Raw genomic sequence first — 50,305 nt, 5'->3', positions numbered from 1 at the left:
CCCCCCCGCTAGAGGCCCTCCACGGTCGGCTTGACGGCGAGCACCGGGCAGGTGGCGTCGAGCAGGATCCGTTGGGCGGTGCTGCCGAAGACGAGCTTGCCGACCGGCGTACGCGCCCGGAGACCGAGGACGATCAGGCGGGCGTCGAGGCGCTGGGAGACCTGGATGACGGTGTCGCTGGGGTCACCCAGGTCTCCGCGTTCGACCTCGACGCGGCCCACGAGGTCTGGCCACCGGGTCTCGACCTCTGCGACCTCGGGGACCCGCTCGCCGCGTACGGCGGGCACGATGACGACCTTCTCGCCCTCTCGGGACTCGGCGACCGCGGCCGTGACGGCGGCGTGTCCGGGCGGGGTGTCGGCGTAGGCGATGACGATGGTCATCGGCGTTCCTTTCGGTGAAGCGTGGACGGGAGGGAGGTCGGCGCGGTCACTGCAGCAGACCCAGGGGCAGGTCGACCGGCAGCAGGGACGGCAGCGCCAGCAGCACGGCACCCAGGACGAGGGTGTAGATGATCGCCGTGCGTGGGCGGGTGCGGGCTGCGTACAGGAGGAACAGGGGCGTGAACACCAGCGTCGCCGCGAGGTAGCCGCCGACCATGACGAGGACCAGGAACGCTGCCATGGCCGCGAAGGTCCGAGCCCCGATCATCAGGTCGTGGCGGCGGTTCAGGGCCCGGGCGTCGACCTTCGGCTCGACCCGGGTGGCGAGCATGGTCGCTCCGGACGAGCCGGCAGGCTCGTCGACAGCGCCGTCGCCGCCTCGCGGGACGCCCCGCCGCCGTGCGCGGAGCTCCTGCCAGGTCAGGACGAGAGCCACCACGAGACCGCCCAGGGCGACGAGCCGAGGCATCAGCCGCGCCTCCTCGGAGAAGGACCCGCTCACCCACAGCGCCCCGGCGAAGAGCAGCGCGGCGATGACCGCGACACCGAGGGACCAGGGCGTACGCGCCAGCGAACCCTCCAGCTCGTCACCATCGTGCTCGTCGCTCTCGTGCTCGTCGCGGTGACCGTCGTCGGCGGCCCCCGAGGCCCGGCGGAGCCGCTTGACCAGGGACCACAGCACCGGCACGACCAGGATCGCGGCGAAGACGAGGACACCGGGCCGCGCCAGCCAGGCCGCACCGTCGTAGAGATTGGCCGTCAGGTAGTAGTAGCGCTCCATCGGGATGGCGAGGACGAACCCGATCAGGAACGGAGCCCGCGGCATCCCGGTCGCCTTGAGGAAGAAGCCGACCACGCCGAGAGTGACCATCACCCACAGGTCGCCGAGCTGGCCACCCTCCTGGAACGCGCCGAGAAGCATCACCACGAGCAGGCCCGGCCCCAGCACGGCGAACGGCACCTTGGTGAGCTTGGCGAGGGACCCGGTCGCCAGGAAGCAGAGGAACGCTCCGGCGACCGAGGCGATCGCGAACGCCCACACGATCAGGTACATCAGGTCGAGATGGTCGGTGACGATCGCCGGCCCCGGTTGGATGCCGTACGTCAGCAGCATCCCGAGCAGCATCGCCGACGGCACGCCGCCGGGGATGCCGAAGAGGAAGGTCGGGATCAGATCGCCGGCCTCGACGGAGTTGTTGGCGCTCTCCGGGCCGACGATGCCGCGGGGGTCGCCCTTGCCGAAGCTCCGCTTGTCCTTGGCCGTGGCCACGGCCTGCCCGTAGGCGAGCCAGGTGCCGGCGGTCGCGCCGACGCCGGGCAGCACGCCGGCCCAGATGCCGATCAGCGCGCCCCGGATGACGTGCGTCCAGTGGGTCAGCCACTCGCGGATGCCGGATCCCCATCCGCCGGACAGCTCCACCGGCTTCTCGCTCACCCGGCGCTGGCCCACCCGGCTGGCGATCTCGGCGAGACCGAAGACGCCCAGGGCGACCGCGACCAGCGAGATGCCGTCGCTGAGGAAGAGCGAGCCGAAGGAGAACCGCTCCTCAGCGGTCGTGGGCGAGGTGCCGACGAGGCCGAGCAGCAGGCCGAGCAGGCCGGCGGTCAGGCCCTTGACGACGTTGCCGCGGGAGAGGACCGCGGCGAGCGAGACCCCGAGGATGGTCAGCATGAAGAGCTCGGGGCTGCCGAAGGACAGCACCAGGGGCCGGGCCAGCGGGATGGCGAGGGTCAGCCCGACCGCTCCGATCAGGCCGCCGGCCATCGAGGAGAGGAAGGCGAGGGACAACGCGCGTTTGGCCTGTCCTTGTCTCGCCATCGAGTAGCCGTCGAGCATCGTCACGCTTGCCGAGGCCGATCCGGGTGCGCCGAGCAGCACGGCCGCGACGGTGTCCGAGGTGTGCACGACGGCCAGTGCTCCGATGAGCATCGCGAGTGCGGGTTCGGGGTCCATCCCGAACGTGATCGGCAGCAGGATCGCCACCGCGCCGGTGCCGCCGAGGCCAGGGATCAGGCCGATCACCAGACCGGCGACCACGCCGACGGCGAGCATCATGAGAAGAGAAGGGTCGGCCAGGGAGGCGAGGGCCGAGAAGGCTGCGTCGGTCATGGTCCTACCCCTGGTCGATCGTGATGTCGTAGTCGTTCTCGAGCAGCTCGAGGACGTCCTGCCGGACGCTCTCGTCCACCCGGTACGCCTCGCCGATCCGGTCGGCGAGGTCGGGTGAGGCGTCGAGCGGGTAGCCGCCGAGCACCTCGGCCGCCGACTTCTGGAACGCGGGCTCGGCACCCATGTCCTCGGCCGTCGAGCGCAGCAGCTCGACCGCCTCGTCCGGAGTGTCCTCGGGCACCCAGAGCGCCTTCTGGTAGGTGTAGGTCAGCGCGAGAATGGCGCGATAGGTCTCCAGCGCCTCCGGATCCGGCTGCTTGCCGTAGATCTTCTCGTACGCCTCGACGACGGTCGGCAGGTCGGGGAAGTTGGGATCGCGCACGATCTCGCCGTCCTCGTTCACCTGTCCGAGCGAGAAGAGCGGCACCGCGGTGCCGTCCTCGACCAGCGGCTCGACGGCCGGCTCGTAGGACGGGGTCGTCTGGTAGTCGATGTCCACCTCACCGCGCTGCAGCGCGAGGTTGACGGGCCCGCGGCCCTCGAAGCCGAAGGTCGAGTCGATGTCGGCGGAGAGCAGGTCGAAGGCCAGCATGGTGGTCAGATCGAGGCTGGTTGCCGCGATGCCGCCGAAGATGAGGGGCTTGTCCCGGTCGACGAGGTCCTCCACGCCGTGCACCCCGGCACCGGTCCGGGCGTAGACCACCGCGCCGGTGCCGTTGGCGAGGACGGGACGCAGGTTGTTGAAGTCGTAGCGCACCGACGGCATGTCGAGGAGATAGGGCACCACCGTGGAGGCGGTGCTGACCAGCACCTCGGTGCCGTCGGTCTTCGCCGAGCTCATGAAGTGGTTGGTGCCGAGGATGCCCTCACCGCCGTCGTCGTTGACCGGCGCCAGGCCCGGCGAGCCGGGCACCGCCTCGGTCAGCTCGGCGCCGACGAACCGCGCCCAGGTGTCCGTGCCACCACCCTCGGCGAGCGGGATCATCATCTCGACGGTCTCACCCGAGTAGTCACCGTCGGCCGTGGAGGCGGCCGGGTTCAGGAAGTCCCCGCCCAGGACGGAGACCCCCACCGCCAGCGCGGTGAAGCCTGCGAGTACGGCGCCCGCGAGTCGCGGGGTCGGCGCGGGTCGTTCCGGCGGATCCTGCGTGGGGCCGGTGTCCTCGTCAGCGGTCGTGGCCACGTCCTCTTCATCGACGTGCTGGGTCATTGTTTCCTCCAGGTGAAGCGAGCCCCACACGGGCATCCCGTGTCAAGGGGTCAGATGGTTAAGCCGATGCGGACGGCAGCAGCGGGGGATCCGGCAGAACGACCGACCCGTGGGCCAGGCGGCGGTAGGTGCGTACGACGCCGACGACGGGGACGCCGTGGTGCTCCTCGGCGAAGGTGCTGACCCGGCCTGCCGGTGTCCCGAGCCGCAGGCCGGCGGCGGGCCGGTCCTCGGGGACGAGGTCGTGCACCACCGTTCCGGGGGAAGCGGCAGCCAGTGTCAGCGCCACCGATCCGGTCACCGGCACCGCCGGGTGGAAGCGACCCATCGACAGCATGCGAACGGTCAGATCGGTCCCCTCCCCGCCGGCCGGATCAGGTGCGGAGACGAGCGCGAGCTTCGGCACGGCCCGGGCGACGGCCTCCGGGGTCGGCGCGAGCCCCATCAGGACACCTGCCTCGCGGCGTACGGCATCGAGGCGGGGCAGCAGGCCCGGCACCAGGTCGAGCTCGGCGATGTCCTCGTCGCCGCGCACGCCGAAGTCGGCGGCACGGGCGGCGACCACCGGAGCACCCGCGTCGACGAGCGTGACGATCACGCCGCCGACGGCCTCGGAGAGGGCGTCGCGCTGGTGCCCGGTGGGAAACAGGTGTCCGGTGCTCCGGCCCGCCGGGTCGACGAAGCCCATCCGGACCGGCGCACCGAGGAACGGGACGCCGGGGATGGACTCGGAGGCCTCCTCGTCCAGCACGCCTCCGGGGGTCGGTACGTGCTGCACGATGAGCTGGTCGGTGTTGGTGTTGAGGACCCGGACCGTCGTCTCCGGCGCCCCGGTCCGCACCCACCCCTCGCGGATCGCGAACGAGGCGACGACCGCGGAGCAGTTGCCGCAGTTGCTCCCCCAGTCGACCTTGGCCTCCTCGATGCCGACCTGGGCGAACGTGTACTCCACATCCACCCCGGCCGCCTCCGAGGGGGCGAGGATCACCGCCTTGCTCGTGGTGGACGTGCCGCCACCCACGCCGTCGACCTGACGGTGGTCGGGGCTGCCGTAGATCCGCAGCAGCACCTCGTCGACGGACAGATCCGGGACCTGCAGGTCGTCGCGACGGAAGACCCAGCACTTGCTGGTGCCACCCCGCATCCAAGTCGCGGCGATCTCGCGCATATTGCCTCCTGAGCCGAGTCGTCCGGGCTCTCCGGACCCACACAGACTGGAGCGGGGTGACTTGTAGCACAATCACGAATCTGAACATGATCGTGTAGCAAAACTTCATGCCCAGCCGGCGCCTCGGCAACCCCTCAACGCCCTGCCGAGTGTTGTCGCGTCTGAAGCAGCGCTGCACGCCCCTACATGGCCATGTAGAAGAACTTCATGCAGACTGGGTCCGTGCTCGACATCAAACGGCTGCAGATCCTGTTGGCGATCGTGGAGGAGGGGTCGGTGACCAGCGCCGCCTCCGCGCTGGGCTACACGCCGTCCGCGATCTCGCAGCAGCTCCTGAGACTCGAGCGCGAGGCCGGGCAGCCGTTGCTCGACCGCCATGCCCGGGGCATGACTCCGACCGACGCGGGCCTGGTGCTCGCCACCCATGCGCGCAAGGTCCTGCGCCAGCTGGCGGCCGCCGAGTCGGACCTCGCCGACATCGCCGGAGTACGCCGCGGCAGCGTCACCCTGGGCACCTTTCCCACGATCGGCAGCTCGTTCCTGCCCCTGGCGGTCCGGCGCTACAAGGAGCTCTACCCGAACATCGCGCTGACCATCCACAGCGGCCGCGAGGACGACCTCGTGCGCATGCTGGAGGAGGGCAAGGTCGCCATGTCGCTCCTGTGGGACTACGCCTGGGAGCGGGTCGACAACGACGAGCTCGTGCTCACCGAGCTCTTCACCGACCCGACCGTGCTCCTCGTCGGCGCCACCCACCGCCTGGCGCGGCGGCGTACGGTCCGGATGGCCGACCTCGCCGAGGAGCCCTGGATCATCCGCGCGGGCGGGCACCCGGTCGTCGAGGTCCTGCAGCGCAGCGCCGTCGCCGCGGGCTTCAATCCGACCATCGCCTTCCAGGCCAACGACTACCAGGAGGCCCAGGCGATGGTCAGCGTCGGTCTGGGCATCGCGCTCGCGCCGCGTACGGCCACCGTCAACCAGCATCCCGACGTACGCGTCATCTCCCTGGGCGACACCGCTCCCCCGCGGCGCATCCTCGTCGCCCACCGCACCGGCCGGGTCCGCAGCGCCGCCGAGCTGGCCCTCCACGACGTGCTCGTCGAGACCGCCTCGACCTACTCCTGAGAGAGGGACGTGCGAGGCTTCACCCCGTCAGCGGGCGCAGGCCGATCTCGGTCAGTCGCCGACCCCGGCGACGGAGCAGGTCCTGGAAGGCGGCCGCGAGCGTCGAGGGCTTGCGGTCGAGCCAGCATGCACCGATGTGACGTACGGCCTCCGGGTTCGTCAGGGGCACCTCGACGCAGCCGGTGGCCCCGTGGGGATCACGGGGCGCCAGGCTGACACCGAGGCCGGCCGAGACCAGCCCCCGCAGCGTGGCCAGGTCGTCGCCCTCGAAGCCGATGGACGGCGTGACGCCGCTGGCCTGGGCGAGCCCCTCGAGCAGCGTACGCATCCCATAACCGCGCTTCATGCAGATGAAGGTCTCCTCCGCGGCCTCCTCGAAGCTCACCCGGGCACGTGTCGAGAGGCGGTGGCCGATCGGTACGACCAGGACCAGCGGCTCGGTGTGCAGCCGTCGGTGGCGCATGCCGGAGCCCTCCTCGAGAGGCGAGATCAGTGCGATCTCGGCGGTGCCGTCGGTGACGGCCGCCAGGCACCGCGGACGGGAGGTCTGCAGCAGGTCGACGGACGCCCCCGGGTGCTCCTGGAGGAACGCCTTGACCAGCGCCGGCACGACCCGCTCGCCGAGGGTGCTCTGGAAGGCGAGGGCGATCCGCCCGCGGGCACCCGACTCCTGGGCCTGGACCGCCTCGATGCCTGCCGTGGCCGCGGCGACGGCAGCGGCGGCGTGCGGCGCGAGCGCCTCCCCCGCCCGGGTGAGCCGCAGGCCCCGTCCGTGCCGTTCGACCACCTCGACGCCCAGCTCGCGACCGAGCCGGGCGAGCATGCGGCTCACCGTGGGCTGCGGCATCTGGAGCAGGTCGGCGGCGGCGAGCGTCTGCCCCGTCTCGGCCAGGGCGGCGAGAGCCGGGAGCATCGGAAGAACGTTTCGGGCGGCAGCATCCACCGTCCGAATCCTATGCGAATCAGCATTCTTGGCGCGTCATTGATGCATTGGACGCACCGTCTTCGGATCCTTAGCGTGAACGGAGTGAGCGAACAGGCACCGACCGGTCCGGGACATCGACGTGTGCTGATCGCTCTGGTCGCGATCGGGATGACGACGTTCGTGCAGCTCTACTATCCGCAGGCGCTGATCCCGGCGCTCAGCCGCGACTTCGAGGTCGACGCCTCCCAGGCCGCCCTGACCGTCTCCGGGGCCACGATCGGGCTGGCCGTCGCCGCGCTCGGCTGGTCGTGGATCGCCGACCGGATCGGCCGGGCGCGGGCGATGACGATCGCGATCCTCGCCTCGGCCGCCATCGGGCTGGCGCTGCCGTTCGTGACCTCGTTCCCCACGCTCGTCCTCCTCCGCGTCGCTCAGGGCGTCGCACTGGGCGGCACCCCGGCCCTGGCGCTCGCCTACCTGAACGAGCGCGTCAGCCGGCATGCCGCCATGACCGCGGGCGCGACGTACATCTCCGGCACGGTCGTCGGCGGCCTCGTCGGACGCTTGATCGCGGCGCCGATCGCCGACGTGAGCGACTGGCGGGCGGCGGCTCTCGTCGCGGGGGTCGTCAGCGCGCTCGGCGCCGCCGTGGCGGTCACCGCCCTCCCCCGCGAGCGCCGCGACCCGACGACGCCGAGGTCACGGCCCGCCGGCGTCTGGTCCGGGATGGTCGCCAACCTCACCAACCCCGGCCAGTTGGCGCTCTACGCGCAGGCCTTCTTCCTGATGGGAGCGCAGGTCGCGGTCTTCAACTACCTCGGCTACCGTCTCGAGCTGGAGCCGTTCGACCTGCCACCGTCACTGACCGCGGTGATCTTCCTGGCCGGCCTCTCCGGTGCCGTGTCGGCCCGCCTGGCGGCCACGCTCGCCGGCCGTCTCGGCCGCCGACGCGTACTCCTGGCCTCGTCGCTGACCATGGCCGGCGGCGCCGCCCTGACGATCCCCGACCACCTGGCCTCGGTCCTGGTCGGCCTGCTCCTCTTCGCCACGGCCTACTTCGCCGCGCACTCGATCGCGTCGGGGTGGGTGGGACCGACGGCGACCAGCGGCGTCGCGCAGGCCACCTCGCTCTACACGCTCTTCTACTACGCCGGCTCGAGCCTCTTCGGCTGGCTCGGCGGCATCGCCTTCGCCACCGGCTGGACCGGCACCGCGAGCATGGTCATCACGATCGTCCTGATCGCCTTCGTCGCCGCCCGCACGCTCCTCCCCCACTCCGCCGGCGAGGTCGTCACGCAGACACCCCCTAAGACGTACGCAGCGCCGCGCTGACCCGACGGCGGCCGTTATCGTGGACCGCCGTCGGACCACGGACCAGAGGAGAAGGCGATGCCCCGGCCCTACTTCGCCGTGACCGTGGACTCACCCGACGAGGAGTTCGCCGCGGAGGCACACCGGCATCCGGTCTTCCTCCTGCGGAGCCAGGCCACGGGCTCGTTCAGCTCTTCTTGACGAACTCGGACTTCAGCTGCATGGGACCGATGCCGTCGATCTTGCAGTCGATGTCGTGGCCGCCGAAGCCGTCGGCGAGACGGATGTTCTTGACCTTGGTGCCGACCTTGACGACGAGCGAGGTCCCCTTGACCTTGAGGTCCTTGATGACGGTCACCGAGTCGCCCTCGGCCAGCGGCGTACCGAACGCGTCGGCGATGACGCTCGCCGCGGCCGCCTCGTCCTGGTCGTGTGCGGTCCACTCGTGACCGCACATGGGGCAGACGAGGAGGGTCGCCTGCTCGTAGGTGTAGGTCTCGTGGCACTCGGGGCACGGGGGCAACGTTGCGGTCATCAGTTCTCCTCGGGAAGGTTTGTGGTCTGTCTAGGAACCGGCATGCTCGGCCACCAGCTCCAGCGCGCGGGAGATGGCTTCGGGCGTACGGCTGTGGATGCGGTTGTCGCGGCGCAGGTGGTCGGCGACCCCGAGCCGGGCCAGGACGTCGGCGTGGTCCGGCGAGATGCCCGAGATCATGACGACCTTGCCGCGTCGTTCCAGGCGGGAGATGACCTCGTCGAGGACCTTCGCACCGGTCGCGTCGATCGCGGTCACCCGCGACATCCGCAGGACCACCACCCGGACGTCGGCGACCTCGGCGAGCTCGAGCAGGAAGCGGTGGGCGGCCGCGAAGAAGAGCGGGCCGTCGAAGCGATAGACCACGATGTGCTTCTTCAGCAGCTCGTGCTCCTCCTCGGAATGCAGTCCGCGGGCAGGCCCGAACGGCTCGACCCGCTCGACGACCGCGCTGCGGGCGACCTGCCGCAGGGCGTACAGGATCGAGACCAGCAGCCCAGCGATCACCGCGTCGACGAGGTCGAAGGCGACGGTCACGACGAAGGTGAGCACCAGGACGAGCGCGTCGCCGCGGGTCGAGCGCAGCAGGGCGACGACCGAGGCGACCTCGATCATGCGTACGCAGGTGGCCAGCAGCACACCGGCGAGCGCCGCGAGCGGGATGTGCGCGACCAGTCCGGCCAACGCGCTCACGATCACGAGCAGGACCACCGCATGGGTGACCGCGGCCAGCTTGGAGCGCGCCCCGGCGCGGACGTTGACGGCGGTGCGCGCGATCGCCGCGGTCGCGGGTACGCCGCCGAAGAACGGCACCGCGAGGTTGGCGAGCCCCTGGCCGACGAGCTCGCGGTCGGGGTCGTGGGACTCGTCCACGGTCATCGAGTCGGCCACGGTCGCGCACAACAGGCTCTCCAGCGCGGACAGGGCGGCGACGGCCGCGGCGGCGGGGACCAGGGCGGTGAGCCCGGACACCGAGACGAACCCGGCGCTCGGCACGGGCAGGCCGGGCGGGAGCTCGCCGATCCCGTCGACGGGCAGCCACGACCCGGCGACGGTGGCCAGCACGATCGCGACCAACGACCACGGCACCGCCGGTCGCAGACGTTGCGCGACCAGGATGAAGGCAGCGACGGCCAGTGCCATCACCACCGGCGCCCAGTGCGGCCCCTCCAGCCAGCGGCGGACCACGTCGAGGGCGACCTGCCAGGTGTGCTCGAACTCGCCACCGTCGATCCCGAACATCGCCGGAACCTGCTGCAGGCCGATCACCACGGCGATGCCCGCGGTGAACCCCTCGATCACCGGGATCGGCAGGTAGCGCACTAGCTTCCCCAGCCCGAGGCCGGCCGCGATCAGCAGCATGATCCCGGCCAGCAGCCCGACCATCAGCACCCCGTCGCGGCCGAAGTCGTGGATGATCGGCACCAGCACCACGGTCATCGCACCGGTCGGCCCGGAGACCTGCAGGTTCGAACCGCCGAAGACCGCCGCGACGATCCCCGCGATCACCGCGGTCACGATCCCGGCCGACGCCCCCATCCCGGACGAGACCCCGAAGGCGAGCGCCAGTGGCAGGGCCACGACGGCGACGGTCACGCCGGCGACCAGGTCAGCCTTCGGGTCGCGCCTGACCGCCTCCCAGTCCTCCCTGCCCGGCAGCAGGGCGACAGCGCGGCTCCTCACCTCAGCGAGGGACACCGATGACAGCGACGACACATGCAGCACGATAGGACAACTTGACTAGATGAAGAAGTTTTCAATTCGATGAGTCGCCGACTAGGGTGCGTACGTGCACATCGAGCAGGTCAAGAAGTACGTCGCGTCCTCACTGCTCTGCGCGGTCGTACTCCTCCACTCCTTGGCGATGGCGGCGCTCGGTGCCACCGGCGCCGACAAGGGCGGCGCGCGCGAGGGCCTGTTCGTGATCTCCGTGATGCTCGGGGCGATGGCGGTCGCCGGCGTACGCCTGATCAACAAGCTCTCGCTGGCCACGCCGTGGTTTCTCGGAGCCCCGGTGATTCCGCTGCTCGTCTACTACGTCGTACTGTGGAGATAGTGCGCCCTCACTCGGAGGCGTTCACCAGCTCGTCCTCGAACTCGCTCTGGGCCTCCGCCCTGGCGACCAGGATCTTGCGGGCCGAGAGCAGCAGGTCGCGCACCTCCGGCACGCTGATGGAGTAGACGACCTCGCCGCCACGGCGCTGGGAGACCACCATCGACGTACGCCGGAGCACCGAGAGCTGCTGGGACAGGTTGCTGGGCTCGATCGAGATCTGCTCGAGCAGCTCGTGCACCGCGTGATCCCGCTCGGCGAGGAGCTCCAGGATCCGGATCCGGGCGGGATGGCCGAGCGTACGGAAGAACTCGGCCTTGGCCTGATACAGCGGGACACTCATCGAGTCCTCCAACGAGACGCGTGCGGGATATCGTCAAACTACACGACTTGAAGATATCTTCATGTCATCGTTTCTAGCGTTGCCGATCGATCCTCAGGAGCATACTCATGAACGCCCAGGACCATGCCTGACGGCCTGAACGCGGACGAGGTGTCCACGGAGCCGACCGACACCGTGAGCGTGACCCGCGTCGGGATCGGCGATGTCGTCAGCATTCCCGGCACCTCGGTGGACCGCTGCCGCGTCCGGATGGTTCGCTCACCCGTCCCCGGCGTCATCTGGCTCTATCTCGCCGACCCCAGCACCGACTGGCCGCTCCGCGGGCATGTCGCCCTGCCGCTGGACCGGAACGTACTCCGGCACCACGCAACAGCGTCGACCGACTCCGACCAGGTCCCGGACGACAGCTGACGTCGAGTGTCCCGGGTCACGCGATGCGCTACCGGACGAGCCTTGCGGGACATCGTACGATCGCCGCTGCACTGCGCCCCCAGCGCGTCGTCATGTGCCAAGGAGAGATGCTCGTGACCAACCTCCACCCCACGCCGGTACCGGCCGGGCAGATGCGCGCAGCCATGATCGAGGCGGCTCGGCGACTGATGGAGGACTCCCGGGCCGGCAACGTCTCGATCAGAGAGGTCTGCGAAGCCGTGGGTGTGGGAAAGTCCGTGCTGTACCGGCACTTCGGCAACAAGCACGGACTGCTCAACGCGGTCATCGACGAGGCGTTCAGCCGCTACATCGAGCGCAAACGCTCCCGCGAACACATGACCGACCCGGTGACAGACCTCTATGCCTGCTGGGACGACTACCTCGACTTCGCGGCCGCCAATCCGGCGCTCTACCGCCTCATGTTCTCCCCCGCACTGCCCAAGGTGCCCGAGGCAGCGGGGAGGATCTTCGTGCTGCTCACGGAGGCGCTCGACCGTTGCGCCGTCGCCGGCGCGCTACGCATTCCGAGCCGAGAAGCCGCGCAGATGATCCTCTCGGCGAACACCGGGATCGCGCTGAACACCCTCTCCCAGCCGGATCGGTACGGCCACCCGGAATTGTCCGCGCGCGTTCGCGATGCCGTCTTCGCGACCTGCCTCACGCGTCTTGCGAACCAGCCGGACGACAGGGACGCGCGGGCGCTCGAGCGGCGACCGGACGGCGCCCCGAGGACGTACTGATCCGCCGTTGGTCCGGTTCAGATGGCAAGGACTGCCGTGGTGGACGCAAAGGGACTCGAACCCCTGACATCCTCCTTGTAAGGGAGGCGCTCTACCAACTGAGCTATGCGTCCGAAGCGCCCCAAGAGTACGCGATCAGGGGCGGGCCCGGCGAACCGGGCCGACGTACCAACCCTGAAATGGAAGTTGAGCCGCTGACGTCTCGGGTCATCAGCGGCTCAACAACTCAAGATTAGATCCCGCCCCGGGCATAGGAAAAGCGATGTAACCAGCCTGTTAACGGACCTTTGATGACCCGTAAACTACCTGCTCAGACCGCTGCGTGGAGCTGCCGGAGGTGCTCGTCGAGGTCGCGGCCGTCGGCGTTGGCGTTGTGCACGGCCCACCGGACGACACCGGACTTGTCGATGATGTAGGACGACCGGAGCGGGGCGCCGGTGCGGTCGTTGAAGACGTCGTAGGCCTTCGCCACCTCGCCGTGCGGCCAGAAGTCGGAGAGCACCGGGAAGTTGAGCCGGTCGGTGTCGGCGAACTGCCGGATCGCGTAGACCGGGTCGCACGAGATCGCCAGTACCTCGGTGTCGAAGGTGACGAACTCGTCGAGGCGGTCGCGCAGCCCGCTCATCTCGCCGGTGCACACGCCGGAGAAGGCGAACGGGAAGAAGAAGATCGCCACGGCCTTCTTGGCGTGGAAGTCCGAGAGCGTGACGTCGGCACCGAACTGGTCACGGAGGGTGAAGTCCGGAGCCGGACCGCCGATCTGAAGTCCAGTCACTGCCCTGCCGCCCTCTCGCCGTTGGAACCCGCTGCCTCGGTGTCCCAGGTCACCAGCTCACGCCGCAGCACCTTGCCGGTCGCGTTGCGCGGCAGGGCGTCGGTCACGATGATCTCGCGGGGCACCTTGAAGCGAGCAAGATTCTCCTTGACCCAGTCCTTCAACACCGCATCGACGTCGCCCTCGACGTCAGCCTCGGCGCCAGGAACGAGCACCACGAACCCGCGCAGTCGCTTGCCGAAGTCGGCGTCCTCGACCCCGACGCAGGCCGCGTCGGCGACGAGCGGGTGCCGGATGAGGCAGTCCTCGACCTCCTGCGGGAAGACGTTCTCGCCGCCGGAGACGATCATGTCGTCGTCGCGGCCCTCGATGTAGAGCCGGCCGTCGGGGCCGAACCGGCCGACGTCGCCGGTCGCCATCAGACCCTCGATGACCTCCTTGCCGCCACCGCTGGTGTAGCCCTCGAAGAGCAGGCCGTTGCCGACGAAGATCCGGCCGGCCTCGCCGTCGGGCACCGGGACGCCCTCGGCGTCCAGGATCCTCATCTGGGTCCCCCACGGCACCTTGCCGGCCGAGGTCGGCGCCTCGCGCAGATCGACGGGGTCGGCGATCGAGGCGTAGGAGACCTCGGTCGAGCCGTAGACGTTGTAGAGGGTGTCGCCGAACCGGTCCATCCACTCCAGCGCCAGGTCGCCCGGCAGCGCCGAGCCCGAGGACGCGACGGCCTTCAGCCGGGAGGCGATCCCCTCGATGTCGTACGCAGCCAGGGTCTCCTCCGGCAGCGACAGGATCCGCTGCATCATCACCGGGATGACCACGAACGAGTCGGCCCGGGTCTCCTCGAGGGTCCTCAGCGCGTCCTCCGGGTCGAACCGGCGGCGCAGGATCATCGTGGTGCCGAGCAGCTCGGCGAAGAGCAGGTGGGCGAGCCCCCAGGTGTGGAAGAGCGGCGCGGCGACGAAGCAGCGCCAGCCGTCCTTCATCGGCATCCGCGACATCAGCGCGACCGCGGCGTCGAACCCGGCCTCCGGACGCGGCGCCGACTTGGGTGCCCCCGTCGTGCCGGAGGTCAGGATCACGATCCGCCCGTGCCGCTTCGGCGGCGTCACCGGCCGCGCGTCACCGCTGACCAGCGACTCGAGCGTCTCCCCGGGATCCTCGGAGTCGACCCACGCGACCAGGCGCTCGGCCGAGGTCGCCGAGGACAGCATCCCGGTGAACTCCTCGTCGTGGATGATCAGAGCGGGCTTGTCCCGATCCAGCACGCCGACGAGCTGCGGACCGGCGAACGCAGTGTTGAGGTAGAGCGCGTCGGCGCCCAGCTTCGCGACCGCCAGGGTGGCGTCGATGAACCCGCGGTGGTTGCGGCACATGATCGCGACCCCGTCGCCCTCGCCGATCCCCCGGGCGGCCAGGGCCCGGGCGATCGCGTTGGAGCGGCGGTCGAGGTCGGCGTACGTCAGCGACCCCAGCTCGTCGATGACCGCGGTCCGGCGTGGGTAGCGGCGAGCGAGGCCGATGAACCCTCCGGCAGGCCCGGTGCCCCAGCGCGCCAGCGCCAGTCCGGTCCGTGCGAGCCCGAGCGGGCTGACCGGCCGGACGATGCCGGAGCCGGCCAGGATCATCGCCGCGGAACCGGCGGTACGTGCCTTGGCAGCCGTAGTCGAGAACACCGTTGGGAGTCTAACCGCGCGCACGCGAAGACTCCCGCGAGTGTCCACCGACCCCGAGAACAGCGGCCATCAGGCAGGAGTCTTCGGCGCCAGCAGACGCGTCGCGGCCCAGTCCTTGCTCACAGATGCGGTGGTGGTCTGGGACAGTCCGGCGATCGGCGCCGCCTCGGCGATATCGGCCGGGTCGACCGCACCCGGGCGGCCCACCTTCGGCGTCAGCAACCAGATGACCCCACCGCCGACCAGGTCGGTCAGCGCGTCGACGAGACCGTCGACGAGGTCGCCATCGTCGTCGCGCCACCACAGCAGCACGGCGTCGACGACATTGCCGTATTCACCGTCGACCAGGTCTGCGTCGACGGAGTCTTCGATGGCGACCCGCAGCTCGTCATCCGTATCGTTGTCCCAGCCCAGTTCCTGGATGACCATGCCGGACTTGAGGCCCAGCCGGTCCGCAGGCCCTGTGGCTGCGGTCGAGCTCACGTGTCTTTCCTCCAAGTGCTTGGTGTCCACGCTGCTTGCGTGGACTTCGGTTGGTGGTAGTCCAGCGGAGAACGCTGGTCCACGCAACCCCAACCGCCTGTCATTCGCTAGATAACGGCGTGTCGGAGGCGTTTTGGAGGCCGTCAGGCCCTCGGATCGAGCAGATGGAGCAGTACGTTGCGGTCCTGCGCCGTCCCTGCCGCCGGGTGCTCGGCGAGGGGCACCTGCGGTCCCTGCCAGTCGTTGGCGGCCAGCTCGCGGGAGAGCGAGGCGAGGTGGCCGACCTTCTCGATCGAGCCGCTCCAGCGCGCGGGACCGGCGTGGTCGAGCATCGTGGTGGCGATGGTGAGCACGTCCCCGTCGGAGATCAGCTCGACGACCCGGCCCTGCTGCGGCCAGTCGATCAGCGACGGCGCGGTGACCTCCCACCACGATCCGCGCGGCCTCACCGACGTACGGTGGGTGTGGCCGTTGAGCCAGAGGACCGCGCTCTCATGACGTGAGACGGTCTTCTCGACCTCGTCGCCGAGCACGCGCCGCGTGCCGCCGGCGCCGCTCATGTCGTTGGTCAGCGAGGCCACGTCGTGGTGGCTGGCGATCACCGCGAGCCGCTCGTCGTAGTCGGTGGAGGCGAGCACGGCGTCGAGCCACTCGAGCTGCTCGGCGTCGAGGGATCCCTGGAAGCCGCCGGCCGGGTTGACGGTGTCGAGGACGACGAAGGTGACCTCGTCGTTGACGTCGTAGCGGTAGTAGGGCTCGCCGCCGGCCCGGAAGCCGTGCCCGGGCGGCTTGGCCTCGTCGTGCACGTGGGAGTCGATGAACTCCTGGAGGGTGGTCTGGCGGCGACGACGGTCGGCGGTCACCTGGTAGGGCTCCAGCTCGGCCAGCATCGCGAGCGCCGCCGGGTCACCGGAGACCAGCCCGGCGATCAGCTTCGCCTTGGCCTCGTCGGTCCAGTGCTCGGGCATCGCGATCGCCTTCAGGTCGCCGACCGCGACCTCGCCGATGGCGGTGTTGCCCGGCACGGTGCCCTGCAGCAGCCCGTCGTGGTTGCCGTTGACGGCCAGCCACGGCACCTCCAGGCCGGGTGAGTCGATCGCGCGGCGTACGGCCTTCAACAGCCCGGGGACGAGCGGGAAGCCGTGGTCGCCGCGACGCATGTCGTACGTCTCGCCCTGCGGGTGCCAGAAGCGCTTGTCCGGCAGGGTGGCGACGCCCTCGTAGTGCAGCATGTCGCCGGAGTCGGGCGTCAGCCGGCCACCGTCGAGCAGGGTCAGGTACCAGTCGAGCTCGTTGTACTGCCCGTTGTCGGTGTTGTCGCCGGTCGCGATCGCCAGGTCGAGCGGGCCGCCGCCCACCGGACCCTCGGTGATCTCGTTGACCGCCTCGACCATCGCCGCTCCGACCTGTGCGGTCAGCAGCTCTTGGGCCCGGTACGTCCCGATCTCGTCGATCAGCTCGCGGGCCGTGCTGTCGGGGTCCATGAGCCGGTCCAGCACCTCGACCCGCGCCGGCGATTGGTGGTCGCAGATGTGCATGTCGGACAGGTGCGCGACGGTCAGGATCGGATCGCCCAGGTCCTCGGGCTTGCGGGCCAGGTCGGTGCGCGAGATGTGACGCTCCTGCGGGCCTTCGGCCAGACGTACGTAGGTGCCCTTCCGGCCTCCCGCGACGATCCGCCCGCTCTCGCTCGTGACACCCATCTACGCCTCTTCTCCCTCAGCACCGGCCGCCGCGGTCCGTGCGCGAACGATACTCCCCGGACCCACGTCACAGTGGCTCTGGTGGCGATCAGATCAGGCAGCGAGGGTGAGGGGCGGGTCGAGATCGCCGCTGATGTCGATGGTCCCGATCGGGCTGACGAGGTATTCGTAACCGTGGGGGCTACGCCATCGGTAGATGCCTGCGCGGAGCCGGTGGTAGCGCCAGCCGTGGTGGGTCTTCATCCGATGGTGTTGCCGGCACAGCGGGGTGAGGTTGTGGCTGCTGGTCTTGCCGCCGTCGGCGTGGGGGTGGCGGTGGTCGAGGTCGCAGCGCTCGGCGCGGGCCTGGCAGTAGGGGAAGGAGCACTTCTGGTGGATGAGCGCGGCCTGGCGGCGCTGACGGGCTGTCGGGACGTAGCCGGCGGTCTCGATCTCCTCGGCAAGGTCGACCACGATGATCGGCTTGACGACGGTGCCGGGGGTCGTGGCCCACTGCTCGAGGCGTTCGATGCTGGCCAGGCCGCGTGTGTTTGCGAGGCGCACCAGTCCGGTTCCGGCCAGTTCACGCGTGTCGGTGTGGATGACCAGCCCGCCGCACGTCCAGGCTCGCCTCGGCATAGCCGTCCTCCTCGAGGAGCCCGTGCGCGATCGCGGCGACAGCCTGCTCCAGATCCAGAGCGTCCGCGGCATCGAGGACCCCGTCGAGGTAGCCGAGCGCCAGGACCGCCTGCCCCTGCTCGGTGCCTGCGCCGACGAAAGGGGTCTCGTTGGTGCTGATCGTGACCGAGCGATGCTCGACCGCGTCTGATTCGGCGATCGCGGAGGCGACGTCGGGTTCGAACAGTGCGGCTGCCTGGGTGATCGCACACTCCAGCTGGACCGGGCCCATCTGATGTGCGTACGGCCCGAACTGTTTGTCCACCCAGGCCGCGACCTCGGCATCGAGGTTGCGGGTCAGGTCCGCGATCCGGCGGGCCCGCCACGCCAACAGGGACCCGTCCAGGATCCGCGCCCAGATGTGCTTGAGCCGGTAGCGCAGCTCGACCGCGTCCCCGAGGAACCTCTTCCCCGCCTGGGTCGACCGGCCCCAGGCAGCCGCGAACTCCACCGCCGCTGCCTCCGACACCAGCGGCGCCCCAGGTCCGGCCAGGGGCAGCATCCGGTCGCCGGACGTGTCGCCATCCAGCCGGGCGGCCTCGGCCGAGGAGTCAACCGAATGCAACGCCGCGAACCGAGCAGCAGCGATCAACACATCCCGGTCAGCCTGCTCCGCGACCGCCCGAGACGTACGCACCGAAGCCAGCAGGCCGCTGGTGGTGTCGTCGGGGTCGAGGAGCGCTTCCATGCCCGATATTTTACCATTCTCCACCGACAAGAGCAGGTGCATTTCCCCTGGTCAGACGGCGTATTTGCGTCACCTTCAAGGGCGTGAGCTGGCGCCGATACGCCAGCCGACCCAGCACCACTGGCCCGCATCGACGAATGCCGGCGCCCAACCCAAACCAAAGCCCGACAGGGCTGGCCGCCGACCCGATAGCCAGCCAAGTTTTTCTCGATCGTCCCCGGCGTCAAGGACCGCGCAAGTGGCCGGCGAAGCCGGCGGCCGAAGGCCGTCCTTTACTCCGGGGACGATCGAGAGGACCCTCCCGAAAGGGTCGGCGGCCAAGAATGCGGCAGCGACGAAACACCAACCCTTCGAGAAGGCCCAACCCAGACTCAGCCCGTGTAGACGGTCTCCTTGCCGTACAGGTTGCGGGTGACGGACGAGAGATACCCACTGGCGTCAGCAGACCCAAGGTTGTACGTGTTGAACACCCCGTACCCCTGAGAAACGGTGCGAGAGGCAAGGCTGGCAGCAGTCGAGGAGGAGGTGCCCTGGATGTTGATCGCCGCGGGCGCCAGCGAAGACTTCCCGAGCCCAGGCACATCAGGCACACCCCAGGTGCCGTAGTAGGGGTTCCAGGCGTAGTCGAGGAGATCGCCGGCGTTGACCCCGCCGTAGGAGAGCCGCGAGGCGGACGGCCCGATGTAGTAGAAGGTGATGAGCTTGTCGGGCAGTCGCGAGCGCAGCGCCTGGAGCAGGTAGACGAAGGAGAAGTCGTTGGGCTGGCCGGTGCCGTTGGCGCCGTACTCGGCCCACTCGTCGTCGAAGTCGATCCCGTCGAGCCCGTACCGGGTCACCGCCGAGGCGAGCTGGTCGGCGAAGGCCTCGGCCGCGGCCCGGTCGGGGAAGTTGGCGAAGCCGGCACCCTGGTGGTTGCCGAGGACGGAGAGCAGGATCTTGATGCCCTTGGCCTGCGCCGGTCGGATGTGTACGTCGGCGGCGTCGAGCTGCGCCTGCACCTGCGGATTGTTGTAGAGGTAGGCCCGCTGGCCGTCGTAGTTGATGTTGGCGGCGAAGATCAGGCCGATGTCGAAGACGTTGCCGCCACCGGCGAGCTCGTACTTGGCCACGTTGCCGATGCTGTAGTTGTTGACCTCGACGTAGCCGGTCATCAGCACCGGCGACGCGAGCTTGCGGGCCGCGCCGGCCGAGGAGGCCGGGCCGAGGCCGGTGGCCGCCGTGGCGCCGAGGGCCGCGGCGCCCGCGCCGAGGAGCATGCGTCTGCGTGAGATGTGGGGAACTGACATGGTCGATCTCTCCTTTAGTTGCGGTGGAACCTCAGGGTGCGGACCTCGAAGGCCCCGAGACTGAGCGCGACGACACCGCCGTCGGCGCTCACCTCGGCGATCGGGTCCTCGACGAGCGAGATCTCCTCGACCCGCTCGAAGCTCTCGGCGACGCGCAGCTCCCCCTGCGTACGCGCGCCGGTGGACTCGTAGACACGCACGACCAGGTCGCCGGAGCGGTCGGCGGCGAGCTTCACGCTCGAGACCACCAGGCCCTCGCCGGAGACGGTCACCAGCGGCTCGACGGCCCCCGCCCCCGTGATCTGACGCACGGGCGTGTTGAGCGCAGCCCCCGCCTCGGTGGCAGCCTCGACCGAGGCGCCGATGACCAGCCCGTAGCGATGCGTCTGCATGCCCTGATCCGTCTCCGGGTCGGGGAACCGCGGTGCGCGGAGCAGCGAGAGCCGGACCTCGGTGGTGAGCGCGGTCGGCCGGGTGACGTCGAAGCCGTACGTCGAGTCGTTGATCAGCGCCACCCCGAACCCCGGCTCGGAGGCCAGCACCCAGCGGTGCATCGAGGTCTCGAACTTCGCCGCCTCCCAGGAGGTGTTGGTGTGGGTCGGGCGGCGGTGGTAGCCGAACTGGGTCTCGGCGAGCGTCTGCTCGGCCCTGACGTCGAGCGGGAAGGCGACCTTGAGGAACTTCTCGGTCTCGTGCCACTCGGTGCTCTGCGCGATGTCGAGCACGCGCGACCCGGGCGCGAGCGAAAGGGTCTGCGTGGTCGACGATGACGGCGAGATCGGCCGCTCGATGACCAGCCCGTCCTCGGTGATCTTGATCGAGGTGACCTCGCGCAGGTCGGTGACCCGGTTGCGGTAGAACCGGTCCACGTCCCAGGCGTCCCACATGTTCGGGAAGTCCTGGTGGAGCTGGAGCAGGTTGGCCTCGGCCCCGGCCGGGATCGCGTCGCGCCCGGTCACCAGGTCGACGGCCGAGGTGATCAGACCGTCGGCGGAGACGGTGACCTCGACGACCCCGTTCCCCAAGACGTACGTCCCGTCCCGCTCGACCACGGAGACGGCCGCCACGGGCTCGGCCGCCAGGACCGCGCCGGAGCGCCCGTCGGCATGCAGCGCGACGGTTCCCTCGCCGGCGAGGGCGCCGAGCGCCCGCTCGATGAGAGCCTCGGCCGCCTCGGCGACCCGGGCATACTGCGCGGCAGCCTCCCGATGCACCCAGGCGATCGAGGTCCCCGGCAGGATGTCGTGGAACTGCTGCAGCAGGATCTGCTGCCACAGCGCGTCCAGCTCGTCGTAGGGGTAGTCGACGAGCCCACGCAGCGCGGCCGTCGCCGACCACAGCTCGGCCTCGACGAGCAGGTGCTCGCAGCGCCGGTTGCCCTGCTTGGTGAGGTGCTGGGAGGTGAGGGTGGCGCGGTGGAGCTCGAGGTAGAGCTCACCGACCCACACCGGCGGCTCGGGCAGCTCCTCACGAGCCTGCGCGAAGAAGTCGTCGGGGTGGCGCCAGGACACCTGGGCGGAGCCTTCGAGGTCGCGGAGACGACGGGCCTTGCCGGCCATCTCGCGGGTGGTGCCGCCACCGCCGTCGCCCCAGCCGACCGGCGCGATCGACCCGGTGGCGACCCGGTTCTCGCGGAACTGCCGCGACGCCTTGGCGACCTCCGCGCCGGAGAGCCGGGAGTTGTAGGTGTCCATCGGCGGGAAGTGGCTCAGGATGCGGGAGCCGTCGATGCCCTCCCACTCGAAGGTGTGGTGGGGGAACCTGTTGACCTGGTTCCAGGAGATCTTCTGGGTGAAGAACCACTCGAACCCGGCCCGCTTCATCAGCTGCGGCAGGGCGGGCGAATAGCCGAACGAGTCGGGCAGCCACACGCCGCGACAACGGATCCCGAACTCCTGCTCGAAGAACCGCTGGCCGTAGAGGAACTGCCGCACGAGCGACTCCCCCGACGGCATCGTGGTGTCGGACTCGACCCACATGCCGCCGAGCGGGATGAAGCGGCCCTCGGCCACCGCGGCCTTCACCTTGGCGTAGACCTCGGGACGGTGCTCCTTGAGCCAGGCGTACTGCTGCGCCGAGGACATCCCGTAGCGGAAGTCGGGGTCCTCGCCGAGCAGCTCGGTCATCGAGGAGGTGGTGCGGGCGACCTTGCGGATCGTCTCGCGCACCGGCCACAGCCAGGCGGAGTCGATGTGGGCGTGGCCGATCGCGGCGATCTGGTGGGCGGAGTCGTGCGCGGTCGCCTCGAGAACCCCGGTGAGCGCCTCGCGCGCCGAAGCCGCCGTCTCCCGGATCCGCTGCAGGTCGACCAGGTCGAGCGCGTCGTCGATGGCCTGCAGGATCCGCGACTTCCGCGGCCCCTCGGGCAGCTCGACCTGCAGCTCGTGGAGCGTCTCCAGGTCGAGGCAGAGCTCGAAGACGTCCTGCTCGAAGACGGCGAGCTCGATCCGGCGCGTCGTGTAGAGCTTCTTCTTCGACGAGGTCTCGATGTCGCCCTCCTGCGTCGGCAGGAAGGGGTGGTAGTCGAGCAGGACCGGGTTGGCCGCGGCCTCCAGGAAGAGCTCGATCTCCTCGCCGCCCTTGGCCTCGTCAGCGACCAGCACCCACTGGTTGCGCGGGTTGAGGCTCTTGATGGGCTCGCCGTCGGGCGTGTAGACCAGCCCCTCGCACTGGAAGCCTGGCATGTTCACGTCGAAGCCGAGGTCGCAGACCAGCTCCACCCGCTTCCCGGCCCACTCGGCGGGCACCGACCCGGTGATCCGGAACCAGGCGGTCCCCCAGGCGGGGCCCCAGTCGCTGCCGACCTCGAAGGGCTCGTACGTCAGGCCCAACCCCTCCGCGGGAGCGATCGGCTCCCCGGGCAGCTCGTGCCACGCGACGCTCACGGGCGCCGAGGTGGTGTGCACGGCCGGCCACAGCCGCTCCTTGAGGACCCGGCTCACGCGGCCTTCGGTGAGGTGTACGTCGTCGTGCATCAGTGCTCGTCCTGTCTGTCGTCTCTGTTGTCGAGGTCGTCTTCGATGAACTCCAGCTGCGTGAGCACGCAGTCGGTCGATGCGGTGAACCGTACGGCGCTCGCCCTGACCGGATCCCCGCGCCGGACCCGGAAAACCCGGGTCTGACCAGCCCAGATGTACGCCTCCCCAGCCCGCTCCTCGCGGCCCGACGTCGCGCCGGCGCCGTCGAGGTAGTCCAGCTCCCAGGCCAGGTCGCCCGGCTCGGCGGAGGTCACGGTGTAGAGGGAGAGCCGGCGCTCGCCGACGAGCGGGACCTCGACCCGCTCCCCCGTCCTCAGCGTGATCGCGGTCTCGCCGGTGTCGTCGGTCAGCGAGTCCGGGACCACCACGGTCGTGTCGGTCACCGGGAGCCCGGGCGCGATCAGCGAGGCCGACGGTGGCCGGGAGTCCTTCGCCCAGCCACTCGGCTCCGGCGCGAGCTCGATGACCAGATGCGCCCCGCCGGCCAGGCGCGCGTGCGGGATCGAGATCTCGTCCCAGGGAGTGCCATCGAGCGTCACCGCGCGGACGTAGGCGCCGGTCCCGACCGCCTCGATCACGATCTCCTCGCCATCGGTCGGACGCAGCACCGTGCGCTCGACCGAGGGAGGAACGATGACGTACGAGGCCGACCCCGGCACCAGCGGGTAGAGCCCGATCGTGGCGAAGACGTACCACGCCGACATCTCGCCGTTGTCCTCGTCACCGGGGTAGCCCTGGCCGAGGTCGGAGCCGACGAAGAGCCGGGAGAGGCACTCGCGGACGATCCGGTGGGCGTCGTCGTGCCGCCCGGCGAACATGTACATGAACGGGATGTGGTGGGCCGGCTGGTTGGAGAGGCCGAGCATCCCCAGGCGTACGTCCCGGGCCTCGGTCATCTCGTGGATCGCGAACCCGTAGTGACCGCTCAGCGCGGCCGCGCCGGTCTCGGGACGGGCGAAGAACTCGTCCAGCTTCGCGCCGAGGCCTGTCTCACCGCCGTGCAGCTCGGCCAACCCGGCCCCGTCGTGGGGTGCGGTGAACGCGGTGCCCCAGGCGTTGGTCTCGGTGTAGTCGTGGCCCCAGACATCCGCCTCGAACCCGTCACGCCACTCCCCCGCGGGGTCGCGACCGATGAAGAACCCCCGCTCGCGGTCGAACACGCTGCGATATCCGAGCGCCCGCCGCGCGAAATACTTCTCCTCGGCCGCGAGGTCCTCGGGAGTGCGGGGTAGTCCAGGGAGTTCCCGACCATTACTGGCGGGTAGACCGACGGAAACTCCCTGGACTACCCCGCCCTCGCGCAACGTCCCGGCCAACCGAGCGATCCCCCAGTCGTTGATCGCGTTGTCCAGGGTCCAGGACATTCCCTCGTGAGTGTCGGTGTCGATATAGCCCCGGAAGATCCCACGACGCAGCCCCTTGCGGCCCACGCGTACGTCATCGGGCGGCACGGTGGCGTTCTTCAGCGCGGAGGCGTAGGCGGTCGCAAGATCGATCCCGGGCACCTCGCGCAGGGCCAGATCGGCCAGGACCGTGTCGAAGGTGGTGCCGGTCATGCAGTCCTCGGCCGCCGGAGCGCTCCAGCGCGGCGTCCAGCCACGGTCGCGGAAGTGCTCGACGAAACCTTCGGCGAGCGAACCGGCACCGGCCGGGTCGAGCAGCGCGAGCAGCGGCCAGGCGGTGCGGTAGGTGTCCCAGAAGCCATGGGTGACCGTCATCGGCGCGTGCCGGACGGTGGTCAGGTCGTAGGGCGAGGTGTGCGCGTGCGTCGGCCCCTCGCCGTAGCGGTTCGGGTAGAGGAAGAGCCGGTAGACGCCGGATCGGATCGAGACCAGCTGGTCCTCGCTCGCCCCCTCGACCTCGACCGTCGCCAGCACCCGCTCCCAGGCTGCGCGGGCCCGCGCAGCCATCTCGTCGAACGACCCCGCGGCCGCGAGGTTGGCCGCCGCCTGCTCGTCGCTGACGGTCGAGATCCCCAGCCGTACGTCGACGGCCCCCGCCCCGCTGAGCGCGATATGGCCACGGAGCCGGCCCCCGCCCAGGCGCAGCTGGGAGGTGCCTCCGACCCGGAGGTGGATGTACTGCGGCGGCTTGCCCTCGCGGTCGTCGAGGAGAGCACGGACGATCAGGCCCTCGCTGCCGTTCTCGCAGGTCAGCGACCGGATCGTGCCGTGATGGTCGAGCACCAGCGAGCGCGCCCCGGTGAACCGCATCCCGAGCGCGAAGTCTCCGGGGACGAGCTCGGCGGTGACGCCGCCGTCGAGGGTGACCGCATAGCGGTGCGGGCCGGCCTCCTCGTCGTCATGGTCGAAGCCCAGCGCACGCGCGCGCCGGTCGTCGTCGGGCTCGAGGAGCGGGCTGGGCATCACCTGGAAGACCCCGTGGTCGCCCATCCACGGGCTCGGGAGGTGCGAGGTCGCGAACGCCTCGATCGCCGGCCGGTTGGGCCCACCGGCGGTGTCGCGGTGGTGCGCATGCCACGCATAGGGCCAGCTGCCCCGGCGGCATCGGTCATCGGCAGCCCGAAGACGCCGCCGTGCGGCAGCCCGACCAGCGGAGCGTTGTTGCCCCGAGAGAACCGGTCGCTGGAGTGCGTCCCGCGGCGAGTGTCGACCTGGTCGACCGGCTCCGCCGGGAACGCACGGGCAGCGCGGACCCCGATGTCGTCGACCCACACCCGCAGCGGCACCGCGGCGGCCCGGGCCACGACGAGGAGCCGCTCGATCCGGCGCCCGGCCAGCCCGGTCAGCGCCACCCGGCGCAGGTTCCACTGGTCGACCCACGCCCGCTTCCCCTCGCCCTGCCCGACGGGGCTCAGCGCCTGCCCGTACTGGTCGACGAGCCCGACCTCGCTGAGCCGCCGCCCGTCGTCGAGCAGCCCGTCGACACAGACGTACGTCGAGTCCCACCGCCGCTCGTCGCTCGAGGCCGACTCGGGGAACACGACGAACCTCAGCTCGTCCCCGCCGGCCACCTCGATCGGCGCCTCCAGCGGCAGCTCCTCCTCGACATCGCCGAGCCCCGGCGCGATCTCGAAGCACCACGCCCGCGGCGAGGAGTACCCCACGCCCGGCCGCGCGTTGACCGGCGCCGACGGCCCGTTCCCGAGAGTCAGGCTCACGCAGTCCTCCCACTGGTCGAGCCGCCCCCGCCGGCCGCGCCGGCGAAGCTGCCGCCCGCGGGAAGCAACGGCAGGATCGCCATCTGATAGGCGTGGTAGACGTCGGGCTTGCCCTGCCAGACCGTCGCGGAGGGCCGGTTGGCCGGATCCAGCTCGTGGTGCCACGAACCACCCTCGCGGTCGACCAGGTGCTCCTCGCAGTAGGCCCACCAGCGGCGTACGTCGGCGAGCGCATCGGCCGACCCGGTGTCACGGAAGAGCGTCCAGGCGGCGGCGACCGCCTCGGCGGCGACCCAGTGCATCCGCTCGCGCACGACGGGCTCGTCGGCGAAGTCGGTGGTGTAGACGAAGCCAGGAGCACCGTCGACCGCCCACCCGCGCGCGGACGCCGCGGCCAGCAGCGACCGCGCGTCCTCGAGCAGCCACGAGGGAGCCTCGGACCCGAGCAGCGTCCGCGCGTGCAGCGCCAGCCGCGCCCACTCGAAGAGGTGCCCGATGGTGACCCCGTACGGCCGGAACGGGTGCCCCGGCTCGTCGATGTTGTAGTCCAGCTCCACCGACCACGACGAGGAGAAGTGCTCCGGGAGCCGCCAGTCGTGCTCGCGTGCGAACCCGTGGACGACCCGCTCCAGGATCCGCAACGCGCGGTCGAGCCAGACCCGGCGCCCGGTCACCTCGGCGACCGCGAGGAACGCCTCGACGGTGTGCATGTTGGCGTTGACGCCGCGATAGCCGTCCAACGACGCCCAGTCGGCGCTCCACACGTCGACGATCAGCCCGTCCTCCTCCCGCCAGAACCGGGTCTCCATCACCTCGAGCGCATCGGCGAGCAGCGCCTCCGCGCCGGGGTGGCCGGCGGCGTACGCGGTGGTGGCGGCGAGCACGACGAAGGCATGCGCGTAGCCCTCCTTGACGGTGCTCACCACCTCGCCGGTCTCCGGGGAGACCGCGGAGTGCCAGCCGCCGTTGTCGGCGTCGTGGAGCAGCCCGGTCAGGGCGCCGACCCCGTGGGAGACGTACGCCGAGGCCCACTCCTCGCCGCGCAGCTGCGCGAGCCCGAAGACGTGCGTCATCCGGCAGGTGATCCAGGTCTCGACGGGCCGCTCGGGAGTGATCCGGCCGTGGTCGTCGAGCCACCCGAAGCCGCCGCCCTCGTGACGAGAGCCGCGCCCGAAGGCCAGCAGGCGCGCGGCCTCCTCCTCGAAGCGGGCGATCTCGGCGGCGGTCAGTCCGGAACCGGTCAGTTGCTGGTCGGTCATCCCTTGATGGCCCCTTCCTCGACCCCGCGGAAGAAGTAGCGCTGCAGCACCGCGAAGACGATCACGATCGGGACGAACGAGATCATCGTGCCTGCCGCGATCAGGCGGGGGTTGTTGGTGAACGTGCCGGACAGATACTGCAGGCCGACGGTCAGCGTCAGGTTCTCCGGGTCGGTCAGCACGATCAGCGGCCACAGGAAGTCGTCCCAGGCGCCGATGAACGCGAAGATCGAGATGACGCTGAGCATGCCGCGTACGCCGGGGAGGTTGACGTGGATCAGCCGCTGCCACGCGTTGGCGCCGTCGACCTTGGCCGCCATCTCGAGCTCGTCGGGGATGGCGGTGAACGCCGCCCGCATCAGCAGGACGTTGATCATCCCGATCATGCCCGGCAGCGCGACCCCGAGCAGGGTGTCGGTGAGCCCGAGCGAGCGGACCGTGACGTACTGGGCGATGATCGTCGCCTCCCCCGGCAGGATCAGCGTGGCCAGCAGCGCGCCCATCACCAGCCTCGAGCCGCGGAAGCGCAGCTTCGCCAGCGCGTAGCCGGCCATGGTGGCCCCGACGATGTTGCCGCCGACGACCAGGATCGCGACGATGATCGAGTTCATCGCGTAGTCGACCACCGGCACGGCCTCGGCGACCTTGGTGTAGTTGGCGAACGTCGGGTGCTCCGGGATGAACCGCGGGGTCGCGGTGTAGATGTTCTCGTCGATCCCCTTCAGCGAGGTCGACAGCTGCCACACGAACGGCAGGACCGTGATGACGAGCACGACCGCCAGCAGCAGGTAGCGGACCACGACCTCGCCCGCGGACATCCGGTGGAAGGCGTACGCCCTCTGCTTCTCTTTCCTGGCCATCAGCCGTCCTTCCGGTTGAGGCGGGCGAGGAGCACCATCGGCACCAGCGTGAGCACGAAGAGCAGCAGGCTCAGCGCCGAGGCGTAGCCGAGGTGGCCGGTGAAGCCGGTGGAGTACATCTGGATCAGCATCACCACCGAGCTGACCCGGCCTCCTGGCCCGCCGGTGCCGCCGGTCATCACGTACAGCTCGGAGAAGACCCGCAGCGAGGAGACCGTGATCAGGATGGTGATCAGCAGCATCGTGCCGCGTACGCCGGGGACCGTGATGCTCCAGAACCGGCGGACCGGGCCGGCACCGTCGACGGCCGCGGCCTCGTGCAGCTCGCGACCGACGTTCCCGAGCGCGGAGAGATAGATGATCATGTAGTAGCCCAGGCCCTTCCAGACCGTCAGGCTGATCGCGCTGAACAGCAGCAGCCAGCGGTCGGTCAGGAACGGCAGCGGCTCCTGGACCACCTTCAGCGCCTGCAGGATCGCGTTGATCGCGCCGCGGTCGTCGAGCATCCAGTTCCAGATCAGCGCCACGACCACCGCCGAGGCGACGACCGGGGTGTAGAACGCCACCCGGAAGAAGGTCAGGCCGGGCAGCTTCTTCTCCACCAGCACCGCCAGCAGGAGCGGCAGCATCGTGAGCAGAGGTACGCAGACCAGCATGTAGAGCACCGAGTTGGTCAGCGCGTAGAGCAGCTGGTCGTCGTCGAGCATCCGCGCGAAGTTGGCCAGCCCGACGAACTCTCCCCCGCCGAGCGGCTTCTTGTTCGTGAAGGCCATGTAGACCGTGTTCAACGCCGGGTAGAGGTTGAACACGCACAGCCACAGGGTCGCGGGCGCGACGAGCAACCAGGGCGTGAACCACTTGTGCTCACGCACCCGGCTGCTCATCTTGACGGTGTCGGTCACTGCGCCAGGAGCTTGTTGCACTCCTCGACCGCCTTGTCGAGGGCTTCCTGAGGCGTGGCGTCACCGCTGATCGCGAGGGCGATCTGCTGGTCGATGATGGTCGACATCGCCGGCGAGACCTTCGGGTTGTTCGGGATGGCTGTGGTCAGGGTCTTCAGGCCGGTGACCTTCGCCTTGGCGGCGACCGAGCCGTCGTCCTCGGTGAAGTAGGGGTCCTCCTGCGAGGCGATGGTGCTCGGGTAGACGCCCGGGGCCAGCTTGGCGAACTCACGCTGGTTGTCGGGGTTGGTCACGAACTGGGCCAGCGCGTTGGCGGCGGCGAGGTTCTTGGACTTGGCGTTGACCGAGAGGCCCTGGACGTACAGCGGGCCGTCACCGAAGGCCGGCGAGATCTCGGTGCCCTTGGCCAGGGCCGGGTTCGCCTCTTCGAGACCGGAGATGTTGGCGCTGCCGGTCGTCCAGGCCGCCTTCTCCTGGTTGTAGAGCTCGGCGTTGCCCTGGAAGGTGTCGGTGAGGATGTCCTTGGGGAGCAGGCCGTCCGCGTACGCGTCGGCGTACTTCTGCACGAGCTCGATGGCCTCGGGGGTGTTGAAGGTCAGCTCGGTGCCGTCCTCGTTGAAGATCGGGACGTCGGCCTGCTGCAGGTCGTTGAGGCCGGGCTTGCGGGTCATCAGGTAGACCTTGCCGCCGGACTTCTCCTTCAGCGTCCTGGCCTGCTCGATGAGCGAGTCGAGGTCGGTCGGGAGGTTCGCCGGGTCGAGCCCGTTCTTCGCCAGCATGTCCTTGTTCCAGTAGTTCACGTCGGTGCCGAGGTACCACGGGTAGCCGTAGGTGCCGTCGAGACCGTCGTACCGGTAGCCCTGCAGACCGCCTTCGACGTACGTCTTGTCCAGGTCGACGTCGGCCTCCTCCAGGTCGAGGAGCTGGTCCTGCTGGGCGAGCGGGAGGGCGAAGTCGGGCGGCAGGTTGGTGACGTCGGGAAGGTCACCGGACGAGGCCTGGGTGAGCACCTTCTGGTCGTAGCCGTCGCCGGGCTGGTCGAGCCAGGTGACCTCGACGCCGGGGTTCTCCTTCTCGAAGTCGGCGATCACCCCTTCGACGTAGTCGGTGAACTTGGGCTTCAGCGCCCAGGTCTGGATCGAGACCTTGCCCTCGATCTTGCCCCCGAGGTCACCGGCGGACGGCTCGTCACCGGCCCCGCAACCCGTCATCGCAGTCAGGCCCATGGCCAACCCAGCGGCGACCCCCACCAACCGGCGTGCGCTCATCTTCGGCTCCTTGCTGAAACGCTTGATAGAGTTGAATTGATAAAGCGGTTAAGTTCGGGCCGTACTATTCACCGAACGAGGTGTGCCGTCAAGGCATCCGTGTGAGGAGCGCCACAATCGGCTCCCTGCCTCGACCCAGAGAGGACCTGCCCGATGGCACGACCAACGATCGCGGACATCGCCGAGCGCGCCGGCGTCTCCAAGGGCGCGGTCTCGTTCGCGCTCAACGGACGGCCGGGCGTCAGCGAGGAGACCCGGCGGCGCATCCTCGCCGTCGCAGACGAGATGAACTGGCGGCCCCACCGCGCCGCCAGGTCCCTCGGCAACTCCCGCGCCGGAGCCGTCGGCCTGATACTGTCCCGCCCGGCTCGTACGCTCGGGCTCGAGCCCTTCTTCGGACAGGTCGTCTCCGGCCTGCAGGCCGGGCTGGCCGAGGACGGCACCGCGCTGCAACTGCTCGTGGTCGAGGACCCGGAGGCGGAGATGGCCGCCTACCGGAACTGGACCGCCGAGAAGCGCGTCGACGGCTTCGTGCTCCTCGACCCGCTCATCGACGACCCGCGCTTCCCCGCGCTCGAGGCGCTCGACGTGCCCGTGATGGTGCTCGGCGGGCCGCTTCCCGACACCTCGCTGAGCTACAGCTGGGCCGACGACAGCGAGGCGATGCACGAGGCGGTCGACTACCTCGCCGCGCTCGGTCATCGCCACGTCGTCCATGTCGCCGGTATGCCCCAGTTCCTGCACACCAAGCGCCGGATGGACGTGCTCACCGAGGCCAAGGCACGCCATGAGCTCGCCGAGGTCGTCTCGATCCCGACCGACTACAGCGACTCCGAGGGAGCGGTCATCACCCGCCGGGTGCTGTCCCGGCGCGAGCGGCCGACGGCGATCGTCTACGACAGCGACGTGATGGCCGTGGCCGGCCTGGGTGTCGCCCTGGAGATGGGCGTGCGGGTGCCGCAGGACCTCTCGATCCTGTCCTTCGACGACTCCCTGCTCGCCCGGCTCACCCACCCGGCCCTGACCGCGCTGACCCGCGACACCCAGGGGTGGGCGACCGAGGCCGCCCGCGAGCTGCTCCGGCTGATCGCCGACCCGAGCCTCACCGTGCGCCACCCGTCGAGCACGCCGGTGCTCGTGCCGCGAGAGAGCACGGCTCCGCCTGCCGGACACTGATTGCCCCGGTTTACTTAATCGGTTTATATTGCCGGGGTGCCAGCTCACCCGACGCCCTCAGCCACCGCCCCGTTGCGCTTCGGCGCCAACCACGTGCCCTCATCCGGCTGGTTCTACTCCTGGCTCGACTTCGACGCCGACCAGATCGCTCGCGACTTCGACGACCTCGCCGGCCTCGGTCTCGACCACGTACGCATCTTCCCGGTCTGGCCGTGGATCCAGCCCAACCGCTCGCTGATCCGCTCCTCGGCGGTCGAGGACGTGCTCACCACCATCGACCTGGCCGCCGCCCGCGGTCTCGACGTCTGCGTCGACCTCGTCCAGGGCCACCTGTCCAGCTTCGACTTCCTGCCCTCGTGGGTCCTCACCCACCACCAGCGATCGGTCTTCAGCCACCCGGAGGTGCGCGAGGGTCTGCGCACCTACGTCGACGCCCTCGCCGGCGCGGTCGCCACCCGGGACAACGTCTTCGCGCTGACCCTGGGCAACGAGGTCAACAACCTGTGGCCGTCCAACCCGACCACCGTCGCCGACTCCCGCTCCTGGGCCCAGGAGCTCCTCGAGACCGCCCGCACGGCCGCTCCCGGCCTGCTCTGCCTCCACTCGCTCTTCGACGACGCCTTCTACGCGCCCGACCACCCGTTCGCACCCGCCGACGTCACCACGCTCGGCGACCTGAGCACCGTGCACTCCTGGGTCTTCAACGGCGTCGGCGCGATCGACGGGCCCGTGGGACCGGCCACGCTCACGCATGCCGACTACCTGGTCGAGCTGGCCGCGTCCGCCGGCGAGCCCGGCCGCCGGGTCTGGCTGCAGGAGATCGGCGCTCCCCTGCCCGAGATCACCCCGGAGAGCGTGCGCGAGTTCGTGACCGGCACGATCGACCTCGTCGCCCAGAACCCGGCGCTGTTCGGCATCACCTGGTGGTGCTCCCACGACCTCGACCGGTCCCTGGTCGACTTCCCCGAGCGCGAGTACGACCTCGGTCTCTTCACCGTCGACCACCGGCGCAAGCCGGTCGCCGAAGCGCTGGCCGAGGCGATCGCCGCACACCGCGGCCCTCGCCCCTCGCCGGCGCCCCGTCAGCGGATCGAGTGCCCCGTCGACCTGCTCCGCGAGCCCGAGCGCCGCGCCGAGGTCGCCCCGGGCAGCGACTTCCACCGCGCCTGGGTCCGGGCGCGGACCGAGGGCCCGGTCGAGATCGTTCCGCCCGCGGTCACGAGCTGACCGTCGTCTCCGTGACGCGGCGCAGCGACGGGACCATGGCCAGCAGCGCGACCCCGGTGAGCGCGGCCGCCACCCACACCGGCCCCAGATCGCCGTGGCTCGACAGGGTCGCGGCACCGATCGCCGGACCGGCGGCGGCCCCGATGTTGAGCGCGACGGTCGCGTACGAGCCGCCCATGGTCGGGGCACCGGACGCCGCGTAGAGCACCCGCGCGATCAGGCTGCTGCCGACCGCGAACGCCAGCGCACCCTGGAGGAACACCAGCACGAGCAGCGGCACCGCCCGGTCCGCGAGCAGGGCCACGCTCACCCACCCCAGGAGCAGGACGGGCGTGGCCACGCCGATGGTCAGGCGCGGGTGCCGGTCGGAGAGCCGCCCGGCGACGGTGACCCCGACGAAGGAGCCGGCGCCGAACAGCACCAGTGCCAGGGACACCCACACCTCGGCCAGCCCGGCCACGCCGGTCACGATCGACGCCAGGAAGGTGAACGCGGCGAAGGTGCCGCCGTTGACCAGTGCTCCCAACGACATGGCGGCGAGCAGGCGCGGCGCTCGCAGCTGGGCGATCTCGGTGGCCAGCGACGGACCGGGGCGATCCGAGGTCTCCCGGGTTCCAGGCCGTACGCCGTGGGCGATCCCGAGGGCTGCGGGCACGCACAGCAGGGCAACGGCCCAGAACGTCGCCCGCCACCCCAGGGCCGCGCCGAGCAGCGCGCCCGCGGGCACCCCGGCGACGGTGGCGAGCGTCGTACCGGACAGCAGGACCGCGAGCGCGCGCCCCTTCTGGTCCGGGGCGACCAGGCGGGTCGCGGTGCTGAGCGCGACCGCCAGGAAGCCGGCATTGGCGACCGCCGCCACCACCCGGGTCGCGAACAGCACGGAGAAGACCGGCGTGACCGCGGCGACGACATGGCAGGCGGCGAAGAGCACCAGGCAGCCGAGGAGGGACGCGCGCGCCGGCCAGCGGCGCGCGAAGGCGGCCATGAGGGGCGCGCCGAGGATCATCCCAGCGGCAAATGCGGACGTGAGCAGACCGGCGGTCCCGACCGAGACGTCGAGGCCGGCGGCGATGTCCGGCACGAGGCCGGCGAGCATGAATTCAGAGGTGCCCATGGCGAAGACCGCCAGGGCGAGCAGGTAGAGCGCGAGAGGCATGTGGATACTCCGAGGCAGGAAACGGACGAAAGGCGTCTCGTCACCACGGCCAGCACCCGGGGATGACCGAACGACCGCCCGCGCGGAACGCGTCAGGGGCGGGAGGGCTCGAACCTCAGTGGTTCAGGGGGCTGACGGCGTGACCGAAAGCCCCCACAGTGGCTGCCTCAGGGCTCGACATGGCGAGTAGGTTACCGCAGCCCCTGGCCGGCGTACGCAGCCTGCCGGTCGGCAGCCTGTCCGCGCTTCCACACCCGGAAGCTGTCCTCGTTGTTGCCGCGACGCCAGTAGCCGGAGATCGACAGGTCACCGCGTGGCATCCCGCGCTCACGCAGAAGGTAGGGACGGATCCGCTGCATCGTGACCTCGGCCTCGCCGTGCACGAAGGCATGCACCCGGCCGAGCAGCCACGGCAGCCCACGCACGACGGCCTCCAGGGGCGGGTCGACGGTGGCGTCCACCCAGCGCACCTCGACCCCGGCGGGGGCGGCGAGCGGCTGCACGTGGTCCGGCCCGGGCACCTCGATCACCGCGTAGCCGACCGCGTCGGCCGGCAGCGCCGCCAGCGCCGCCCGGATCGCCGGCAGACCGGACTCGTCGCCGACGAGCAGGTGCCAGTCGGCAGCCGGGTCCGGAGCGTACGTCCCACCGGGCCCGCGCACGGTGAGCACGTCACCCGGGCCGGCGGTGGCGGCCCACCGGCCGGCGACGCCCTCGTCACCGTGGTGCACGAAGTCGACGGCCAGGGTGCCCTCGGCGACGGAGGGGTCCAGCGCGGTGTAGGTGCGGCAGACGGTGGAGCCGTCACCGGCCGGGATCTCCAGACGCAGGAACCGGTCGGTGCACACGCTGCCCTCGAACGCGGACAGGTCCTCGGCGCGGAAGTGGACGCGGGTCATCCCAGCACTGAGCCGCCGGGTCGAGGTGACCACGACCCGCGTCTCCGGCTTGGACTCCGGCTTCACCGCGCGAAACATGAGGGGAGCCTAACCTAATTCCCGAGAAATGCGATGACCGCTCGCCCACTGCCCTAGAGTTGCGCCGTGCTCTACTCCACCGGGTTCGAGTTCGAGTATGCCCTGGTCACGGAGTCGGGCACCTTCCACGACTTCGGAGACCTCGACTTCGACGCCCTCCAACGTGCCCTCTCCGACGGCTCGGGCGCCACCGACGACGGCCTCGTCCGTGGCGACCTCGGCATCAAGAGCGGCTACTGGTACCTCGAGGGCGACGAGCGGTTCGACGTCGACGGCACGTTCACGACGATGCTCGTCAAGGGCGTCGAGATCCGCACCCCGATCTGCTCGAGCACCACCGAGGCCGCCGACCGGCTCGTCGAGCTGGAGGACGACATCGCCAAGCGCCTCGCGCCCCTCGGCCTGCGCCTGGGCCTGGTCGGCTTCAACCCGGTCCGCGAGGCGTACGTCCTCGACCCGCCGCTCAACGAGTGGGAGCGGCAGATGCGGGCCGAGCACCGTGAGTACGACCACGCCGAGGTCTCCAACCTGAGCTACGGCCCCGACATCAACCTCTCCTTCCCCGGGCTCTCCGCGGACCAGGTGGTCGAGCTGACCCGCCGGCTGACCTACTACAGCCCCTTCATGGTGCCGTTCAGCTTCAGCTCGCCGTTCCATGCCGGGAAGGTCTGGCACGGCCCCAGCAAGCGCACCTACGAGCGCACCTGGCGCCGGGTGGCGGCGCGCTGCTTCGTCGACCCGCCCGCCGGCGCCGAGCCCACGATGGTCCACCCGCCGCGGATCCCACGCGAGGAGGGACGGATCGAGTTCAAGGCCTTCGACGCCTTCCTCTCCCGCGACCTGCTGCTCGCCGGCGCTGCCCTGACGCTCGGCGTCTGCCTCGCCGACGACCTGCCCGGGCTGGCCGACCGGCCCGGTCGCGACCTCCACCAGCGCGCCGCGACCGCGGCGTTCGCCGACCCGGAGATCGCCGCCGGGGCCCGTCGGGTGCTCGCCTCGGCCCGGCGTGCGCTCGCCGAACGTGCTGATCTGCGGAACGAACTCGGCCACCTCGATGGTCTGGACCAGTTGCTGAGCCAGGGACGCACCCCAGCCGATAGCCTGCTGGACGCCTATTCGCGCACCGGCCTGATGTACCACCCGGAAGGACTTCGTTGACTGATCTCCCCGCCGACCTGTCCGCTGACCGACTCATGACGCTGCCTGCGGAGGCCGACGTGGCGATCTGTGGGGCGGGCCCGATCGGCGCCGCGACGGCCACGTTCCTTGCCCGGCCCGGCCTGCGGGTGGTCCTCATCGACCACGACCCCGCCGACGACCCCGACCACGTCGCGACCTACCGCTACTCGGGTGGCAGCATCCGGTGGACGTGGCCCGACCCGGTCAAGCGCGAGATGACGACCCAGACCGAGCAGTTCATCCGCGGCGCCGCACCCGGCGCCGACCTGGGGATGATCGAGAACACCTACCACCTGCTGCACACCGGCGAGCACATCCCCGCGCTCAACGTCTCCGCGACCGGGCTCGTCGGGATGCTCCGCGACCAGGCGCAGGAAGCGGGAGCGATGTTCGTGGACGCGCTCGTCACCGGCGTACGCCCCGACGGCAGCGGTCATGTGGTCGAGACCTCCCGCGGCGCGATCCGCGCGGGCCGCGTCCTCGGCGCGATGGGCGCGGCGAACGCCTCGGTGTTCCCGCAGGCCAGCGCGGAGCCCGAGAAGCGCCAGCTCTTCGTGCTCGACCTCCCGGTTCCGCCCGAGCGCGAGCTGCTGCCGCACACGATCGTGCCGGTCGGCGACGGCTTCGGCTACGTCTTCGTGAAGCTCATCGACGGCGACCTGCGAGTCCTCGTCGGCCAGGAGGACATCGTCGCGGACGAGGACACCTCGGGCCCCGTCGACCACTGGAAGGAGATCCTCGACAGCGGGCTCGCCGCGACGCTCCCCTGGCTCCGCGATGCCCGCGTCGACGACATCCTCTGGGGCGTCGACACCGCGCAGAAGACCCTGGTGGTCGACGAGCCCAGCCCGGGCGTCCTCATCGCCAACTGCGGCAGCGCCATCCGCTCGGCGGCCTGGCTGGGACGTACGCTCGCCGAGCGGCTCGGGTCCGGCTGATCGCCGACCGCGGCCGAGGTGAATCCTTTTGCACCCCGGACCACTCCTGTCTGCGACAGCCCGCGCCGCGGGCGGAACAGAGAGGAACACACGTGATCGACGTAGGAAGCACGCTCGAGTCCACCTCCGTGCAGCTGAGCGACGGCACGACGGCCGATCTCCTCGGGGAAGGCCACCGGGGAACACTCGTCTACTTCATGCGAACCACGACCTGCATGATGTGCAACGCCCACGTACGCACCCTCACGTCCAACGCGAAGGACTTCCGCGACCGAGGCGTTCGCGTCCTGATCGCTGTCCCGCAGGAGGCGACCGCGGCCCAGGCCTGGGTGGAGCGGCGACGGATCCCGTTCCCCGTCGTCCCCGGCCTCCACGGTGACCTCGGCCTCGCCCGCCGCCTGCTCGGCTCGATGATGCAGTCCGGAACGGTCGTCGTCGACGCCACCGGCCGGGTCACCTACGCCGACATCGTCACCATGCCCACCGGCGGATACCGTCACCGCGATGTCCTCGCGGCGCTCGACGCCCTGCCCCAACACGCGGGGTGACCGTGGCGAACCAACAGACGGAGAGGCGCCGCTCCTGGCCCGACACGGCAGTCGTCCGGTCGGCGCAGGCCGGCGACGCGGCCGCGATCTCGGTGCTCGTCGAGGGTGCCCACCCGCACGTCCGGCGGTTCGCCATGTCGCTGTGCCTGAGCGAACAGGACGCGGAGGACGCGACGCAGGAGGCGCTGGTCATCCTCTACCGCAAGATCGGGACGCTGCGAGCGACCGGAGCGCTGGCGTCGTGGATGTTCACCATCGTGCGCAACGAGTGCGTACGCCGCTGGACCATCAGCAGGAGGCACGTCCTCGCCGAGGCGACCGATCTGCCCCTTCGACCGAGCTCGTCGGCGGAGGAGGCCGCCCTGGCAGGGATCGAGGCTCGTCTCGTCGCCGCGGCCATCGCGGAGCTTCCGCCCGACCAACGGCAGGTGCTGCTGCTGCGCGACGTGCACGGCTACAGCGGCAGAACGGTCGCGAAGCACCTGGGCCTGAGCCTGCCCGCGATGAAGTCACGCCTGCATCGCGCCCGGGCGGCCCTCCGGGCCGGCCTCGAAGACTCGGCCTAGGCGTCCAGCTCGGCCCGGGTCGGCGGGTTGGCACCGGCGCGCGAGACGGTGACCGCCGCCGCCCGGACGCCGTGGGCGAGCACCTCGCGCCGGTCGCGGTCGAAGTCGTCCCAGAGCGCGTCGACGAGGCCGGCGGAGAAGGTGTCGCCGGCGCCGATCGTGTCCACGACCGTCACCTTCTGGGCCGCGACGTCGATCCGCTCGCTCGCAGTGATCCAGCTGGCTCCGTCGCCACCGCGGGTGATCGCGACCGCCCCGGCGCCGAGCTCGAGCAGCCGCGCGGCCGCCTTGTCGAGCCCGATCCCGGGGTAGAGGGTCTCCAGATCCTCGTCGCTGGCCTTGACCACATCGGCGTACGCCGCCGCCCGCTCGATCCGCGAGACGACCTCCGGTCCGGTCCCGGTCAGGGTGGGCCGCATGTTGATGTCGTAGATGACCCGCACAGAGTCCGAAAGCCCGTCGAGCAGCTCGAAGACCGTCTCGGCACCGGGCGAGAGCACCGGCCCGAGCGAGCCCACGTGGACGAACCGCGGCGTCCCCACCGCGACCTCGCCGAGCTTCCACTCCACGTCGAAGACGTACGTCGCCGACCCGTCGGCGGTGATGGTGGCCTGCGCGGTCGAGGTGCGGTCGAGCACGTGTGGGTCGCAGGCCATCTCGACCCCGGAGCCGGCCAGGTGGGCGGCGAGCGCCTGCCCACGGGCGTCGTCGGCGTAGGAGGCCGCGTAGCGGACCGGGCGGCCGAGCCGGCCCAGCGCGACCGCGACGTTGGCGCCGCTCCCGCCGGGGTGGTCCTGGGTCGCGCCGTCGGCGGTCGTGACCACGTCGACCAATGCTTCACCTACCACCAAAACGTCGGCAGCGGCATTGTCACGATCCAGGCTAGTCACGGGCGGCAGATTAGCAACTCGGCGTACGAACGATTTTTCGGGGTTGACCAGCAGAAACCTCCTACTGTCCAGTAACCCACCGCGGGTGGGCAACCGCTCTCGGTCGCGTGCGACCATTGAGGATGTGACCGAAGAATCCACCAAGACGACTGGTGGTCCGCAGGGCCCTACCCCCGCCCAGCCGACCGTAATCCACGAGGGTCTACCGACCCAGCTTCCGGACATCGATCCCGAAGAGACCAGTGAGTGGCTCGGCTCGTTCGACGCGATGCTCGAGTCGAGCGGGCGCGAGCGGGCCCGCTACGTCATGCTGCGTCTTCTGGAGCGCGCCCGGGAGCAGTCCGTCGGCGTCCCGGCCCTGCGAAGCACCGACTACATCAACACCATCCCCTCCGACCGCGAGCCGTGGTTCCCGGGCGATGAGGACATCGAGCGACGCATCCGCGCCTTCATCCGCTGGAACGCCGCCGTCATGGTCTCCTCCGCCAACCGCAAGGGCCTGGAGGTGGGCGGCCACATCGCCACCTACCAGTCCTCCGCGAGCCTCTACGAGGTCGGCTTCAACCACTTCTTCCGCGGCAAGGACCACCCCGGCGGCGGCGACCAGGTCTTCATCCAGGGCCACGCCTCCCCCGGCATCTACGCCCGCGCGTTCCTCGAGGGCCGGCTCACCGAGGAGCAGCTGTTCCGCTTCCGTCAGGAGGTGCAGCACGGCGTCGGCCAGGGCATCTCCTCCTACCCGCACCCGCGCCTGATGCCGGACTTCTGGGAGTTCCCGACGGTCTCCATGGGCCTGACCGGGATCAACTCGATCTACCAGGCGCGGTTCAACCGCTACCTGCAGAACCGCGGCATCAAGGACACCTCCGACCAGCGCGTGTGGGCCTTCCTCGGCGACGGCGAGATGGGTGAGCCCGAGTCGCTCGGCGCCATCCGGGTGGCCGCTCGTGAGGAGCTCGACAACCTGGTCTGGGTGGTCAACTGCAACCTGCAGCAGCTCGACGGCCCGGTGACCGGCAACGGCAAGGTCATCCAGGAGCTGGAGTCCAACTTCCGCGGCGCCGGCTGGAACGTCATCAAGGTCATCTGGGGCCGCGAGTGGGACCAGCTGCTCGCCAAGGACGTCGACGGCGTCCTGGTCAACAAGATGAACTCCACCCCCGACGGCCAGTTCCAGACCTACTCGGTCGAGACCGGTGCCTACGTCCGGGAGAACTTCTTCGGCTCCGACCCGCGCCTGCGCAAGATGGTCGAGCAGATGAGCGACGAGCAGATCCGCAAGCTCCCCCGCGGCGGCCACGACTACCGCAAGGTCTACGCGGCCTTCGACGCGGCCACCAAGACCGTCGGGCAGCCGACCGTGATCCTGGCCCACACCATCAAGGGCTGGACGATCGACGCGCTGGAGGGCAAGAACGCCACCCACCAGATGAAGAAGCTGACCATGGCGGACCTGAAGAAGTTCCGCGACCGCCTGCTCCTGCCGATCTCCGACAAGGAGCTCGAGGCGACCTACGAGCAGACCGGCGCGGCCCCGTTCTTCAACCCGGGTCCGGAGTCGGCCGAGATCGAATACATGATGGAGCGCCGCAAGCAGCTCGGTGGCCCGCTCCCCCAGCGCCGGGTCGAGTTCAAGCCGCTCACCCTGCCGGGCGACAAGGTCTACTCCGAGCTCAAGCAGGGCTCCGGCAAGAACAAGATCGCCTCCACGATGGCCACCGTCCGGCTCCTCAAGGACTGGATGCGTGACCCGGAGATCGGCAAGCGGATCGTCCCGATCGCGCCCGACGAGTACCGCACCTTCGGCATGGACGCCATGTTCCCGAGCGCGAAGGTCTACAACCCCGGCGGGCAGCAGTACGAGAGCGTCGACCGGAAGTTGTTGCTCTCCTACAAGGAGTCCGCGCAGGGCCAGCTGCTCCACGAGGGCATCTCCGAGGCGGGGGCGCTCGCTTCGGCAACCGCTGCCGGCACGGCGTACGCCACCCACGGCGAGCCGATGATCCCGTTCTACATCTTCTACTCGATGTTCGGGTTCCAGCGCACCGGCGACTCCATCTGGGCCATGGCCGACATGATGGGCCGCGGCTTCCTGATCGGCGCCACCGCCGGCCGCACCACGCTGACCGGTGAGGGTCTCCAGCACGCCGACGGTCACTCCCCGCTGCTGGCGGCGACCAACCCGGCGGTCGTGCACTACGACCCGGCGTTCGCCTACGAGGTCTCCCACATCATGCAGAGCGGCCTCGAGCGGATGTACGGGACCTCCGAGGAGCACCCGCACGGCGAGAACGTGATCTTCTACCTGACCGTCTACAACGAGCCGGTCAGCCAGCCCAAGGAGCCCGAGGGCGTCGACGTCGAGGGCATCCTGAAGGGCATCCACCAGGTCTCGACCGCCGAGGGCGAGGGTCCGAAGGTCCGCCTGCTGGCCTCCGGCGTCGGCTTCCCGTGGGTCGAGGAGGCCGCCCGCATCCTCAAGGAGGACTGGGGCGTCAACGCCGACACCTGGTCGGTCACCTCGTGGAACGAGCTCGCCCGCGACGCCATCGACGCCGAGCAGTGGAGCCTCAACCACCCGGGCGAGACCCCGCGCACGCCGTACGTCACCGAGAAGCTCTCGGCGTCCAACGGCCCCGTCATCGCGGTCTCCGACTACATGCGGGCCGTCCCGCTGCAGATCGCCCGCTGGGTGCCGGACGACTACCGCGTCCTCGGCGCCGACGGGTTCGGCTTCGCCGACACCCGCCCGGCCGCGCGTCGCTTCTTCCAGATCGACGCCCAGTCCGTCGTCGTCCAGGCCCTCCAGGCCCTGGCCGAGGCCGGCGAGATCGACGCCGCGCTGGTGAAGAAGGCCTTCGACACCTACCGCATCGACGACCCGACCGCGACGAAGGGCATCATGCAGGAGGGCGGCGACGCCTGATCGTCGTGGCGCCGAGTCGGCGCATCTGACCCCGTGTCTGGCGAAGTGAAGCGAGCCAGAGGGGTCGGATGCGCCGACTCGGCATGTCATCAGATGTACTAAGCGCAAGAATGGACAACGTGACCGCAGTGATTCCTCCTACTCGCCAGCGCACCGCGCAGGCGCTGCGGCGCGCGACCGGCCGACTGGCGACGGCCGCCACGTCGCGTATGGATGACGCGATGCCGTGGTTCAAGGACCTCTCCGCGAAGAACCGCTCCCTGGTCGGCCTGATCGTCCAGGCCGGCATCAAGGAGTTCGTCGGCTGGTACGCCGGCGGTGCCTCCGCCGACACCGCCAAGCCCGACCTGGCCGCGTCGATGTTCGGCGTCGCGCCCCGTGCGCTGACCGGCATCATCACCCTCCAGCAGACCGTCGACCTCGTGCGCCTCTCCATCGAGGTGGTCGAGGCCAACATCGACCACCTCCTCGGTCCCGAGGACGCCGCTGACGTGCACGAGGCGATCGGCCGCTACGCCCGCGAGGTCGCCTTCGCCACCGCCGAGGTCTACGCCCGCGCGGCCGAGCAGCGCGGTGCCTGGGACGCCCGGCTCGAGGCGCTGGTGGTCGACGCGGTGCTGCGCGCCGAGACCGACGAGGTCGTCCTGTCGCGGGCCAGCGCGCTCGGCTGGGACGCCGACCTGCAGCTGTGCGCCGTGCTCGGCCACGCGCCCGAGGGCGTCGGCCTGGACGCCGCCATGGAGGAGGTACGCCGCCGCGCCCGCGCCCACGACATGCACACCCTGTGCGCGGTGCAGGGTGACCGTCTCGTCGCCCTGCTCGGTGGTATCGAGGACCCTCTCGAGGCCGCCGAGCGGATCGCCGACCTCTTCGCCGACGGACCCGTCGTGGTCGGCCCGATGGCGACCGGCCTGGCCACCGCGGCCGAGTCCGCGCGGGCCGCGCTCTCGGCCTACCGGGCCGCGCCCGGCTGGCCGGACGCACCGCGCCCGGCACGCAGCCAGGCGTTCCTGCCCGAGCGTGCCCTGGCCGGCGACGCGTGGGCCCACCGCTACCTGATCGAGCATCTCTATCGGCCGCTGGTGGAGGCTCGCAGCACGCTGATCGAGACGCTCGCGGCGTACTTCGCCGCCGGAGGCGGCCTCGAGGCCACCGGTCGCACGCTGTTCGTGCACCCCAACACGGTGCGCTACCGGCTCAAGCAGGTCGCCGAGCTCACCGGGTTCACCCCGACCGACTCCCGTGACGCTCTGGCGCTGCAGGTCGCCCTGATCCTCGGCAGGCAACAGGACCACTGACCCTGGCATCGGCGAGAATTGTAGAACCCCTACAAGATTGCGTGACACATCTTCGTCACCGCCGAAGGTGAACCAGGACCCCTCCAGACGGGACCATCGTTGCGTGCTCGTCATTGTCGCCCCAGGACAAGGTGCTCAGACACCAGGATTCCTCACCCCGTGGCTGGAGGACCCCGCTTTCGCCGCTCGTATGGAGTGGCTCTCAACCGTCGCAGGCATCGACCTGATCGACTACGGCACCAATGCCGACGCAGAGACGATCCGCGCCACCGAGATCGCCCAGCCCCTGCTGGTCGCCACCGGGCTCGTCGCGGCGCTGCAGCTCTTCCCGCAGCCCGCGGACGCCTTCTCGAAGATCGGCGCAGTCGCCGGCCACAGCGTCGGTGAGATCACCGCCGCCGCCGGTGCTCGCGCGATCAGCGCCGAGCAGGCGATGGTGCTCGTCCGTGAGCGTGGCAAGTCCATGGCCGAGGCCGCCGCGAAGACGCCGACCGGCATGACCGCGGTCCTCGGCGGTGTTCGCGAGGAGGTCCTCGCCGCCATCGAGAAGCACCGCCTGACCCCCGCCAACGACAACGGCCCCGGCCAGATCGTCGCGGCGGGCACGCTGGAGCAGCTCGAGGCCTTCGCCGCCGAGCCGCCCGCCAAAGCCCGGCTGATGCCGCTCAGCGTCGCCGGTGCCTTCCACACCAAGCACATGGAGCCCGCCGTCGGCCACCTCGCCCGGCTGGCCCAGAGCGTCTCGACCCACGACCCGCGTACGCGCCTGATCAGCAACAAGGACGGCCACATCGTCCACGACGGCGCCCAGGCGCTGGACCGGATCGTCGGCCAGATCGCAAACCCCGTGCGCTGGGACCTCTGCCTCGAGACCATGTCCGACATCGGCGTGACCGGCATCCTGGAGATGCCGCCGGCCGGCACCCTGACCGGCATCGCCAAGCGCGCCCTCAAGGGCGTCGAGACCTTCGCCCTGAAGACCCCCGACCAGCTCGAGGACGCCCGCGCGTTCGTCGAGAAGCACGGCGAGGCCAACCCGATCGAGACCACGCCGACGTGGCGCATGGTGGTCGCTCCGGCCAAGGGCACGTTCACGCTGGCCGAGGCGGTCTCCGGGCTGGACGTGCTCCCGGCCGGCACCGAGATCGGCGCGATCGCCAGCCTGCGTGACACGATCGCGATCACCTCGGCCCACGGTGGCGAGGTCATCGAGTGGCTGGTCGAGGACGGCGACCTGGTCTCACCGGGCCAGCCGCTGCTCCGTCTCCACCCGACGGGGGTGCAGCACTCGTGATCTCAGCACCCACAGGTTCCCCGCACGCCCGCATCCTCGGTGTCGGCGGCTATCGCCCGAGCCGAGTGATCCCCAACAGCGAGATCGTCGACCTCATCGACTCCTCCGACGAGTGGATCCGCACCCGCTCGGGCATCATCGAGCGCCGCTGGGCGAACGATGAGGAGACCGTCCAGATGATGTCGGTCGCCGCCTCTCGCAAGGCTCTCGAGCACGCCGGGATCGGCATCGACCAGATCGACTGCGTCATCGTCGCGACCGTCAGCCACATGCGCCAGACCCCTGCGGTCGCCGCGCTGATCGCCGACGAGCTCGGCGCCGACAACCCGGCCGCCTTCGACATCTCCGCCGCCTGCGCCGGCTTCTGCCACGGCATCGCGATGGCCAACGACTTCGTACGCGGCGGCAGCGCCCGTCACGTACTCGTCATCGGTGTCGAGCGACTCTCCGACATCACCAACCCGCACGATCGCGGCACCGCCTTCATCTTCGCCGACGGCGCCGGCGCAGCTGTCGTGGGCCCGAGCGACGAGCCCGGCATCGGTCCGGTCGTGTGGGGCTCCTCCGGCGACAAGGCCGACCACATCCAGACCCCCGACTGGTTCGAGGCGGTCGAGGCCAAGGAAACTCCTTGGCTGACCATGCAGGGCAACCCCGTCTTCCGCTGGGCCTCCTACGCCATGGCGAAGGTCGGCCAGGAGGCGCTCGAGAAGGCAGGCATCACCGCCGACGAGCTCGACTGCTTCGTCCCGCACCAGGCCAACATGCGCATCGTCGACGCCCTGGCCCGCTCCATGAAGCTCCCGGAGTCGGTCAAGATCGCGCGCGACATCGCCACCATGGGCAACACCTCGGCCGCCTCGGTCCCGCTCGCCCTGGAGCGGATGATCGCGGAGGGCCAGGCGGAGTCGGGCGACACCGCTCTGCTCATCGCCTTCGGCGCCGGGCTGGTCTACGCCGCCCAGGTCGTCGTCATCCCGTAGGTTCGCACCAGCCAGAGTTTCACCACAAAAAATCCGAGAGGAAGCACCACACATGGCCACCACCGAAGAGATCCGCTCCGACCTCGCCGAGATCGTCAACGAGGTCGCCGGCATCGATGTCGCCGACGTTCAGCTCGACAAGTCCTTCGTCGACGACCTCGACGTCGACTCGCTGTCCATGGTCGAGGTCGTCGTTGCCGCCGAGGAGAAGTTCGGCGTCTCCATCCCCGACGAGGAGGTCAAGAACCTCAAGACCGTGGGCGACGCGGTGAGCTTCATCGAGAAGGCTTCCGCGAACGCCTGACGCGCCCCGGCGGCTCGGCCAACCCTCCCAGGCCGAGCCGCCGGACCTGTATCACCTGATCCCAACGCGCACACACCCCACGGAGACCACATGAGCAGCCGCACCCGAGTAGTCGTCACCGGATTGGGCACCACCAACCCGGTCGGCGGAGACGTAGCCACCACCTGGGATGCCTTGATCGCCGGCCGCTCCGGCATCCGCGAGCTCACCGAGGAGTGGGCCCAAGACCTTCCCGTACGCATCGCCGGCCGCATCGCCGTCGAGCCGTCCGAGGTCCTGGAGAGGGTCAAGGCCAGGCGCCTGGACCGCTCCGCACAGTTCGCCGTGGTCGCCGCGGCCGAGGCCTGGAAGGACGCCGGCTTCGAGGGCACCGCGACCGAGGCCGGCCTCGACGGTGAGCGCCTCGGTGTCGCCGTCGCCACCGGCATCGGCGGCGTGACCACCCTGCTCGACAACTACGACACGCTGCTGGCCAAGGGGCCGCGCCGGGTCAGCCCGCTCGCCGTCCCGATGCTGATGGCCAACGCCTCGGCAGCCAACATCTCTCTGACCTACGGCGCCCGCGCCGCCGCACAGACGCCGATCTCGGCCTGCGCCTCCGGCTCCGAGGCGGTCGCCCTGGCCGCCGACCAGATCCGGCTCGGCCGCGCCGACGTCGTGCTCGCCGGCGGCACCGAGGCCGCGATCCACCCGCTGCCGATCGCCGCGTTCGCCAACATGATGGCCCTGTCGAAGACCGCGTCCGGCCCCGACGGCGGCGACCCGACCACGGTCAGCCGTCCCTGGGACACCGCCCGCGACGGCTTCGTCCTCGGTGAGGGCGCCGGCATCGTCGTGCTCGAGTCGCTCGAGCACGCCCAGGCCCGTGGCGCCCGGATCTACGCCGAGGTCCTCGGCTCCGGCGTGACCGCCGACGCCCACGACATCGCCCAGCCCGACCCCGAGGGTCGTGGCGGCAGCCGCGCCATCAAGCGCGCGCTCGAGGACGGCGACATCGACCCGAGCACGATCGCCCACGTCAACGCCCACGCGACCTCGACCCCGCAGGGCGACATCGCCGAGGGCCTGATGCTCCACGCCACCCTCGGCAAGCACGTCGAGAACGTCGTGGTCACCTCGACCAAGTCGATGACCGGCCACCTGCTCGGTGGCGCCGGCGCGCTCGAGACCGTCGCGACCGTGCTGGCGATCCACCACCGCCAGTCGCCGCCGACGATCAACCTCGACAACCTCGACCCCGCGGTCGAGCTCGACATCGCCACCAAGACCCGCGACCTGCCGGTCGGCGACATCGCCGCCCTCAACAACTCCTTCGGCTTCGGCGGCGCCAACGTCGCGGTCGTCTACGGCAGCATCTGATGACGATCACGGCCCCTGCGCCGGTTCCCGGGACGAAGCAGAAGCTTCCTCGCGACCAGGACCCGCGCAACCCGCTGACCCGTCTGAAGGCGCTCTTCGACGAGGGCACCGTCACGCTCATCTCCCCCGACGACGACTCCGGCATGCTGGCCGCCGTCGGGGAGGTCGACGGCACCCGCGCGGTCGCCTTCTGCTCGGACGCCACCGTCATGGGCGGCGCGATGGGCGATCTCGGCTGCCGGGTGGTCGTCGACGCCTACCACCGCGCGATGACCGACGGCATCCCGATCATCGGCCTGTGGCACTCGGGCGGCGCCCGGCTCGCCGAGGGCGTACTCTCCCTGCACGCGGTCGGCCGCATCTTCCACGCGATGACCCAGGCCAGCGGCAAGATCCCGCAGATCTCGGTCGTCCTCGGCCCGGCCGCCGGCGGCGCTGCGTACGGTCCCGCACTCACCGACGTCGTCATCCTCGGCCCCGAGGGCCGGATCTTCGTGACCGGCCCCGACGTCGTACGCTCCGTCACCGGCGAGGACGTCGACATGCTGCGCCTCGGTGGTCCCGAGCCGCACGGGCGCCGCTCCGGCGTCGTCCACATCCTCACCCGAGTCCGAGCGCGAGGCGCTCGACAAGGCCCGCACGGTCACCTCGCTCCTCGGCTCCCAGGGCGGCCTCGACGTCGCCGCTGTGGAGGACAAGGACCTCGCCGAGCAGCTGCCGGAGTCGAAGAAGCGCGCCTACGACGTGCACCCGCTCGTCGAGAACATCCTCGACGAGGGCACCGCCCAGGAGCTGCACGCCCGCTGGGCACCCAACATCGTCACCGCCCTGGGCCGCTTCGGCGGCCGCACGGTCGGCGTCGTCGCCAACAACCCGCTGCGACTCGGCGGCTGCCTCGACTCCCTCTCCGCGGAAAAGGCCTCCCGGTTCGTACGCCTCTGCGACGCACTCGGCGTCCCGCTGATCGTCGTCGTCGACGTCCCCGGCTACCTGCCGGGTGTCGGCCAGGAGTGGGACGGCGTCGTACGCCGCGGCGCGAAGCTCCTGCATGCCTTCGGCGAGTGTGTGGTCCCCCGGGTCACCCTGGTGACTCGCAAGACGTACGGCGGCGCCTACATCGCCATGAACGCCCGTTCGCTCGGCGCGACCAAGGTCTTCGCCTGGCCGGGTGCCGAGGTCGCCGTCATGGGCCCCGTCGCCGCCATCCGCATCCTGCACCGCCGCAAGCTCGCCGAGGTCGCTCCCGACCTCCGCCCTCAGGTCGAGGCGGAGCTCGCGGCCGAGCACGAGCGTCTCGCCGGCGGTGTCGACAAGGCCGTCGAGATCGGCGTCGTGGACGAGGTCATCGAGCCGTCGGCCACCCGTAGCGCGATCGCTGCTGCCTTCGAGGACGCGATCCAGACCGTCGGCGTACGCCGCGGTGCCCACGGCAACATCCCCCTCTGACCGAAAACAACGCCGAGTCGGCGCGTCATGACGCGCCGACTCGGCGTTTTCGCGGCCGTGCTCTGCGGCCGACGACAGGTCGCTCAGACGACCTGGTGCAGCCAGCGGACGGGTGCGCCCTCCCCCGCGTGGCGGAAGGTCTCCAGCTCGTCGTCCCACGGCTTGCCGAGGAGCTTGTCCACCTCGAGCTCGAGCGTGGTGTCACCGAGAGCCGCCTTCACGACCGCAGCCTTGAGCCGGTCCTCGGGGATCATGATGTCGCCGTGCATCCCGGTAACGGCGTGGAAGACGCCGAGGTCCGGGGTGAAGGAGTAACGCGCACCCTCGGAGGTCGACGTCCCGTCCTCGGTGACCTCGAAACGCAGGTGCGTCCAACCCTTCAGCGCCGAGGCGATCGACGCTGCAGAACCGACCGCACCGGACCAGAAGAGCTCGGCTCGATAGGTGCCGGCCTGGGCGGGCTGCGCCGTCCAGTCGAAGTTGACCGGCACGCCAAGCACCCCCGCCACGGCCCATTCGATGTGAGGGCAGAGCGCGGAGGGAGCCGAATGCACGAACACAACGCCTCGGGCGATACCACGCGAGGCGCTCGGGTCCTTGATCTGAGTGGTCACCGAATATCTCCTTCGTTGCGGCGCGAGCTACGCCTTCCCCAGCGGGCTCGATCGTGCGTGAAGGAAACACTTCGGCGGATCACATGGATGTAGTTGTGAACTCTATTCTTACCTACCCGACCCAGGATCTCCAGTATCGAAGCAAAACGGCACGTGGCGACCGACACAGCTGTCGATCGCCACGTGCTGCACGAATCGAAGAGAGTCTCAGTCCCTCTCGACCGTCTTCTCGAGCGCCTCGGCGCGCGCCGCGGCGTCGGTGATCTCGTCCGCGTCGATCGCGTAGGTGCGGTGGAACCAGGTCAACGCGTCCTTGTCCCGGCCGGCGTCCTGGAGCGTGTCGGCGTACGCGTAGCGCAGCCGCACCACCCATGCCTCACGGCTCTTGTTGTTCAGCGGCGACTGCTCGAGGATCCGCAGGGCCGCGTCGTACTGACCCATGTCGCGACGAGCGCCGGCCTCGACGATCGTCATCTCGGCCTTCGCCGGCGCCTCGAAGTTCACCACGGACGGGCTGTGCGCCAGCTTGATCGCCTGCTCGGGCTGGCCGAGCGCGCGGTGGCAGTCCGCCATGATGGGCAGGTAGGCGGTCGCCCCGTTCATCCGCTTAGCCGCACGCAGCTCGGCGAGCGCCTCGGCGTAGTGGCCGGCAGCGTACGCAGCCTCACCCAGCGCCTCGCGAATGACCGCGATGCGCTGCGTACGCGACTTGGCGGCCTTGGCGTGCTGGTAGGCCAGCTCGGGGTCGGAGTCGATGTACATGTCGGCGGCGACCAGGTGGCGGGCGATACGGGCCGCCAGCTTCTCCGGGAGACCACGCAGCTGAGCCGCGATCGCGCGATCCAGCTCCTTGCCGGTCACCTCGTCCGGCAGCTCCGGACCGTCATAGGCCCGCTGATCCGCCGTACGCTCCTCGCGCGGCTCGTCGAAGCGGCGCGGCGGCCTGCCACCGGGCTTGCCGCCGCGGTCCTTGGAGTATCCGCCCTTGCGGTCGCCACCGCCGCCGCGCTTGGGGCCATCGCCGCGCTTCGGACCGTCAGGGCGGCCACCCGCGCGGGGACCACCACGGCCGGTCGACGGCTTGCCGTCGCGGCGCTCGTCGCCACCGCGGCCACCGTCGCGACGCTGCTCGCCTCCGCGGCCGCCCCCGCCGTCACGACGGTCGCTGCTGCGACCTGCACCCGCACCGGGTCGGCCGCCGCCACCGGGTCGGCCGCCTCGGCCTCCGGTGGATGATGAACCTGAGCTCTTCGGACGCCCCGGGCGTCCGGCGGGCTTACCGCCTCTGTTGCTACGGCGCTCGTCAGCCATAGCTGCCATCCTCACTGCTGCCTTCGGCAGCCGACTTCGAAAGATCCCAGATCATTGTGCAGACAAGATCAGTGCCCGCAAAAGCAGTAGAGGCCGCCCAAAGGGCGGCCTCTACCTGAAATTTT

The 50,305-nt window shown here is 70.2% G+C and carries 46 protein-coding genes, 1 tRNA gene and 1 pseudogene; 20 read left to right on the top strand and 28 right to left on the bottom strand.

Features of this window, described 5'->3' with window-relative positions; translation table 11 throughout:
• Positions 1-8 precede the first annotated feature (8 nt).
• The 4 genes from UG56_RS23495 to UG56_RS23480 are packed head-to-tail and all read right to left on the bottom strand — an operon-like array spanning position 9 to position 4,871.
• A complete protein-coding gene (locus UG56_RS23495; RefSeq protein ID WP_045550760.1) occupies positions 9-383 on the bottom strand; it encodes a universal stress protein in 375 nt (124 codons plus the stop codon).
• Positions 384-429: 46 nt separating this feature from the next.
• Entirely contained in the window at positions 430-2,493 is a 2,064-nt protein-coding gene (locus UG56_RS23490; protein ID WP_045550759.1) for a tripartite tricarboxylate transporter permease, read from the bottom strand.
• A 4-nt stretch (positions 2,494-2,497) separates the two neighbouring features.
• A complete protein-coding gene (locus UG56_RS23485) occupies positions 2,498-3,703 on the bottom strand; it encodes a Bug family tripartite tricarboxylate transporter substrate binding protein (protein WP_045550758.1) in 1,206 nt (401 codons plus the stop codon).
• Positions 3,704-3,761: 58 nt separating this feature from the next.
• On the bottom strand, positions 3,762-4,871 hold the full coding sequence (locus UG56_RS23480) for a PrpF domain-containing protein (RefSeq protein WP_045550757.1): 1,110 nt from the start codon (positions 4,869-4,871) through the stop codon (positions 3,762-3,764).
• Positions 4,872-5,078: 207 nt separating this feature from the next.
• On the opposite strand from UG56_RS23480, the gene UG56_RS23475 reads away from it, so the two are divergent.
• Positions 5,079-5,996 (top strand): LysR family transcriptional regulator, encoded by a 918-nt coding sequence (locus tag UG56_RS23475; protein WP_177191542.1) that lies wholly within the window; start codon positions 5,079-5,081, stop codon positions 5,994-5,996.
• Between the two features lie 19 nt (positions 5,997-6,015).
• Here UG56_RS23475 and UG56_RS23470 read toward each other — a convergent pair whose 3' ends face one another.
• Positions 6,016-6,909: a LysR family transcriptional regulator gene (locus UG56_RS23470; RefSeq protein WP_084101518.1), complete on the bottom strand. Its 894-nt coding sequence runs from the start codon at positions 6,907-6,909 to the stop codon at positions 6,016-6,018.
• A gap of 114 nt (positions 6,910-7,023) precedes the next feature.
• Between UG56_RS23470 and UG56_RS23465 the strand changes: the two genes are divergently transcribed.
• Both UG56_RS23465 and UG56_RS28975 read left to right on the top strand, forming a co-directional pair.
• Positions 7,024-8,253, top strand: coding sequence for an MFS transporter (locus tag UG56_RS23465; RefSeq protein WP_071327284.1), 1,230 nt, complete (start codon positions 7,024-7,026; stop codon positions 8,251-8,253).
• Positions 8,254-8,310: 57 nt separating this feature from the next.
• Positions 8,311-8,433 carry a hypothetical protein gene (locus UG56_RS28975; protein ID WP_256206855.1) on the top strand — a complete coding sequence of 41 codons (123 nt, stop codon included), beginning with the start codon at positions 8,311-8,313 and terminating at the stop codon, positions 8,431-8,433.
• Here the strand turns inward: UG56_RS28975 and UG56_RS23460 are convergent.
• Together UG56_RS23460 and UG56_RS23455 are read right to left on the bottom strand one after the other, a co-directional pair.
• Complete coding sequence (locus UG56_RS23460) at positions 8,420-8,767, bottom strand: zinc ribbon domain-containing protein YjdM (protein ID WP_045550975.1); 348 nt, start codon at positions 8,765-8,767, stop codon at positions 8,420-8,422. The two genes, UG56_RS28975 and UG56_RS23460, sit on opposite strands and share 14 nt — an antisense overlap.
• Before the next feature lie 30 nt (positions 8,768-8,797).
• Positions 8,798-10,450, bottom strand: a complete 1,653-nt coding sequence (locus tag UG56_RS23455) for a SulP family inorganic anion transporter (RefSeq protein WP_256206854.1) — start codon at positions 10,448-10,450, stop codon at positions 8,798-8,800.
• A gap of 106 nt (positions 10,451-10,556) precedes the next feature.
• Here UG56_RS23455 and UG56_RS23450 point away from each other — a divergent pair, with 106 nt between their 5' ends.
• The gene (locus UG56_RS23450; RefSeq protein ID WP_045550976.1) at positions 10,557-10,823 is read left to right on the top strand and encodes a hypothetical protein; all 267 of its coding nucleotides are present in this window, start codon (positions 10,557-10,559) and stop codon (positions 10,821-10,823) included.
• A 7-nt stretch (positions 10,824-10,830) separates the two neighbouring features.
• On the opposite strand, the gene UG56_RS23445 is transcribed toward UG56_RS23450, so the two are convergent.
• Entirely contained in the window at positions 10,831-11,163 is a 333-nt protein-coding gene (locus UG56_RS23445; RefSeq protein WP_045550983.1) for an ArsR/SmtB family transcription factor, read from the bottom strand.
• Positions 11,164-11,286: 123 nt separating this feature from the next.
• On the opposite strand from UG56_RS23445, the gene UG56_RS23440 reads away from it, so the two are divergent.
• Together UG56_RS23440 and UG56_RS23435 are read left to right on the top strand one after the other, a co-directional pair.
• Complete coding sequence (locus UG56_RS23440) at positions 11,287-11,574, top strand: hypothetical protein (RefSeq protein ID WP_045550977.1); 288 nt, start codon at positions 11,287-11,289, stop codon at positions 11,572-11,574.
• A gap of 107 nt (positions 11,575-11,681) precedes the next feature.
• Positions 11,682-12,335, top strand: a complete 654-nt coding sequence (locus tag UG56_RS23435; RefSeq protein WP_052694042.1) for a TetR/AcrR family transcriptional regulator — start codon at positions 11,682-11,684, stop codon at positions 12,333-12,335.
• 37 nt (positions 12,336-12,372) lie between these two features.
• Here the strand turns inward: UG56_RS23435 and UG56_RS23430 are convergent.
• The 15 genes from UG56_RS23430 to UG56_RS23360 all read right to left on the bottom strand — a co-directional run bounded on the left by UG56_RS23430 (position 12,373) and on the right by UG56_RS23360 (position 29,988).
• Positions 12,373-12,448 (bottom strand) — tRNA-Val (locus UG56_RS23430).
• 197 nt (positions 12,449-12,645) lie between these two features.
• Entirely contained in the window at positions 12,646-13,110 is a 465-nt protein-coding gene (locus UG56_RS23425; RefSeq protein ID WP_045550978.1) for a peroxiredoxin, read from the bottom strand.
• The gene (locus tag UG56_RS23420) at positions 13,107-14,783 is read right to left on the bottom strand and encodes an AMP-binding protein (RefSeq protein ID WP_084101516.1); all 1,677 of its coding nucleotides are present in this window, start codon (positions 14,781-14,783) and stop codon (positions 13,107-13,109) included. The genes UG56_RS23425 and UG56_RS23420 overlap by 4 nt, the downstream gene beginning before the upstream one ends.
• A 69-nt stretch (positions 14,784-14,852) precedes the next feature.
• Complete coding sequence (locus tag UG56_RS23415; protein ID WP_084101514.1) at positions 14,853-15,266, bottom strand: DUF3052 domain-containing protein; 414 nt, start codon at positions 15,264-15,266, stop codon at positions 14,853-14,855.
• Positions 15,267-15,409: 143 nt separating this feature from the next.
• Positions 15,410-16,969 (bottom strand): TIGR03767 family metallophosphoesterase, encoded by a 1,560-nt coding sequence (locus tag UG56_RS23410; protein ID WP_052694043.1) that lies wholly within the window; start codon positions 16,967-16,969, stop codon positions 15,410-15,412.
• 93 nt (positions 16,970-17,062) lie between these two features.
• A complete protein-coding gene (locus UG56_RS23405) occupies positions 17,063-17,512 on the bottom strand; it encodes an HNH endonuclease signature motif containing protein (RefSeq protein WP_143055161.1) in 450 nt (149 codons plus the stop codon).
• A gap of 19 nt (positions 17,513-17,531) precedes the next feature.
• Complete coding sequence (locus UG56_RS23400) at positions 17,532-18,314, bottom strand: hypothetical protein (protein ID WP_143055160.1); 783 nt, start codon at positions 18,312-18,314, stop codon at positions 17,532-17,534.
• Between the two features lie 371 nt (positions 18,315-18,685).
• Positions 18,686-19,465, bottom strand: a complete 780-nt coding sequence (locus UG56_RS23395; RefSeq protein WP_442756967.1) for an endo-beta-N-acetylglucosaminidase H — start codon at positions 19,463-19,465, stop codon at positions 18,686-18,688.
• A gap of 149 nt (positions 19,466-19,614) precedes the next feature.
• Positions 19,615-22,575, bottom strand: a complete 2,961-nt coding sequence (locus UG56_RS23390) for an alpha-mannosidase (RefSeq protein ID WP_045550827.1) — start codon at positions 22,573-22,575, stop codon at positions 19,615-19,617.
• A complete protein-coding gene (locus tag UG56_RS23385) occupies positions 22,575-24,971 on the bottom strand; it encodes a glycoside hydrolase domain-containing protein (protein WP_071327281.1) in 2,397 nt (798 codons plus the stop codon). The genes UG56_RS23390 and UG56_RS23385 overlap by 1 nt, the downstream gene beginning before the upstream one ends.
• Positions 24,944-25,699 (bottom strand): hypothetical protein, encoded by a 756-nt coding sequence (locus tag UG56_RS28970; RefSeq protein ID WP_071327280.1) that lies wholly within the window; start codon positions 25,697-25,699, stop codon positions 24,944-24,946. The genes UG56_RS23385 and UG56_RS28970 overlap by 28 nt, the downstream gene beginning before the upstream one ends.
• Positions 25,696-26,958: an AGE family epimerase/isomerase gene (locus tag UG56_RS23375; RefSeq protein ID WP_256206853.1), complete on the bottom strand. Its 1,263-nt coding sequence runs from the start codon at positions 26,956-26,958 to the stop codon at positions 25,696-25,698. The genes UG56_RS28970 and UG56_RS23375 overlap by 4 nt, the downstream gene beginning before the upstream one ends.
• Positions 26,955-27,818 (bottom strand): carbohydrate ABC transporter permease, encoded by an 864-nt coding sequence (locus UG56_RS23370; protein WP_045550825.1) that lies wholly within the window; start codon positions 27,816-27,818, stop codon positions 26,955-26,957. The genes UG56_RS23375 and UG56_RS23370 overlap by 4 nt, the downstream gene beginning before the upstream one ends.
• Complete coding sequence (locus UG56_RS23365) at positions 27,818-28,720, bottom strand: carbohydrate ABC transporter permease (protein WP_256206852.1); 903 nt, start codon at positions 28,718-28,720, stop codon at positions 27,818-27,820. The genes UG56_RS23370 and UG56_RS23365 overlap by 1 nt, the downstream gene beginning before the upstream one ends.
• Entirely contained in the window at positions 28,717-29,988 is a 1,272-nt protein-coding gene (locus UG56_RS23360) for an ABC transporter substrate-binding protein (RefSeq protein WP_045550824.1), read from the bottom strand. The genes UG56_RS23365 and UG56_RS23360 overlap by 4 nt, the downstream gene beginning before the upstream one ends.
• A 153-nt stretch (positions 29,989-30,141) precedes the next feature.
• On the opposite strand from UG56_RS23360, the gene UG56_RS23355 reads away from it, so the two are divergent.
• Together UG56_RS23355 and UG56_RS23350 are read left to right on the top strand one after the other, a co-directional pair.
• Positions 30,142-31,164 (top strand): LacI family DNA-binding transcriptional regulator, encoded by a 1,023-nt coding sequence (locus tag UG56_RS23355; protein WP_045550823.1) that lies wholly within the window; start codon positions 30,142-30,144, stop codon positions 31,162-31,164.
• 36 nt (positions 31,165-31,200) lie between these two features.
• Complete coding sequence (locus UG56_RS23350) at positions 31,201-32,391, top strand: glycoside hydrolase 5 family protein (RefSeq protein WP_071327279.1); 1,191 nt, start codon at positions 31,201-31,203, stop codon at positions 32,389-32,391.
• On the opposite strand, the gene UG56_RS23345 is transcribed toward UG56_RS23350, so the two are convergent.
• Together UG56_RS23345 and UG56_RS23340 are read right to left on the bottom strand one after the other, a co-directional pair.
• Entirely contained in the window at positions 32,381-33,547 is a 1,167-nt protein-coding gene (locus tag UG56_RS23345; protein ID WP_071327278.1) for a Cmx/CmrA family chloramphenicol efflux MFS transporter, read from the bottom strand. The two genes, UG56_RS23350 and UG56_RS23345, sit on opposite strands and share 11 nt — an antisense overlap.
• Positions 33,548-33,738: 191 nt before the next feature.
• On the bottom strand, positions 33,739-34,524 hold the full coding sequence (locus UG56_RS23340) for a siderophore-interacting protein (RefSeq protein ID WP_045552079.1): 786 nt from the start codon (positions 34,522-34,524) through the stop codon (positions 33,739-33,741).
• 66 nt (positions 34,525-34,590) lie between these two features.
• Here UG56_RS23340 and UG56_RS23335 point away from each other — a divergent pair, with 66 nt between their 5' ends.
• The 4 genes from UG56_RS23335 (at position 34,591) to UG56_RS23320 (ending at position 37,755) form a co-directional block, all read left to right on the top strand.
• Complete coding sequence (locus tag UG56_RS23335) at positions 34,591-35,682, top strand: glutamate-cysteine ligase family protein (RefSeq protein ID WP_084101512.1); 1,092 nt, start codon at positions 34,591-34,593, stop codon at positions 35,680-35,682.
• 35 nt (positions 35,683-35,717) lie between these two features.
• Positions 35,718-36,641: an NAD(P)/FAD-dependent oxidoreductase gene (locus UG56_RS28520; protein WP_045551633.1), complete on the top strand. Its 924-nt coding sequence runs from the start codon at positions 35,718-35,720 to the stop codon at positions 36,639-36,641.
• A gap of 92 nt (positions 36,642-36,733) precedes the next feature.
• Complete coding sequence (locus tag UG56_RS23325) at positions 36,734-37,189, top strand: peroxiredoxin family protein (protein WP_045551632.1); 456 nt, start codon at positions 36,734-36,736, stop codon at positions 37,187-37,189.
• Between the two features lie 2 nt (positions 37,190-37,191).
• Positions 37,192-37,755 carry an RNA polymerase sigma factor gene (locus tag UG56_RS23320; protein WP_045551637.1) on the top strand — a complete coding sequence of 188 codons (564 nt, stop codon included), beginning with the start codon at positions 37,192-37,194 and terminating at the stop codon, positions 37,753-37,755.
• Here UG56_RS23320 and UG56_RS23315 read toward each other — a convergent pair.
• A complete protein-coding gene (locus UG56_RS23315; RefSeq protein WP_256206857.1) occupies positions 37,752-38,603 on the bottom strand; it encodes a carbohydrate kinase family protein in 852 nt (283 codons plus the stop codon). The genes UG56_RS23320 and UG56_RS23315 overlap by 4 nt on opposite strands.
• A gap of 232 nt (positions 38,604-38,835) precedes the next feature.
• Between UG56_RS23315 and aceE the strand changes: the two genes are divergently transcribed.
• From aceE to UG56_RS29195, 8 genes and pseudogenes are all read left to right on the top strand, one after another.
• The gene (gene aceE, locus UG56_RS23310; RefSeq protein WP_256206856.1) at positions 38,836-41,571 is read left to right on the top strand and encodes a pyruvate dehydrogenase (acetyl-transferring), homodimeric type; all 2,736 of its coding nucleotides are present in this window, start codon (positions 38,836-38,838) and stop codon (positions 41,569-41,571) included.
• A gap of 110 nt (positions 41,572-41,681) precedes the next feature.
• A complete protein-coding gene (locus UG56_RS23305; RefSeq protein ID WP_071327277.1) occupies positions 41,682-42,869 on the top strand; it encodes a PucR family transcriptional regulator in 1,188 nt (395 codons plus the stop codon).
• A 103-nt stretch (positions 42,870-42,972) separates the two neighbouring features.
• Complete coding sequence (locus tag UG56_RS23300; RefSeq protein ID WP_045551614.1) at positions 42,973-44,163, top strand: acyltransferase domain-containing protein; 1,191 nt, start codon at positions 42,973-42,975, stop codon at positions 44,161-44,163.
• On the top strand, positions 44,160-45,146 hold the full coding sequence (locus UG56_RS23295; protein ID WP_045551615.1) for a beta-ketoacyl-ACP synthase III: 987 nt from the start codon (positions 44,160-44,162) through the stop codon (positions 45,144-45,146). The genes UG56_RS23300 and UG56_RS23295 overlap by 4 nt, the downstream gene beginning before the upstream one ends.
• A 52-nt stretch (positions 45,147-45,198) precedes the next feature.
• On the top strand, positions 45,199-45,450 hold the full coding sequence (locus UG56_RS23290; RefSeq protein ID WP_008364250.1) for an acyl carrier protein: 252 nt from the start codon (positions 45,199-45,201) through the stop codon (positions 45,448-45,450).
• Between the two features lie 90 nt (positions 45,451-45,540).
• Positions 45,541-46,809, top strand: coding sequence for a beta-ketoacyl-[acyl-carrier-protein] synthase family protein (locus UG56_RS23285; protein ID WP_045551616.1), 1,269 nt, complete (start codon positions 45,541-45,543; stop codon positions 46,807-46,809).
• Positions 46,809-47,351 (top strand): annotated as a pseudogene (locus UG56_RS29200) (carboxyl transferase domain-containing protein); the annotation flags it as partial. The gene UG56_RS23285 and the pseudogene UG56_RS29200, both read left to right, overlap by 1 nt.
• Before the next feature lie 13 nt (positions 47,352-47,364).
• Positions 47,365-48,255 carry a carboxyl transferase domain-containing protein gene (locus UG56_RS29195; RefSeq protein ID WP_256206851.1) on the top strand — a complete coding sequence of 297 codons (891 nt, stop codon included), beginning with the start codon at positions 47,365-47,367 and terminating at the stop codon, positions 48,253-48,255.
• An 83-nt stretch (positions 48,256-48,338) separates the two neighbouring features.
• Here UG56_RS29195 and UG56_RS23275 read toward each other — a convergent pair whose 3' ends face one another.
• The gene (locus UG56_RS23275) at positions 48,339-48,869 is read right to left on the bottom strand and encodes a DUF3145 domain-containing protein (RefSeq protein ID WP_143055159.1); all 531 of its coding nucleotides are present in this window, start codon (positions 48,867-48,869) and stop codon (positions 48,339-48,341) included.
• 207 nt (positions 48,870-49,076) lie between these two features.
• Positions 49,077-50,180, bottom strand: coding sequence for a hypothetical protein (locus UG56_RS23270; RefSeq protein ID WP_071327276.1), 1,104 nt, complete (start codon positions 50,178-50,180; stop codon positions 49,077-49,079).
• Between the last annotated feature and the right edge of the window lie 125 nt (positions 50,181-50,305).

This window comes from Nocardioides luteus, assembly GCF_000960475.2.
In the GTDB taxonomy this organism is placed as follows: domain Bacteria; phylum Actinomycetota; class Actinomycetes; order Propionibacteriales; family Nocardioidaceae; genus Nocardioides; species Nocardioides luteus_A.
This window is presented reverse-complemented; position numbering and strand designations above follow the sequence as displayed.

Coding starts and splice junctions, on each gene's coding strand:
- UG56_RS23495 (WP_045550760.1), bottom strand. CDS start 383: ATGACCATCGTCATCGCCTACGCCGACACCCCGCCCGGACACGCCGCC.
- UG56_RS23490 (WP_045550759.1), bottom strand. CDS start 2,493: ATGACCGACGCAGCCTTCTCGGCCCTCGCCTCCCTGGCCGACCCTTCT.
- UG56_RS23485 (WP_045550758.1), bottom strand. CDS start 3,703: ATGACCCAGCACGTCGATGAAGAGGACGTGGCCACGACCGCTGACGAG.
- UG56_RS23480 (WP_045550757.1), bottom strand. CDS start 4,871: ATGCGCGAGATCGCCGCGACTTGGATGCGGGGTGGCACCAGCAAGTGC.
- UG56_RS23475 (WP_177191542.1), top strand. CDS start 5,079: ATGCAGACTGGGTCCGTGCTCGACATCAAACGGCTGCAGATCCTGTTG.
- UG56_RS23470 (WP_084101518.1), bottom strand. CDS start 6,909: ATGCTCCCGGCTCTCGCCGCCCTGGCCGAGACGGGGCAGACGCTCGCC.
- UG56_RS28975 (WP_256206855.1), top strand. CDS start 8,311: ATGCCCCGGCCCTACTTCGCCGTGACCGTGGACTCACCCGACGAGGAG.
- UG56_RS23460 (WP_045550975.1), bottom strand. CDS start 8,767: ATGACCGCAACGTTGCCCCCGTGCCCCGAGTGCCACGAGACCTACACC.
- UG56_RS23445 (WP_045550983.1), bottom strand. CDS start 11,163: ATGAGTGTCCCGCTGTATCAGGCCAAGGCCGAGTTCTTCCGTACGCTC.
- UG56_RS23440 (WP_045550977.1), top strand. CDS start 11,287: ATGCCTGACGGCCTGAACGCGGACGAGGTGTCCACGGAGCCGACCGAC.
- UG56_RS23435 (WP_052694042.1), top strand. CDS start 11,682: ATGCTCGTGACCAACCTCCACCCCACGCCGGTACCGGCCGGGCAGATG.
- UG56_RS23410 (WP_052694043.1), bottom strand. CDS start 16,969: ATGGGTGTCACGAGCGAGAGCGGGCGGATCGTCGCGGGAGGCCGGAAG.
- UG56_RS23400 (WP_143055160.1), bottom strand. CDS start 18,314: ATGGAAGCGCTCCTCGACCCCGACGACACCACCAGCGGCCTGCTGGCT.
- UG56_RS23395 (WP_442756967.1), bottom strand. CDS start 19,465: ATGACCGGCTACGTCGAGGTCAACAACTACAGCATCGGCAACGTGGCC.
- UG56_RS23390 (WP_045550827.1), bottom strand. CDS start 22,575: ATGCACGACGACGTACACCTCACCGAAGGCCGCGTGAGCCGGGTCCTC.
- UG56_RS23385 (WP_071327281.1), bottom strand. CDS start 24,971: ATGGGCGACCACGGGGTCTTCCAGGTGATGCCCAGCCCGCTCCTCGAG.
- UG56_RS23375 (WP_256206853.1), bottom strand. CDS start 26,958: ATGACCGACCAGCAACTGACCGGTTCCGGACTGACCGCCGCCGAGATC.
- UG56_RS23370 (WP_045550825.1), bottom strand. CDS start 27,818: ATGGCCAGGAAAGAGAAGCAGAGGGCGTACGCCTTCCACCGGATGTCC.
- UG56_RS23360 (WP_045550824.1), bottom strand. CDS start 29,988: ATGAGCGCACGCCGGTTGGTGGGGGTCGCCGCTGGGTTGGCCATGGGC.
- UG56_RS23355 (WP_045550823.1), top strand. CDS start 30,142: ATGGCACGACCAACGATCGCGGACATCGCCGAGCGCGCCGGCGTCTCC.
- UG56_RS23345 (WP_071327278.1), bottom strand. CDS start 33,547: ATGCCTCTCGCGCTCTACCTGCTCGCCCTGGCGGTCTTCGCCATGGGC.
- UG56_RS23340 (WP_045552079.1), bottom strand. CDS start 34,524: ATGTTTCGCGCGGTGAAGCCGGAGTCCAAGCCGGAGACGCGGGTCGTG.
- UG56_RS28520 (WP_045551633.1), top strand. CDS start 35,718: ATGACGCTGCCTGCGGAGGCCGACGTGGCGATCTGTGGGGCGGGCCCG.
- UG56_RS23305 (WP_071327277.1), top strand. CDS start 41,682: ATGGACAACGTGACCGCAGTGATTCCTCCTACTCGCCAGCGCACCGCG.
- UG56_RS23290 (WP_008364250.1), top strand. CDS start 45,199: ATGGCCACCACCGAAGAGATCCGCTCCGACCTCGCCGAGATCGTCAAC.
- UG56_RS23285 (WP_045551616.1), top strand. CDS start 45,541: ATGAGCAGCCGCACCCGAGTAGTCGTCACCGGATTGGGCACCACCAAC.
- UG56_RS23270 (WP_071327276.1), bottom strand. CDS start 50,180: ATGGCTGACGAGCGCCGTAGCAACAGAGGCGGTAAGCCCGCCGGACGC.